This window comes from uncultured Clostridium sp. (assembly GCF_963515715.1).
Lineage (GTDB): Bacteria > Bacillota > Clostridia > Clostridiales > Clostridiaceae > Clostridium_AW.
In genome coordinates this window covers 57,672-115,342 of sequence record NZ_CAUPZS010000003.1, presented here as the reverse complement: position 1 = coordinate 115,342, position 57,671 = coordinate 57,672, and the positions used below count along the sequence as shown (strand labels likewise).

Genomic DNA, 57,671 nt, shown 5'->3' with positions numbered 1-57,671 from the left:
GAAAGTAGGACAGCCAGAGATATTAGAAAAGGGTAGAAAGTGTGAAGGATATGGTTCAGAAGTTTTAAGACTTACTGTAGGACCAGAACTATTTTATACATTTTTAAAAATACTTGAAGATACAGGATATTATAATGCTTCATTATATTCAACTTATGGAGTGGCTGGTATAGAGACCTTAGGAAATGAAATTATTAAGGAATGTAGAGAAAGGTTAGGGAAAGATCCTGTGGCTGTAATAGTAACCCATGCAGGTGGAGGAAATACTACAGGAACTGCAAGAGGAATTATAAAGGCTGGAGGTAAGGATACAAAGATTGTAGGTGCATCTGTAGATCTTTCAGGGTTACATATGGCATCTGATATAGACTTCAATAAGAAATCCTTTACAACAGGGCACACTGGTTTTGGAATTCCATTTATGACTAATCCAGATAGATCTGATGTGCCAAGAAGTGCAGCAAGACCTTTAAGATATTTAGATAGATATGTAACCATAAGTCAAGGGGAAGTATTTTGGATGACAGAACTTGTGGCGCAGATAGAGGGACTGGAAAGAGGACCTGCTGGAAACACATCTTTAGCAGCAGCCTTTGCTGTTGCTCAAGAATATGATGATGATGAAATAATAGTGGTTCAGGAAACTGAATATACAGGAGCAGGTAAACACTTAATACCTCAGCTTAATTTTGCAAAAGAAAATGGAATAGAAGTTTTTGTAGGGAATCCAAATGATCAAATACCAGGTAAAAATATAATATTACCTTCTCATCCAAATCTTGTATCAGTAAAAGATATGGATATGGATTCTTTAAGAAACTCCTATGTTAAAAATGTTTTGAAAAAAGTAAATGATAATAAAATTAATCAAGTTGATTTTGATTTCTTAGTAGATGAAACAAAGATGAAGAGAGAAGAGATTATGTATATCTTAAAAGAAAATAATATTGAAATAGAATAGGGGTGGATTTTATGAAAAGACAAGATGATTATGAAAATAGAAGGCAGCATTTAAAAGACTTAAATGATGAACAGCTTTATGAAAGATTTTGGAGTCTTACTGAACAAATTGTAAAACCATTAGTAGATTTATCATATACTCACACATCACCAGCTATTGAACGTTCAGTATTATTAAGAATGGGTTTTTCAAGCCTTGAAGCTAAGCCTATAGTGGAATATGGAATTAGATGGGATCTCCTAGGAAAGGGTATAGGAAATGTGGTTTTAACCTATGGGAAATTAACCAATAAGCATTACTTGGAAGCAGGAGAGGAATTAGCTAAGGGAATAGGCTGGGATTTAATTGTTGAAAAAATGAAAGGCGGTGACAAATAATGGTTGAAAAATTACAGGATAATGAAAAATTAGATGTAGAAGAAATATTAAAAGATCTAGATAAATATGAGCCAAAATGGAGAGGGTGGCATTGGAGAGAAGCTTACCCAGAAGGACAAATGGGGGAGTTTACCTATAAAGAAATATCGCAGCCTTTAAAAAATAGTCAACCATTGCCAGCAGCTAGAAGTTTTAATAGCATAGATCCTCAACCATTACCGGTTATTACTACAGAGATAGCTTCAGGAAGATTTGAAGACGATTTGAGAAGAATGAGAATGGCCGCTTGGCATGGTGCAGATCATTTAATGGTTATAAGAACAGCAGGACAGAGCCATTTTGATGGATTAATAGAAGGAACACCAGAAGGCGTAGGGGGAGTTCCTATTACTAGAAAACAGGTTAGAGCTACAAGAAAAGCTATAGATTTAATAGAGGAAGAAGTAGGAAGAAAAATTAATTTTCATTCTTATGTTTCAGGTGTTGCAGGACCAGATATAGCTGTTATGTTTGCAGAAGAAGGGGTAAATGGTGCTCACCAAGATCCTCAATACAATATACTTTACAGAAATGTAAATATGTTTAGATCCTTTGTAGATGCAGCTGTGGCTAAGGGAATAATGACTTCAGTAGACATGCTACAGATAGATGGAGCTCATAATGCCAATGCAACAGCTATGAAGGGATATAATGTAATGCCAGAGCTTATGGTTCAACATGCTATAAACGCTAAATTTTCAGAAATGGTTGGTATGAAACCAGAAAATATTGCACTATCTACAGTGCCGCCTACATCTGCGCCGGCTCCTTGTATGAGATATGACCTTCCTTATGCAGTGGCTTTAAGACAGTTATTTGATAGATACAAAATGAGAGCTCAGATGAACACTAAGTATATAGAATCTTGTGAAAGAGAAGCTACAGTTGGTCATACATTAAATTTATTAATATCAGAACTAACTTCTGCTCATATTCAAAGTACCATAACTCCAGATGAAGGTAAAAACGTTCCATGGCACTACAATAATATACATGCTATAAATACAGCGAAACAAGCATTTGTAAGCATGGATGGATTGATGGATATGGTGGAGCTAAAGAAAATAGGATATTTACCAGAGAAGGTAAGAGAATTAAAGGAAAGAGCGATTTTATTCCTAGAAGAAGTGTTAGAAGCTGGTGGATACTTTAAGGCAGTAGACACAGGATTCTTTGTAGATTCAGGTTTATATCCAGAAAGAAACGGAGACGGTATTGCAAGAAAAATGGACGGCGGAGATGCTGTGGACACTATAGTAAAAAGAGAAGAAGATTACTTTGCGCCAGTTTGCGGACATTTTGGATATAACAATATACCAAAAGAATATAAAAAATCATGTGATGCTATAGAGGAATGTACATTATGTAAGCACTCAAAAATTAAGTATATAGATGAACTTGATGAAGATGATAATGCCTTTAAGAGAATGGAAAAAGTTAAGGAAGATGGTACAGTAGTGCCAGAAGTTCAGTGGAGTAAGGACGGATATTTAAAGGTTACACTATTCTTGCCAGAAGATGAGCAGATAAGTGAAGCAGCAGCACTGGAAATGGGAAAGAGAATGAATTTAAAGGATGTAGAAATCATTCATAAGCAAGTTATGCAAAAATCTGAAGGAACTTTAGTTGAAATTAAGGGAGTTTGTGACTTTACTCCTGTAAAACGTGATGAATTAGTTCTGCCAAAGAGAAGAAAAGTTTTACCTGATAATGTAATGAGAGATTATGTAAAGGAAAATCCAATAAAAGTTGTAGCTGCTACAGTGGGAGAGGATGAACACTCTGTTGGATTAAGAGAAGTCATTGATATCAAACATGGGGGAGTGGAAAGGTTTGGCGTAGAGGCAATATATCTTGGAACTTCATGTCCTGTAGAAAAACTTGTGGACGCAGCTATAGAATCAAAGGCTCAGGCAATATTATGCAGTACTATAATCACTCACAATGATGTTCACACAAAGAATATGCAGAAGTTAAATGACTTGTGCATAGAAAAAGGAGTGAGAGATAAGTTAATACTTGCCTCCGGTGGAACTCAAGTGACAGACGAAATAGCTAGAGCAAATGGAATGGATGTTGGTTTTGGAAGAGGTTCCAACGGTACAGATGTTGCATCTTTCATAATTAAAAAGCTTATGGGAGTTAATACAGAGGAAGATGAAGTAACCCTTTAGTTTCACACCAGGTTATGCATAATTAAGAATGGTATCAAGTGGTTCTTAGGTTCAGATGGAGTTTGCTTAAAAGGAATACTTACTCCAGCTGAAGCTTAGAAAAACTTATCCAGGGACGTAGCATCCGTTATCTCCCACTTATAGAAGATGGGAGTGTTACGGATGGTAGTCATCGGATAAACAGGGGGCGTTTTATGAAAGTTGATTATTTGGTAGCAGAAATAGGAAGTACCACTACACTGGTAACGGCTTTTAACATAAAAACTAAAAAAAATAAGGATATATTTGTAGAGGCAGAATTTCAAGGAAAAAGCTGTACCACAGTGCTAGATGGAGATGTGACTATAGGTCTTAAAAATGCAGTTAAGGATATTGAAGATCAAGTAGGCGAATCTATAACTTGGGGAAAGATGCTGGCAACTAGTAGTGCAGCGGGAGGGCTTAAAATAACAGTTCATGGACTTATGGAAAGAATGACTGTTAAGGCTGCAAAAGAAGCTGCATTAGGTGCTGGTGGCATAATAAAAATGGTTACATCAGGGAAAATGAGGAAAAGTGACATAAAGAGAATACATGAAATAAATCCTAACATGATAATGATTGCAGGGGGAACAGATTATGGAGAAAGAGAAACATCCATTTATAATGCAGAGATTATCAGTAAGGAGAAATTCAATATACCCATAGTTTACTGTGGAAACGTTGAAAACAGAGAAGAAATAAAAGATACATTTAAAGATCAGGAATTATATATTGTTGACAATGTTTACCCAAGTATAGATGAATTAAATGTAGAGCCAGCTAGAAAGGTAATACAAGAAGCCTTTGAAAGAAATATTATAAAAGCCCCAGGAATGAATAAAATAAAGGAAATGGTAGATGGAAGCATAATGCCTACTCCTGGAGCTGTTATGGAAAGTGCAAAAATTCTTTATGATATGATAGGAGATTTAGTGGTTTTAGATGTGGGGGGAGCCACCACAGATGTTCATTCTGTTACAGATGGAAGCGCGGTGGTTTTAGATATGCTTGTGAACCCTGAACCAAAGGCTAAAAGAACCGTAGAAGGGGATATCGGAGTATTTATAAACAGTAAAAACATTATAGATATATTGGATATCAGGGATTTAGCAGACCTTAAAAAAGAATATGTAAGCAGTCATATAAAAGCAATACCTACAGAACCTGAGGAGATAACTGCCAGCAGTATATTAACTAAGAAAGCTGTAGATGTTGCAATAAACAGACATGTAGGAACTATAAAAAGAAAATATGGTGGAGATAGTGGATTTATAGCCTATGGAAAAGACCTATCTCAAGTTAAATATATAGTAGGCACAGGAGGAGCACTTACAAGATTGCCAGCAGGAAAAGAGCCACTCTTGAATGTAAGATACATGAGTGACGATGTTACCATGCTCCCAAGAAAAGGCGCTAAAGCGTTATTGGATAAAAATTATATTATGGCATGTGCAGGAGTTTTAAGTAGGGAAAATAGAGAAGCTGCTGAGGCACTACTTAGACAAAGTTTAGGAATAACTAAAGACATGGAAAAATTAGAGGAATAAAAGTAAAAGGAGAGTCTCATTATGAGAAAACAGTATCCCTGTGTGGAAGTTGATTTGTCAAAGGTAACTCACAATGCAAAACAAATTTTATACATGTGTAAAAGTAAAGGAATAGACGTTGTTGGAGTAACCAAGGTTTTCTGTGCAGAAATTCCTATTGTAAAGGCTTTACTTCAGGCAGGCTTTACCCATATTGGAGATTCAAGAGTCCAAAATTTAAAGAAAATGGAACAAATAAGTTGCAAAAAAATGTTACTTAGAATTTCCATGGAAAGTGAAGCAGAGCAGGTTATTAAGTATAGTGATGTTAGTTTAAATTCTGAACTAGAAACTATAAAAATATTATCAAAGAAAGCTAAGGAATTAAATAAAACCCATAATATCATTTTAATGGTGGACATAGGTGATTTAAGAGAGGGCGTTTTAGTAGAAGATGTACTGGATATTACTGGGGAAATAATAAAATTAGACAACATAAATTTAATAGGACTAGGTACTAACGTAACTTGCTATGGAGGAGTGATTCCTGATAAGGATAATTTGATGAAACTTGTAAATTTAAGAAATGATATTAAAAATACTTATGATTTAGATTTACCCATTATTTCAGGAGGAAACTCTAGTAGTTTGTACCTAGTAATGAATGGAACTATTCCAAAAGAAATCAATCAATTAAGAGTAGGAGAGGGAATTGCACTTGGACGTGAAACTTCCTTTGGAGATGCAATACCAAGTTGCTATGACGATGCTTTTATATTAAAAGGTGAAATTATAGAAATAAGGGATAAACCTACAGTTCCTACAGGGAGAATCGGAATGGATGCCTTTGGAAATACACCTCGCTTTGAGGATAAAGGTATAAGGAAAAGAGCTATTGTGGCAGTAGGAAGACAGGATATAAAAGTAGATGGACTCTTTCCTTTAGATGAAAATATAAGTATTTTTGGAGCTAGCAGTGATCATTTACTTTTAGATGTTACGGATAGTGTAGAGTCACTGAGGGTAGGAGACATTGTAAAATTTAAAATGGACTATGGTTGTTTGCTTGCATCAATGACTTCAAATTATGTTACAAAATATTATGAAGGGCAACCTGAGTATGCTTTGGTTAATTATTAATGAAGTTTTGAGTATTAAATAAATTACATGGAGGGGTTTAATATGGAAAGAAAGATAAAAGTTGTAGTTTGGGGACTAGGTTCAATGGGAAGCGGTATCGCTAAAATGATATTAGGAAAACAGGGATTTACAATTGTAGGAGCTATAGATACAGATCCGAGTAAAGTTGGCAGAAAGCTTTGGGATATATTAGGGGTAGAAGAGAATGAAGACAATGGTTGTGTGGTTACAAATAAGGCTGAAGAGGTTATAAAAAAGGGTTTTGCAGATGTTTGCGTTATGGCTACAGCTTCATTTACAAAGGTAGTATTTCCATCGATAAAAATGGCAGCAGAAGCGGGAATGGATATAGTTAGTACAGCGGAAGAAATGGCCTATCCAAGAGTTTTAGATCCGGAATTATCCGATGAAATGGATAGAATAGCTAAGGAAAATAATGTGTCAATATTAGGAACAGGTGTAAATCCCGGATTTATAATGGATTTAATGGTTATTGCATTGACAGGTGTTTGTGATACTGTGGATAAAATAAATGTAGCTAGAATAAATGATCTTGCTTGTTTTGGAAAAGCAGTTATGATTGAACAAGGAATAGGACTTAAGCCAGAAGAATTTAACGAAGGAGTAAAAAATGACACAGTAGCAGGACATGTAGGATTCCTACAATCCTTTGGAATGTTTGAAGAAGCATTTAATGTAAAGTTTAATAATGTTAGACAGGAAAAAGAAGCGATATTGACAAATGTTCCTCGTAGCACAGATATTGTTTTAGTTAATCCAGGAGATGTGGCAGGATGTAGACAATTAGGATATGCAAGCTTAGAAGATAAAGAATTTATTGTAATGGAGCACCCTCAACAGATAAGACCAGAATTAGAAAATGTAGATACTGGGGATTATATTTCCATAAAAGGATATCCAAACATAGACCTTCAAATAAAACCGGAAATACCAGGAGGTATTGCTACTATAGCTATATGTGTAAACATGATACCCCTTGTGATGAATTCTACACCAGGATTAAAAACAATGCTTGATCTGCCAGTTCCAAGAGCTATAATTGGCGATGTTAGAGAATTGGTAGATATCAGAGAATAATCCTATTCATAATGGTTACTTTTTTAAGATAGTTACTTTTAAAAGTAACCATTTTTAAAAATGAAAAAACTATAAAAAATTGGGGATGTGAGGTATTAAAATGGAGGGTAATAATGAAAAAAAGCTTGGATTAGGTTTATTAATAGCTTTAGGTATAGGCTCGATGATTGCCTCAGGAATTTTTAATAGTCCAACGGATTTAGTTATTTATTCTAACCCACAGGCGGTGCTTATAGCTTGGGGCATAGGGGTATCTGGAGTAATAATGTTAGCACTGGTATTTAATATGCTTTCCAACAAGAGACCGGAACTAAAAGGAGGAATTTATTCTTATGCTAGAGCAGGTTATGGACCATTTATAGGATTTAACTGTGCATGGGGATATTGGATGAGTTCATTTTTAGGAAATGTATCATTTACTCTTTTGATTTTTAAAACTATTAATAGCTTAATTGGAGAACAATATCAAATGCCTCCAGTTATAACTTTTATATTAGGTTCTGCCCTTTTGTGGTCATATTATTTTATAATAAAAAGGGGAATAAAAGAGGCTGGAGTACTTAATGTGATAATAACCATTGCTAAAGTTATACCTTTAATTCTAGTAATCATATTTGGAATACTAGCTTTTAAAGGAGAGATATTTTACGTACCTAACTGGCAAAATGTTTTAGCATCCTCAGGGGAAGCCACTAATATAGGAAAACAGGTAAGTGGCGCTATGGGAACGGTTCTATGGTGTTTTGTAGGTGTTGAAGCTTTGGTAGTGTTATCAGAAAGAGCTGAAACACAGAAATCAGTTGGTAAAGCTACAGTAATTGCATTATTGGTCACAGCTGAACTTTATGTGGCTATATCAATTTTATCCATGGGAGTTGTGCCAGCTAAAGTTTTAGTTAATTCGACAACTCCATTGGCAGATGTTTTATTAGCTACATCCCTTGGAAAAGCAGGCGCTGTAATAATTAAATTAGGTATTATAATTTCAAATATTGGAGCTTTACTTTGCTGGAATCTATTAACTACTGAAATATTATATGTGCCGGCTGTTCAAGATGATTTAATGCCTCAATGGTTTAAAAAGACCAATGAAAAAAATGTACCAGTTAATGCTTTGCTATTTACCATAACAGCTATACAGATATTTTTAATTGCATTGCTTTCACCGGCATTGCAAAAAGGATACTATGTAGCAACTCATATAGCAACTACGAACATATTATTACCTTATTTAATATCCTCAATGTTTGCATTTAAAGTTTTTAGAAGTGAAAAGGGATGCATAAAAGAAAAAGTTATATCTTTAATATCAATTATTTATTCTCTTTATGTTATCTATGCCGTAGGAATTGCATATTTAGGTTTAGCATTTATTATGTATTCCACAGGAATAGTTATATATATTAAAGGTAAAAAAGAGAAGAATGAAAGTGTTACAAGTAGAGAAAAGGGTTATATGGCTATTATGCTTATTATATCTGTAATTATGATAATATTAGCAGTTACAGGTAAGATTTCAGTGTAAGCTTTAGTTTGTTAAATAGATTTTTAGATGAATAGATTAATAGATTATAGATGTGGTGGAAATCCCTTTAATGGTATTTCTTCAATGATAATTTAGCTTCCAAACATAGAGCTAAGCATGCAGTGAATCAGCATAAGAAACATTATGTAGCATTTTTAATTTGTTGTACTCATTAAATTGATTTTACATTTATAAGTTTCTACAAAAATAATTGGGTATCCAGAATGAGAACTGAGATACATAGTGACGTCGCTTCGAAAAAGGCGCTCCTCCCACTATATACCTCAGTTCTCTTATGTTTTACAGATGTATTTTCAAAATTAAATAATATATGAAACTATAAAAAATACAAATTTATAAACATTCTAGAGCATAGTTTGTCCATAAACATATATTTTATTTAGATTTCTTTTCTACGGTTACAGTTTCTAATACTTTATCTTTAAACTCATTAATCCACCCTTAGATTCATACTTCAATCTAGAATCATCTTCGGATTCAGGTTCTCCTAATTTTTCTTTAATTTGATCTAGGGATAAGCCTTTTGGCGCTAGCTCGTCAATGCTTACGCCATCATAGTAAACCTCTGGATTTGTATAGTAATATCTAATAGATCTAATTGTACAGTGTTCTGTTCTTTTTTCTTCACCTATAGACATTTCTAAAACAAAAATGTTTCCCGTAATGGATAGCAAAATTATACAATATTATGGAAAAATCATGAAAAATTGTTAGTATAGTATAATGTTTTTTATAAAGGTTTCGATAATTAAAAGGTTTATTAGATTCTTATGGTAAAAGTATAATAAATTTATTTTACTTAAGAATGTTTTAGAAATAAGGAGGAGCAAAATGTCAAGATGGCTAGATGAACATGATGAGCATATAGAGGAGATTAAAGAAAAATCAAAAAATAATCCTCTGATTGTATTAGGAGTAATTGGTGGGATAGTAATAGCTCTTTTGATTTATTCCAGGTCATTGGAAGCTTTAAAAGTAACATCACCAGCTATAATAGCAGCTATAGTGGGACTTTTCATAAGGAAAAAGAGAGATAAGGAAAAAGGTGATCCATATTTAAGAAAGAGTGTAGAAAAATATCTTACTACGCTAGAGGAAGTAGAAGCCTTTGATAGGGAAATGTACGGTGAACCTAAGTATAAAGTTGAATTTGGAAATGAAAAAAATTATTTAGCAATTACTGATAACTGGATGGTAAAATGTAAGTCTAATTTTGACAGAAAAGACTTTACAATATATAAACTAGATGAAATAAAAATTATAAAACCTATTACAATGAAAGCTGTAGGTAGTTCCATTCTATTCAAAAGAGAATATCACTTACAAATAATATTTAAGGATAGTAGTGAGGGAATGATTTTCATAGAAAGTAAAAAGAAATGCATGGAAATTAAAGAAAATCTTCAAAGACTACTGTCTTTAGTTGAATTTTGGGGAGTATAATAAATAAAAATTATATACATTAAATCAAAGCTATGATGTAGACTATGTTCTTATCATAGCTTTAATTTTAATTTTATATATTTTACCATAGTAAATCTTTCGTTTAAATATTGATATTAAGTGCAGTTTAGTATAGCATTATAGTTAAGTAACATATTTTGGAAGAGGGGTAAAATGGAGAGATACATTCGATTAGAAATATTAGCTGTTGATAGAATTGGCATAACATCGGAGATTTTAGAAAAAATATATAAATTAAATATAGACCTTACTTCTGTAGAGGTTTTCCCTAATAGAGTTTGCATGAAAATAAAGGATATACATGAAAATAAAATTGAAGAATTAAAAGAAAATATATTCAAAATTAAAGGAGTATTCGAAATCAATAGGATTGAATTATTAGAACATGAAAAATACCAAAGAAAGCTCCTTGCTATTATAGATTCAATAGATGATGGAATAATGTATATAAATAAAAATTCAGAGATTGAAATCTTTAATAGTTATTGTGAAAACGTGTTTTATTACTCAAAGGAAGATATCGTAGGAAAAAATATCAATAGTTTAATGAAAAATAGTCCTATAATAGATTTGATAAATAGTGGGGAAAAGCACGATAATATTGAAATTTATTTGGAAAACGGCAGAGGTAAAAGTCATTATTTAACCACCATAAGGCCAGTAAAGGATGACAATGATAATAATATTGGAGTGGTGTCTTCTATTAGAGATATGAAAAAGGTAATAGAGATCGCCAATGTTGTTTCTTCAAGCGATAATAGAGTTTTTAAAGATATCATAGGTAATAGTTCATCTATTGAAAGAGCAAAGGGAATGGTGAGGGCTGTTGCAAATAGTAATTCTACAGTTATTTTAAGAGGGGATAGTGGTACGGGAAAAGAATTATTTGCAAGAGCAATTCATAATCTTAGTCGTAGAAAAGATGAGAAATTTGTACCTGTAAATTGTGCAGCTCTTCCAAATAATTTAATTGAAAGTGAACTCTTTGGATATGAGAAAGGAAGTTTTACTGGTGCTTTTACTACTAAGGAAGGGCTTTTTAAAGAAGCCCATGAAGGAACCCTATTTTTAGATGAAATTGGAGAGCTTCCTCTATTATTACAGGCTAAACTTTTAAGAGTACTTCAAGAAGGGGTTATAAGAAAAGTAGGAAGTAATATTGAAGAGAATGTAGATGTTAGAATAGTTTGTGCTACCAATAGAGATTTAGAAGAAATGGTGAAGCAAGGCAAATTTAGAGAGGATCTTTATTATAGATTGAACGTTATTCCTATATATATACCACCATTAAGGGAACATTTAGAAGATATACCAAGTTTAGTTACATTTTTTATTGAGGATCTAAACAAAAGGATTAACAAAAACATTTTAGGAGCGGAATTAGAGTTTATAAATAACCTAATGAAGTATAATTGGCCTGGAAATGTTAGAGAGCTTAGAAATGTTGTAGAAAGAGCTATGAATTTATGTAATGATGAATTGCTAAAGAAAGAGCACTTAATGATCCATCTTCATGAAAATCCTAAAAGAACAGAATGTTCGGTAAAAAATGGAAACTTAAAATTGAAAGATATAGTCGAAATAGCAGAGAAAGAGGCTATCATTAAGTCTTTAAAAAAGAATAAAACCTTTAGAAAAGCCGCAAAAGATCTAGGAGTATCCCATACAACAGTAATAAATAAGATAAATAAGTATGGAATAGAGTGGAAAGAATAATTTACACATGGAAAGAATATTTTACGCTAAATACTGTAAAGTGGCATAAAATGTTTACAGAAAATTTGAAATATTTAAACTGAATCTATCAAATCCTTGTGTACCAATGTATCCTAGTACATTTATATATAGTCATAAAACTTGGCATGGCATTTGCTTTAGTATATATAGAAATATATATAACAAAATAAGGGGGATTTGCTATGAATAAAGAAAATATGGCTAATATGGGATTTGGAACTAAAGCAGTACACGGAGGACACAAAAAGGATTCACAATATGGTGCACTAGGTACTCCTATATATCAAACTTCTACTTTTATATTTGAATCAGCAGAACAGGGTGGAAGAAGATTTGCTGGAGAAGAATGTGGACATATATATACAAGGCTTGGTAATCCAACTACGGATCAATTGGAAGAAAAAATTGCTATACTAGAAGGAGGAGAAGCAGCTGTTGCTACAGCGTCTGGTATGGGAGCTATTTCATCCGCATTATGGTCAGCTCTAAAGGCAGGGGATCATATGGTGGCAGACGATACACTTTATGGATGCACTTATGCATTATTAAGTCATGGATTAACTAGATATGGTATAGAAGTTACTTTTGTTGATACTACTAATCTAGAAGAAGTTAAAAAAGCTATGAGACCAAATACTAGGGTAGTTTATTTAGAAACTCCTGCTAATCCAAATTTAAAGGTTACTGATATTAATAAAGTTTCACAAATAGCTCATGAAGTAGAAGGATGTATGGTATTTGTTGATAATACTTTCTGTACTCCATATATACAAAGACCATTAGAACTAGGAGCTGACGTAGTGTTACACTCAGTTACGAAATACTTAAATGGTCATGGAGATGTTATCGCTGGTTTTGCAGTAGGTAAAAAGGAATTTATAGACCAAGTAAGATTATTTGGAGTAAAAGATATGACTGGCGCTGTTTTAAGTCCTTTTGATGCATTTCTTGTTATTAGAGGTATGAAAACTTTAGAAGTTAGAATGGAAAGACATTGTCAAAACGCAATGAAAGTAGCTGAGTTTTTAGAGAATCACCCAGCAGTTGAAAAGGTATACTATCCAGGATTAGAGAGTTTTGAATATTATGAAATAGCTAGAAAGCAGATGGCTTTACCAGGAGGTATGATTTCATTTGAGTTAAAGGGGGGATTAGAAGAAGGAAGAATAGTTATGAACAATGTAAAACTAGCTAGTTTAGCTGTAAGTTTAGGGGATGCAGAAACCTTAATTCAGCATCCAGCATCAATGACTCATTCACCATACACAAAAGAAGAGAGAATGGCGGCAGGAATTAGCGATGGATTAGTAAGGCTGTCTATTGGACTAGAAACAGTAGAAGACATAATTGAAGATTTAAAGGCAGCATTGGATTTAGTAGTTAAATAATACTTTTATTTTTTCTTTATGGATGGGGGATAGAGTTCAATAAAATTAAATAGGGGGAATTGTAATGGAAAACAAGAAAAAGTCAAGTGGTCTGGCATTACTACCTTTTTTAGTGTTTGTGGCTATTTATCTTGGTAGCGGGATAATACTGCAATCAAAAGGTGTAGAGATGGCTTTCTATCAGTTACCAGCACCTGTAGCTATCTTCTGTGGAATAATAAGTGCATTTTTCATTTTAAAAGGAACTGCTGAGGAAAAGTTTGATGCATTATTAGAAGGGTGCGGAAATAAAGATATTATTATAATGTGTACAATCTATCTGTTAGCCGGTGGTTTTGCTGCTGTATCTAAGGCTATAGGAGGAGTGGATTCCACTGTTAACTTAGGGCTTACTTATATACCGACACAATATATAGCAGTGGGATTATTTATAATAACTTCTTTTATATCAATATCCACAGGAACATCTGTTGGTTCAATTGTAGCTGTTGGTCCAATTGCTGTAGGACTTGCAGAAAAATCAGGACTATCTCTACCTTTTGTTCTAGCTGCAGTAATGGGAGGAGCTATGTTTGGTGATAACCTCTCAGTAATATCGGATACCACCATTGCTGCCACCAGAACCCAAGGTTGCGAGATGAGGGATAAGTTTAGAGTAAATATATATATAGCAGCTCCTGCAGCCATAATAACTATAATCTTACTATTAATATTTGGACGTCCAGACGTGATTCCGCCAGCGCAAGTTTATGATTACAACATTATTAAAGTTTTACCATACCTATTAGTTTTGATTCTATCCTTAATCGGAGTTAATGTTTTCGTAGTTCTAACCCTTGGAATAATGGTTTCAGGTGGAATTGGATTGGCTTATGGAAATCTTACAATAATAAGTTTTTCACAAGAAATATTTAATGGTTTCTTAGGAATGATAGATATATTCTTATTATCAATGTTTACCGGTGGTCTTGCCCATATGATTACTAAGGCTGGAGGAATTCAATATCTATTAGATAAAATTCAAAGCATGATAAAGGGAAGAAGGTCTGCAGAAGTAGGAATTGGAGCTCTAGTAGCAATTACAGATGCAGCTGTTGCTAATAATACAGTAGCAATAATAATTAATGGACCTATAGCAAAAGAAATGTGTAATAAATATAAAGTTGACCCGAGAAGAAGTGCAGCCATGCTTGACATATTTTCTTGTATTATGCAGGGGGTAATTCCTTATGGAGCTCAGATGTTAATACTTTTAAGCTTTACTAAGGGAGCTGTTACTCCGTTCCAAGTGATACCACTACTATGGTATCAATGGCTTCTTGGAATATCTGCAATCGTATCCATGTACATTCCTTTTGCCGATGGATTGATAAAAAAGAAACCTTGGGATTGGAGTAAAGAAGAAGTAAATATGTAGAGATAAATATATGAATGACAGAGGAGGTAAATCCATGGACAAAAAATTAATTGAAATACGTTGGCATGGTCGTGGGGGACAAGGTGCTAAAACAGCTTCATTGTTACTAGCAGAAGCAGCTTTCTCTAGAGGAATGTATATTCAAGGATTCCCAGAATACGGTCCAGAAAGAATGGGAGCACCAATTACAGCTTATAACAGAATAGCAAACTACCCACTAAGAGTTCATAGTAATATTTATGAGCCAGATTATGTAGTGGTAGTAGATGAAACCCTACTTAAAACTGGGGAATGTATTAAAGGGCTAAAAAAAGAAGGAGCTATCATCATAAATACTAGAAAAGATGCTGAGACAATAAAAAAAGAGCTTGATGGATACGAAGGGGAGATATATACCGTAGATGCAAGAACCATCTCAGAAGAAACCCTAGGAGCATATTTTCCAAATACTCCAATGCTTTCAGCTATAGTTAAAATTATTGGAATTATAGATGAGGAACAGTTTGTAGAGGACATGCAGGATTCCTTTAAGCACAAATTTGCAACTAAACCTCATGTTATAGATAAAAATATGGCAGCACTTAAAAGAGGACTTTTGGAGGTGACTAGAATTGGATAAAAGAATGAAGGTTACTCCAGAATCTCCATGGATGGATATCCCAAGAGGTGGATTAATTCTAGATGGAGGAAGTGCAGAAGACTTTAAAACTGGAGACTGGAGAGCAATGAAGCCTATTTGGTATGAAGATAAATGCAAGCATTGTATGTTTTGCTGGGCAGTTTGTCCTGATATGTCCATAATAGTAGAAGATGGAAAAATGACTAGTATAGATTATGATCACTGTAAAGGCTGTGGAGTATGTGTAGAACAATGTAACTTTAAAGCTCTAGAGCTGGTTGATGAAGAATAGGAGGGTTTGACAATGGCAAAAGCTAATCAGATAAGAAAAAGTTTAAGCGGTAACGAAGCTGTAGCAATAGCTATGATGCAAATGGGGCCAGACGTATTTCCAGCGTTTCCTATAACTCCATCAACAGAAGTACCTCAGTATTTTTCATCCTTCGTTGCAAATGGTGAGTGTAAAGCAGAATTTGTAGCAGTAGAGTCAGAACACAGTGCTATGAGTGCATGTATAGGAGCTTCAGTAGCAGGAGGTAGAGTAATGACTGCTACCTCATCAAATGGATTAGGACTTATGTGGGAAATGCTTCATATAGCTTCAGGGGACAGGTGTCCAATTATAATGGCTCTAGTAAACAGAGCAATGTCTCCAGCCCTTAATATCCATAATGACCATTCAGATTCCATGGGAGCAAGGGATACAGGATGGATACAAATGTATTCTGAAAATACCCAGGAAGCTTATGATAACGCTATTCAAATATTAAAAATAGCAGAGGACGAGGAAGTTATGGTTCCAGGTATGGTATGTTATGATGGGTTTATAACAAGCCACTCCGTAGAAAATTTATTTATTATGGATAATAAAGAGGTTGCAGAATTTGTTGGTGCTAATAAAAGGACAGGAGCAGGGTTACTTGGAGAGAAGAGTATAGCTGTTGGTCCTATGGTTCTTACTAACTATTATATGGAAATGAAAAGACAGCAAAAACAAGGTCTTTTAAATGCTAAAGATGTAGCTTTAAGAGTAGCCAAAGAGTATGAAGAGTTAACAGGAAGAAAATATGGATTGTTTGAAGCTTACAGATTAGAAGATGCTGAAGTAGCCTTAGTTATAATAGGCTCCTCTGCTGGAACAGCAAAAGCTGTGGCAGATGAATTAAGAGAAAAAGGCATCAAAGCTGGAGTATTAAAGATAAGATTATATAGACCTTTCCCAGTAGAGGAAATTTGTGAAGCTCTTAAAAATGTTAAAGCCATAGCTGTAATGGATAAGGCAGAAGGCTTATCAGGAAATGGAGGACCATTATATGTAGATGTAGCAGGTTCTTTATATGGAAAATATAATGACAAAATATTAATGAGCTATATCTATGGACTAGGCGGAAGAGACGTTAGAGTAGAAAGTTTGGAAAGTGTTTACATGGATTTATTAGAAGCTATAAACACAGGAAAATACAATAAATATAACTACTTAGGTTTAAGGGAATAGGGGGGATAAGAATGGCTACATTAAAAGAATTAACTAAAATTCCAGATAGAATAACTAGTGGACATAGAATGTGTGGTGGATGCGGAGCCCCTATGATTGCAAAGTGGGTACTAAAAGCGGTTAACCCAGAGCATAAGGCTGTTATATCCAATGCTACAGGATGCTTAGAAGTTTCCACAACTCTATACCCTTACTCAGCTTGGAAGGATTCCTTTATTCATACAGCCTTTGAAAATGCAGCAGCAACCATTAGTGGAGCTGAAGCAGCTTATAGAGTTTTAAAAGGAAAGGGTCAAATAAAAGAAGAATTTAAATTCATCGCTTTTGGCGGAGATGGTGGAACCTATGATATAGGCTTCCAATCCTTATCTGGGGCTATGGAAAGAGGACATGATATGCTTTATGTATGCTATGACAATGGAGCATATATGAATACAGGAATTCAAAGATCCTCCGCAACCCCAGCAGGAGCAGATACTACAACAACTCCTCAAGGAAGTGAATCTTTAGGTAAAAAACAAAGTGGAAAAGACTTAACCATGATTATGGCAGCTCACAATCTACCATATGTGGCACAAACAGTTCCTGTAATACCTGGAACAAGGTACACTATGGATTTATATAATAAAGCTGACAGAGCCATAAATGAGTTCAAGGGAGCTAAATTTATGAACGTATTAGCTCCATGTCCAAGAGGATGGAGATGTGACACGGCAACGGAACTAGAATTAATAAAATTAGCAGTTGAAACTTGCTACTGGCCACTATATGAAGTGGTAAACGGAGAATTTAAATTAAGCTATAAGCCTAAAAATAAACTTCCAATTGAAGAATGGCTAAAGCCACAGGGAAGATTTAAACATTTGTTCAAGTCAGAAGAAGGAAAAGTTTTAATTGCTAAAGCTCAAGAAGAAGTAGATAGAAAGTGGAAGAAATTATTGTTCCTTTGTGGGGAATAAGAATAAAATTAGTTTTTTAGTTAATAGATCTTTAGATGATTAAATATGGAGGGGATTTTGCTACGGCGGAATCCTCTTTTATGTTTTTTGTACACTAGAGTTACAATAAGATTGTAGAATTAGTAGATTATTTAAATTTATATTTGCTTAAAACATAAAAATATGCTGTGAAAGTTGAAACCTAACATAAAATAAAATCGCCTCTTTCGTAATATATAAACGCATAAATAATTAAAAGTGTCCTATTGATATTATAATATATTAGGTTATATTTATTCTCTTATATTTATTCTATGGTCAAATATGTCCTATTGTATAGGACAGGAATGTCACAATATGGGGGACAAAGGTGTCCTATTAAATTAGGAGAGTTGTCACAGCAAAATAGTTTGATATATATGCATTTATTACAAAATATGCATATAATAAGGTTGTAATATTGAATTATACGGGGGTATTATAAATGAAAGTTATTGCACTAATGGAGAATACAAAAGTTGGTGAAGATTTAACATGTGAACATGGATTATGCCTTTACATAGAATTTGGAGATAGAAAAATATTATTGGATACAGGGTGCTCAGGTAGTTTTGTAAGTAATGGAGAAAAGCTGGGAGTAAATATTCAAGAAGTAGATATGACGGTACTATCGCACGGCCATTTTGACCACGGGGGAGGATTATTGGCTTTCTTTAGCAGTAATAATTTAGGGAAGGTATATTTAAAAAAGAAAGCTCTTAAAGATTACTATTCAGATAGAAATGGGAAAAAAGCATATATAGGAATTAATAAGGATGTAGCTGAAGATAACTTACATAGACTTCAGTTTGTAGATGAATTTACCCAAATAGATAAAAATATTTTTATTGTCACAGATATATTAAAAGAATATCCATTACCACAGGGAAATGACAATCTTTACAAAGAAGAAAAATGTGGAGAGGAAAAAACCAGATTTATCAAGGATGACTTTCAACACGAATTAATATTAGTCTTTAAAGCAGAAGATGGACTTGTGATATTTACAGGCTGTGCACACAATGGAATAATCAATATTATTAAAACTGTTAAGAGTTTGTTCCCAGAGGAAAATATTAAAGGAATAGTTGGGGGATTTCATTTAATGGTTGAAGGTAAATGGGATGGACTTTGCATGAAAGATGAGTACATAGATCATATATCTCAAGAAATTATTGAAGAAGGAATAGAAAAAGTATACACAGGACATTGCACAGGAGAAAAAGGATATGCCCGTTTAAAAGAAAAATTGGGAGATAGGGTGGAATATTTGAGTACAGGAGATGAAATAAATATTTAGTACAGAATTGATATTTTATCCGATGACTACCATCCGTAATACTCCCATCTTCTACTGAAGCTAAGAATCACTTGATATAAAATAGTAGTTGCGCTTTACCTAAGGTAATCATTTATACTTGCTTTATAGCATTAAATTTAAACTAATAGGGTAAGGGAGAGAAAAAAATGAACTTAAAAATTCAATACAATTGTTTAAATGTAGATTGGAATTGTGTACCTGAAATATTAAAAAAGGTTGGAATGTCTTATTTTGAAGGAGAAGTACATAAGAAGGCTTTTGAAAATAGTCATACTGTTGTATTTGCTTTTGATGAGGATAAATTAATTGGTTTTGGTCGTGCAATTTCAGATGGAGTTTATCAAGCTGCAATTTATGATATAGCAGTATTGCCTGAATATCAAGGTAAAAAGGTAGGCGCCATAATTCTTAATAGCATTTTAAAATCTATTCCAGAGTGTAATTTTATATTATATGCCTCTCCTGGCAAAGAAATTTTTTATGAAAAATCGAACTTTAGGAAAATGAAGACAGGAATGGCACTATTTCGTGATGAGGAAAAAATGCAGATTAAGGGCTTTATTGAATAAATTCATATAATTAAGATATATGCTTATGCTAATTTAGTCTAAGTAATAGTTGTGTAAGAAGAAAGGGGTATATTATGGCAATAGGAATAATGGCATGTAGAAAATTAGTTGGTAAGTGTTCTGGTACAGGGTGCTTTAAAGCATACAATAATTCTACAGATGCTTTTGAATTATATGGTGATAACAAACCACTTCTTGGAAGCTTCTTCTACTGCAGTGGTTGTGGACAGACTATAGGGAAAGATGATGACTGGGATCACAAAATAAAGCAACTTAAAAATAATAATGTGGATACTGTTCATTTGGCCCTTTGTATAAAGGTAGAATGTAATCAGTATGAGAAACATGAAAAAATGTTAAAAGATAAAGGCTTTAAAATAGTTCATGGAAGTCATAGTTAAGAACTAAGAGTTAAAATTGAAAAGTTAATAATAAAAGATAAAAAGAAACTTAATTCGTAGTAGAAGCTTAACTTTTATAAGTATTGTTGTTGCGAATTAAGTTTTTTATATATTTAAAATTTTATTTTCTGATTGATAAATACGATAATTCGACAAAAGACTGAATTATAAAATTAAAGGGAATATAAATAATCATCTAAATAATACAAATAATCAGAAAAAATAACGTTTTCATATTGACATCCGATATTTTCCATTGTACAATAAAGATGGTCGATGATGTATGATGCATCATACATGATATATATAATAAATAATAAATAATATATAAAATTCAAGGAGGATTTTTATTATGGATTACATGGATTTAAGCAAGTACCCTGCGGAGCCTTTTAAGATTAAGAGTGTAGAAGTTGTAAAAATGATCTCAAGAGAAGAACGTGAAATTGCTATGAGAGAAGCTGGATATAATACATTCAACTTAAAATCAGAGGATGTTTATATTGACTTACTTACTGACTCAGGAACAAATGCCATGAGTGATGTTCAATGGGCAGGAATGATGATTGGAGACGAAGCTTATGCTGGTAGTAAAAACTGGGTATATCTAGAATCTACTATCCAGGAATTATTTGGATTCAAACACGTTGTTCCTACTCACCAAGGACGTGGTGCAGAAAATATTCTTTCAAGTATAGCTATCAAACCAGGACAATATGTGGCTGGAAATATGTACTTTACAACTACTAGATATCACCAAGAAAAAAACGGCGGTATCTTCGTAGATATAGTTCAAGATGCAGCACATGATGCTTCAGCAAATGTTAAGTTTAAAGGTAATATTGATGTAAATAAACTTCAAAAATTAATAGATGAAAAGGGTGCAGAAAATATAGCTTATGTATGCCTTGCTGTTACTGTAAATCTAGCAGGTGGACAACCGGTTTCTATGGCTAATATGAGAGCAGTTAGAGAACTTACAGCAAAACACGGAATCAAGGTGTTCTATGATGCTACTAGATGTGTTGAAAACGCATATTTCATAAAAGAACAAGAAGAAGGATATTCAGACGTTTCAATTAAAGATATAGTACATGAAATGTTCAGCTACTCTGACGGTGCTACTATGTCAGGTAAAAAAGATGGTATCGTAAATATTGGTGGATTCTTAGCAATTAATGATGAAGAATTATTTGGAAAAGCTAAGGAAATAGTAGTAGTTTACGAAGGTATGCCATCATATGGTGGTATGACTGGCCGTGATATGCAAGCTATAGCAATTGGATTTAGAGAAGCAATGCAATTTGAATATATAGAACACAGAATAAAACAAGTTAGATATCTTGGAGATAGATTAAAAGAAGCTGGAGTTCCTATAGTTGAACCTGTTGGTGGACACGCTGTATTCTTAGATGCAAGAAGATTCTGTCCACATCTAGATCAAGAACAATTCCCAGCTCAATCACTAGCTGCTTCACTTTACATTGACTCTGGCGTTAGATCAATGGAACGTGGTATAATTTCTGCAGGTAGAGATGTTAAGACAGGTGAAAACCATAGACCAAAATTAGAAACAGTTAGACTTACTATTCCAAGAAGAGTTTACACTTACAAGCATATGGATGTTGTAGCTGAATCAGTTATCCATCTATACAAACATAATAAAGATATAAGACCACTTAAATTCATCTATGAACCTGCACAATTAAGATTCTTTACTGCAAAATTTGATTATGCAGACTAATTAAAAAGATTTATTATTCTATATTATCAGGTATTATGCCTGATAATATGGAATATAAATATACATATAACAAAAAAGGTGGGCTGAATTAAAAATATTACTTTATAATGACTCCTATTATAAAGTTAAAAATGGGGAGGAAAGGTATGCAAACGAAAGTTAATCAAAATACCAAAAATGTTCAGAATAATGCGAAGTTTTCGACAAAATGGGGATTCGTTTTAGCTTGCGTAGGATCTGCTGTAGGTATGGCTAATGTTTGGGGGTTTCCTTACAAATTAGGAAGCAACGGTGGTGGAGCATTTCTAGTGGCTTATCTTATTTTTATAGTACTTTTTAGCTACACAGGGCTTTCTGCAGAATATGCAATTGGTCGTAGAGCAAAAACTGGTACCCTTGGTGCATATGAAAATGCTTGGGAATCGGGTGGAAAAGGTGGAATTGGGAAGTATGTAGGATGGCTTCCTCTTGTAGGATCTATGTGTATAGCAATAGGTTATGCAGTAATTATATCATATGTACTTAAAGGTTGGACTCAATCTGTTACAGGTACTCTTATGACTGTAGATACAGGGGTATGGTTTGAATCATTCTCCATGACAGATTACTCAGTTGTTCCATATCACTTAATAGTTGTCATTGGAACATTACTTACACTGACACTTGGCGCAGATAGTATTGAAAAGTCTAATAAAATTATGATGCCATTGTTTTTTGTATTATTTATAATTCTTGCTATTCGTGTAGCTTTTTTGCCAGGGGCAGCGGAAGGGTATAAATTTATGTTTATGCCTAGGTGGGAAATGTTAAAAAGTCCAATGGTTTGGATTTGGGCTATGGGACAAGCATTCTTCTCTCTATCTGTAACTGGTAGTGGAATGATTGTATATGGCGCATACCTTTCAGATAATGAAGATATAGTAGATGGAGCAAAAAGCACTGCTTTATTTGATACAATTGCAGCAATAGTAGCAGCATTAGTTATTATACCTGCTTGCTTTGCGTACAATGTAGATGTTGGTGGAGGTCCTGGACTTTTATTTGTAACTTTACCTAGAATATTACAGGATATACCGGGAGGTAGAATATTTGCAATAATATTATTTACAGCGGTAGTATTTGGTGGAGTATCTTCTCTACAAAACATGTTTGAAGTAGTTGGAGAATCATTAATGTATAGATTCCCAAAACTAAAACGTGTTCCTATGTTAGCATTACTTTGTGTGATTTGTTTTGGTATAGGCGTTAATATGGAACCTATATTTAAGTGGGGACCATGGATGGATATTGTATCTATATATATTATCCCTATAGGAGCCACATTAGGAGCTATATCTTGGTTCTGGGTTATGAAAAAAGAAGATTTACTTAATGAAATAAATTTAGGAGCTAAGAAGAAACAAGGGGATTTATGGTACAACTTGGGAAAATTTGTTTACGTACCTTTTGCAGCAATATTATGTATAGTTGCTCTATTTATGAAAGTGGCATTTTAATACTAGTAAATTAGTATTAAATATTTCAAGAAAGGTTAGGTGGAGTAGTACTCCGCCTCTTTTATTTACATAATAAAAGATTAATGATATAATATGTTAAATTAATTTATTTTACTTTATAAAAAACAGGAGTAGTGGCGTGTTAATTAACAAAAAAACTTTAAGTGATCAAATTTATGATGTATTAAAAATGGAAATATTAAAAAGAGATATTCCTTTTGGCTCAAAACTTGTCAATAGGACATTGCAAACAAGATTTGGAGTTAGTTCGTCTCCTATTCGAGATGCCATAAATCGTCTAAATCAAGATGGACTTGTCACATCTATTGACAAATCTGGAGCAACAGTGGTTGATTTTGATTACGATTTTTTTCTTGAGGTCAATGAGGTACTTCTATATGTAATTAACACCGGTGTAAAATTGTCTTTTGAGAAAGCTGGCACTGAAGAAGTATGTAAGCATTTAGAAAGATATTTATTACTTCAGGAGAAGTATATAGGCACTGATGAATTCTATGATTATGATTATAAGTTTCATAAGACATTTATTAATTACTCTAGAAATAGCAGATTAAAAAAGATTTTTAAAGAATATAATGTTCTTCATGAAATGCTTGTTAGGAATTTTTATAATTCTGGCACCTTTCAAATTCAGGAAGACAGTATTAAGATGCATAAAAAAATAATGGATGCATTTAGAAATAAGGACTATGAATTGGCAATGAGACTTACGGAGGATCATTATAAAGCTGCTGAAGAGATCTTTAAGAAAATACTTGAGCAAAGAGAAAAAAAATTAGAAGAAGATGATTTCTATGATTAAACTAAATTACTATTTAAAAAAACCAAAAATGCACTTAGTAATTAATATAAATTAGTTACTAAGTGCATTTTTATATTTTATTCTCTTAGTTGAAGATTTTGTTCTTAAATGTATTTGCAACTATTGAATCAAGCAATGCTATTAGAACAAGCATGAAGCTCTGCTTTAAGATGATAACTGGAAATAATGCGAATATAAAGCTAGATAGTATTACACAATACATAATGTTCCCGCTTGATTTATAAAGAGTAGTCAATAGTATACTTATTCCCACTAAATATGCTGCAAATTGCGCGTAAAACTGTGGAAGTATAATAAATTGTGGTATATAAATAAGTGGAAAAAACCACAATGACCAAAAAAGTCCTGTTATAATAGAAGATTTCCAAAACCCATTTTTTTCTTCATTCCCTGGCTGTACTATTCCCCTCCAACCAATTTCTTGTGAGCCTAGTATTATAGCTATGGGAAGATAACGAAAAAAATCTATGATACTACCATATCTATAAACGGTTTTCAAAAGTATGGCAAAACCATAATGTGCTATTAGAAATAATGGTATTAAAATAATGGCTTTTGGAGCTTTAACTGTTTTTAATTTGTCTGTAAATCCTCTTATTCCACCTAACTCTTCTTTATTTAAAATATGTACAATAAATGATGAAATAAGAGGGCCTAGGCATCCAAGCACAAATAGAGATAGATAAAGAGGATTATTAAATATATGGTCAAATGTAATCCTAGAATAAACTATTAAACCAAAACATATGTAGCTTATGATAAAGGATATTATTAAAAATTGCTTAGAACTCTTTTTCAAGGCTTGTCCTCCAATAAACTATATTTGGTCGATGTTTGTATAATCATTATATTTATATTATCATATCTATACAGAAAAATCACTATTTTTCGAAAATTATGAAATAAGAATTTGTGCTAAAATAAAAAATGCGACAAATTTTCATTAAATAAAATTATGTCGCATTTTTTTATTTATTCACTACAACAATTTTCATTCATACCATAAATATGACCTATAGGAACTGTAAACATTAAGCCTACACCGGGTCTTGAAATATCTCCAACTACGTCATTAACTGCTTGCATAGCCTTTTTAACAAGTTCTTCACTTTGGATAACAGTAAAGATTGTTTTATTATAAGGTCTAGAACTATCTAGAAAGCTTTTTAATGATCTAAAGAGAGGTATGTCTCTATTTTCACCATGAACTAGGGCACCACCCATTCCTTGGCTATCTAAAATGGTTGCACCTTTTACACCAATATCTAAAAAAGTAGATAGAATATCATCTAAGTAATCAACTTCATTAAGAACTAGAAATAATGCATACATTGTATCACCAACTTTCATAATATAAATCATATAATTACTTACCTAAATTATATACAATAAAGTGTTTTTTTCCAATGGCTTCTATTGTTTTTAACAGGCTTGGCCTGCAACTTTCTTCAATCCGTTTACCTCTCCAGCTTTTTCTATAGCTATCTTTGCTAGAATAGGTCCTGAAATTTCATAAACTAATACACTAAAGAGAATAACTGTAGTTATGGCTGCAGCAAATTGTGGCAATTCCTGCCTTACTATTATAGATAATCCTATGGAAACACCACCCTGTGGCAATAGACTAAGTCCTAAATATTTAACCACTGCATCATCCGCATTTACGGATTTTGCTCCTAAGAAAGCTCCAAGCATCTTTCCTATTGCTCTAGCTATAATATACCCTATACCTAAGGCTCCAACCTGGGCTAGAACACTTAGATTTAAACTCGCTCCTGCTAAAGTAAAAAATAGCAAATAAATAGGAGGAGTAAAATCCGTTATAAGTGTAAATACACGATTTGAGTTGTGCATTAAATTTACAAGGGTTGCACCAAGCATCATACAAGTTAAAAGAGGAGATAATTTTAATAAGTTAGCTAGTCCAGTACTAGCAGCAATTGCGGCCAATACAATTGACAATAACTCCTCTTTACTCTTAGATTTGTTAGCTAAAAATGTAAGTACAACTCCTAATAAAAATCCTAGTAAAAGGGAACCTAAAATTTCTATAAGTGGTGCGCTAATCATCTGTAAAAAAGAATGGCTTGTTGAACCAATAGATATTTTAGCTAATGACATAGCAAGTCCAAAGAGCATAATCCCTACAGCGTCATCAATTGCAACAACTGGTAAAATAGTTTTTGTAAGAGGTCCATGAGCTTTATATTGTCTAATTACCATCATCGTTGCAGCAGGAGCTGTGGCTGCGGACATAGAGGCTATTACAATGCTAAATGGAAAGGACTGATTAAATACATAATAAGTTACTAAAAATACTAATATTACAGCACCAATGGCTTCTGCCAGTGTAATTATAAGAACACTTTTACCTACTTTTAACATATCTTTTAAGAGAAATTCACTGCCTATACTAAAAGCGATGGCTGCTAATGCTACTTCATTGACAATTGAAAAGCTTGTCATATCTTGTTCATTAATTATCCCTAAAAAAGATGCACCGATAAATAATCCAGCTACTAAATAACCTGTTACATTAGGAAGTTTAAGATATTTAGCTAACCTTCCTCCAATAACACCAACAAATAATACAATACTAATTTTTAAGAGTAAATCCAATGTGTATATCCTCCTATACAATATATTTATTTTAAAATTATGGTTTAATAATTACCCATAGCTAAACGCCACCAATGCCATCATGTTAGCTAAAAACTATTTGGCAAGCTTAGCAAAACAATGGTGGCATAATTTTAGGGGTTATATGTATATAACCCCTAATTGTATTCTTATTAAAAGAATAAATATATTCCTTTTGGTTTCTTCTGTGATTTTAGAAGAATGAGCGCATAAAAAAAGAACTTCTTATAAACATTTTAGGAGTTCTTCTTTTTATATAAGCCCTAATTTATATGCTTTTAATTAAAAACTCATACTTGGAATATAGAAAATGGGTAGATACAATTAATTACTTTATTTTACTTAAATTATAATAATAAATAAAATTTACTTAATTAAGTTGTATATCCACATTATATACTATGTATGAGAAACTTTCAAATATTACAAGAAGATTAAACTTAATATACTATGGAATGGTGAGAAATAGCTTTGGAATATAGAGTTTCCGGGCATATAGCTAAGCACGCAGTGAAGCCGCTCTGAAAAAAATTGCTATTTCACTACATACTTAGCACTTTTGGTTTTTTAATATCTAAGAATCTAAAAAACTAAACATCTAAATATCTAACTAAAGTTGTATTTTTATAAAAAACATGATACTATTTATTAGTAAAATTGAGATACGGTGATGGAGTTCGCCTTAACTGCTGTGAAGCTAATGACTCCTACAGGTAATATTTTTATTTCTGTAGGAGTTTTTTGTATTTAAAAATTTAATTAGGAGGAATAACTATGGCTACAAGCTTAGCAATTATTATTTTATTGGGATTACTTACAAATGCTCTTTTTACAAGACTTAAAATGCCTGGGTTATTGGGTATGCTTATTTTAGGAGTTATCATAGGACCTTATGGGTTTAATTTAATTCAATCAGATATAATGAATGTATCTGCTGATTTTCGTAAAATTGCTCTAATCATAATACTGTTGAGAGCAGGATTTGGAATAAGTAGAGATGATTTAAGAAAGGTTGGTAGAACTGCACTTAAAATGAGTTGCATTCCAGGCTTAATTGAAGGTTTTTTTATCGCTTTTGCCTCAACAAAACTTTTAGGATTCTCATTTATACAAGGAGGAATGTTAGGATTTATTATTGCAGCAGTATCGCCAGCAGTAGTAGTACCTCAAATGATTAATTTCATGGAAAAAGGCATAGGGACAAACAAGGGCATACCAACCTTAATATTAGCAGGTGCTTCAATTGATGATGTGTTTGCAATTACAATATTTAGTACATTCTTAGGATTATATAGTGGCAATCATGTTAACATAGGGGTAAAGATTTTAGGAATTCCTATTTCAATTCTTTTAGGAGTTGCATCTGGGATTATTATTGGATTTATTCTCATATGGATGTTTAAAAAATATCACATAAGAGATACAAAAAAGGTGTTACTTATACTCGGTTCTTCTATATTGCTCACAGCATTAGAAAGTCTATTAAAAAACAAGATTGAAATAGCTGGTCTTTTAGGTGTAATGACTATTGCATTTATAATACTTGAAAAAATGCCTCATGTAGGAAAGCGATTAGCAATGAAGTTTAATAAAATTTGGGTTTTTGCAGAGATATTACTTTTTGTATTAGTAGGTGCCCAAGTCAATATAAAGGTAGCACTTGAGGTTGGAGGAGTTGGTATTGCTGTTATATTAATTGGACTTTTAGGAAGAAGTATAGGGGTTATAATTTCTGTATTAGGCACAGAATTAAATTGGAAAGAGAGATTTTTCTGTGTGATTTCATATATTCCTAAGGCTACTGTTCAAGCAGCAATAGGCGCCGTGCCATTATCCTTAGGGGTAGCATCGGGGGATTTAATATTAGCATTATCGGTTTTATCCATTTTAATAACGGCACCTTTGGGAGCAATTGCAATAAATTTATCTGCAATGAAACTTTTAGAAATTGATAACACATTATTTACCATTTAAATGTCAATAGAATGGAAGTTTGCTCATAGAATATAGAGAGTATAAGGGAATCAATAATAAAGAAAGGTGTATTTATGAGTGTTGTTGATGAGTATTATATCGATTTAGATGAAAGAGCGGAAAAGATGTTAAGAGAAGGGGAGTTTCTAGGAAAAGGAAACAACGGGGTAGTATATCTACTTCCAGATAATAAAGTGATTAAGATTTTTAAAGAAAAAAGGGTGTGCAAAAGAGAATATGGTATTTTGGAGAGAACGGAGAATAGCAAATATTTTCCCAAGGTATACTACAATGGAACATATTATATTGTAAGAGATTATGTAGGGGGAGAACGTTTAGATAAATATATAAAGAAGAATGGATTAAATAAGGAAGTGGCATGCAAGGTTATTGAAGTCATAAAAGAATTTGAAAGGCTTAAATTTACTAAACTTGATATAAGGTGCAAGGATTTATATATTACAGAGGAACTTTCTTTAATGGTAATAGATCCTAGAAATAATTATTCTAGAGATCGTACTTATCCTAGACATTTGATGAAAGGGTTAAATAAATTAGGGGTGCTAGACAAATTTTTAGAAGTGGTTAAGGATGAATATGGTGAGCTTTACGACGAATGGAACTCAAAGATGGAAAGGTACTTGGAAACGGGTATTAAGTAGCTATTATAAATTGGTATACTAATATCTTGTGCTAGATGTAGATTTAGTATACCAATTATTTTTATTTGCCTTATATTAATACAAACCAATAATAATTATTATTTAATAATTATTATTGACTAAGTATAAAACATATGATATTATATATTTAGAAGTTTACAACGAGTAACAATATTATAATATCTAATTAATAAGTATTTAAAGCTTTTGCTTAATGAGTATATAAATTATTTAAGGGGGTTTTTTTATGAAATCATTAAAAGGAACAAGAACTGCTGAAAATTTATTAAAGTCATTTGCAGGTGAATCACAGGCAAGAAATAGGTACACATATTACGCTAGTATTGCTAGAAAACAGGGATTTGTACAAATTGCCAACATATTCATCGAAACAGCTGAACAGGAAAGAGAACATGCTAAAAGATTTTATAAATTTCTAAAGGATGATTATAAAGATGAGGCAATAGAAATTACTGCTAAGTATCCAGTATCCCTACATGATAATACTGAAGACAATTTAAAGGCAGCAGCAATGGGAGAGAATGAAGAATGGACAGAGTTGTATCCAGAGTTTGCAAAGGTAGCAAGAGAAGAAGGATTCGCAGATGTAGCCGTGGCATTTGAAATGATATCAAAGGTTGAAAAAGAACATGAAGAAAGATATTTAAAATTATTAGAAAATGTTAAAAATAATCAAGTGTTTGAAAAGAATGAAAAAGTTCTTTGGAAATGTACTAATTGCGGATTTATATATGAAGGAACATCTGCCCCAGACAAATGTCCAGCATGTGTACACCCAAGAGACTATTTTGAATTAGCTAGTAGAAACTACTAATTTAATCTTTAATTTTAAAATATAAAATAAATAAAAAACTTTATATAAAACTCTGTATGCTTATTTTATAAGGTGTACAGAGTTTTATTATTTTATTTTTGATTTTGTATGAATGGTTTTTATTCAGAAAATAATTTCATTTTAAATACGCTAAGGAATATATTATAATAAAGTTATCACGAATAAAAAATAGAAAATTATTATTACCTAAAATATAATTTTGGAGAATGGATATGAATAGAAAAAATGTATATATAATTAAATTTATAATACTGTTGTTAAATATAATATACGCGGTGTCTATGATGGAGGAAGCTCAGCTACCATATTTTATAATACTTATTTTATTGATTGTGTTTAATATGCAGTTAAGGATGATGTATTTCAAAGAAAAAACCTATATTTTTTCTATTCTGTTAGATTTGGTTTTAATCTACACCCTTTTTAATAATTTTAATGGAATCACATATATTTTTATATATAGCACTCTCATAGAAGGAATAAGTTATTCTAAAAAATACGTCAATGGTATTATAACTGTCACTTTTATTATGCTTATTTATTTAATTAAAGATCTTTCTATAGAATTTATATTAATAAATTTACTTATCTATGGACTATGCTTGTTACAAACTTCTAGCATAAATAAATTGAATGATGAAACATGTAAATTGGAGTATCTATATGATGATGTTAGAAGATATAGTTATGAAGTGGAGAAAACTAAAAAACAATTGGAACAATATTCTCATAGAGTAAGACATTTAACCCAATTGGAGGAGAGAAATAGGATATCTGAAGAAATTCACGATACCATAGGACATAGATTAACTGCCTTACTTATACAGCTTCAAGCAGGGGTAAGTATAATAGATTTAGATGAAAAAAAATCAAAGGAGCTTTTAAAATCTTCAGTGGAAAATCTAAGAGAAACCATAGATATACTAAGGTATACTGTTAAAGATATGAAAAATATTAAATTAGAAAATATGGTAGATTCCATTAAAAATTTGACAAAAAAGTTTACTATAGATACAGGGATTAATATAGATTTCATATCAAAAGGAGAGATAATAAATTTAAATGATGAAATTAAGCTGACTCTCTATAAAAATATTCAAGAGTGCATAACAAATTCAGTAAAGCACGGGGATGCTAAGAGCATAAATATTGAACTCATATTCAATGAAAAGAAAATTTGTCTTAAGGTAAGTGATGATGGGGATGGATGTACAAGCTTTTTAAAAGGCATGGGAATTACCAATATGGAAGAAAGATTAAGGTTAATAAATGGAGAGTTAAAAATATATAATTTAAATGGATTTATTGTGGAAAGCATAATTCCACTTTAATTAAGGGGGCCGGAAAATGAGTATAAGAGTGGTTATAGCAGATGATGACATAATGGTTAGAGAAGGCATGAAAATAATATTGTCCTTAGATGAAGAAATTGAAGTTGTAGGTACATGCTCAAATGGAGATGAAGCCTTTAGATTTTGTCAGGGGAATCCTGTAGATGTAATTTTAATGGACATTAGAATGCCTGTATGTGATGGAGTATTAGGCACAAAAAAAATATGTGAGGCATTCCCAAAGATAAAAGTTTTGATACTAACCACATTTAATGATGATGAATACATAGTAGAGGCATTAAAAAATGGAGCATCAGGTTATTTGCTTAAAAATATTTTACCTGAAGAGGTAATTAAGGCGGTTAAAATAGTTAATGAAGGCAATATGCTCATCCATCCTAGTATAGCGGAAAAAGTACCTTATTTATTAAAAAAAGAGGATAAGAAAGATTTCTCCAAGTATAACCTTAAAGAAGTTGAAATAGAAATAATGAAACTTATTTCTGAAGGATATTCAAACAAAGAAATAGCAGAAAAAGTATTTTTAAGCCAAGGTACTGTGAAAAATAAAATTACAGACATATTTTCAAAATTAAACTTAAGGGATAGAACTCAAATAGCTATATTTTATCTTAAAGATGAGAAATAAAAATTGCCAAGCAATTTTTAAAGTGAAGAATATATTTATTTTTAAAATTGTAAGCTCTACAAAAATAATTGAGGTATACAAAAAAAGGGAACTAAGTACATAATGACGTCGCTTCAAAAAAGGCGCTCCTCCCATTATATACTTAGTTCCTTTATGTTTCACAGATGTATTTTATAAATATATTTTAGAAGTTATTATTGAAGCGAAGGCTACAGAAACATTGCATAGCATTTTGGAATTGTTGCAATCTTAAAATTCTATAAGCTTTAAAAGTTTTGTCTTAATCTTTATTAAAGATGACTTAGGTCACTCCAACTTATGACTTAGAGTTATGATTTAGGACAGTAAGATTTTATACAATATAAGCATAAGTGAATAAAAAGGAGAGATTTTATATATGGCTATTAAATTGAAAAATATTATTAAGAGGTACGGAAATAACTTGGCTGTAGATAATATAAGCTTAGACATAGAGGATGGAGAGATATTTGGATTATTAGGGCCTAATGGAGCGGGAAAAAGCACAGCTATAAAGATGATTATGGGACTTTTAAAGCCTAATAGTGGAGAGATTTTTATAAATGGAATTGATGTGATGAAAAATAGCTTAGAGTCAAAAAAAATATTAGGGCTTGTTCCACAAGAACTTGCCATATATGAAAATATGACGGCTATGGAAAATGTAGAGTTCTTAGGGAAATTGTATGGATTAAGAGGTAAAAAGCTTAAGGAAATGGCAGAGGAAGCTCTACAGTTTACAGGACTTATAGAAAAAAGAAAGGAAGTTCCTAAAAAGTTTTCTGGAGGTATGAAAAGAAGGTTAAATATTGCCTGTGCCATTGTTCATGAACCTAAAATAATAATTATGGATGAGCCTACTGTAGGGATAGACCCTCAGTCTAGAAATCATATTTTAGAGTCTATAAAGGAGCTTAATAGGAGGGGGACTACTATTATATACACTAGTCATTACATGGAAGAGGTTGAAAGCATATGCAGCAGAGTGGGGATTATTGATTTCGGAAAATTAATAGCTTTAGGAAGCAAAGAGGAATTAGTAAGCTCCATATCAGAAGAGCAAAAAATAATAATTGAGGGCTATAATATAAGTTTTAATCCTATAGATGAGATAAAAAAAATAGAGGAAGTTGATGAGGTTAATTTAAAAGGAAATAGAATTGAGGTTATATGTAAATCGCCTAATGAAATTTTACAAAGAGTGTTAGTAAAACTAGGAGAAGGAAATGTAGTAGTTAGAAATATTGACATAAAGCAGGCAGATTTAGAAAGTGTATTTTTAAAGCTGACAGGAAGAAAATTAAGAGATTAATTATAGTGTTTGGAGGATAGGAATTATGTGGACAATAGCATATAAAAATATAAAAGATATGTTTAAAAATATATTTCTCCTTGGTTTTCTAATAATAATACCTCTTTTTCTTATTGGTATTATTAATAGCATGGCTGGAACTGGAGGAGAGATGGTTAATGATCATTCTAATTCAATAATTGAAATAGTTATACTCTCAGCGTCAAAAGATAATTCGTCTATTCAATACTTTGCTACCACAACCCTTGTGCTATTTACCCTATTAGGAAGTATGATTGCAGCTTCCATGCTAGTAGGGGAAAGAGAAAAAAATACACTTCTTAGGATGTTTGCAGCGCCAATTAGAAGAAGTGAAATGCTAGGGGGAATTTTAATAGGACATTCTTTAATAGTGTTATTAATTTCAAGTGCAATAATAATTCTTTCTAATTTAATTTTTGGTGTGAATTGGGGAAGTTCTATTTTAAATATTATTGTTGTAACCATTTTTGGAGTATATGTAGCAACGGCTCTTGCATTTATAGTATCAGGAGTTTTTAAAAGCACTAAGGTGGCAGGGACAGTTGCTTCATTTATAGTCATATTCATGACATTCGCCAGTGGAGGTTTTACTGGTGGAGATGGATTTGGAGTGATATCAAAGTTTACAATAAATAAATGGATTTCTGATGGCTATTTAAAGCTTATGGAAGGTGGAGACCTTAATAGCATAAAGATAAATTTGATAATTTTAGGAATAATGGGTACAGTTTTTATGATTATCGCTAGCATTATTTATAGGAGGGAGAATATTTATGAATAGTATAGTGATTACAATAAATTTAATAAAAAGAATGCTAAAAGAAATAAATATATTTGGATTTATTTTCTTTCTTCCTATATTAGCAGCAGTACTTGGAGTGGTTATGTTTGGGAACACTGAAAAAGTTGCTGTTGGAATAGCAAATTCCCAAAGTGTAGAATATTCCATGGTAGAATATTTAAAAGATAGCGGTAAATATGATATTAGACTTTTGGAAGAGGAGCAAATAGAAGAAAAGGTAAAAGATAAGGATATAGAGATAGGGGTAGTATTTCAAAAAGAATTTTCACTAGATTCTAAGGATAAAATAAAAATAGTTTCTCTTAATAATAATGAAGATGTACAGGTATTAAGAGGAGAAATTGAAGGATATTTAGCTGCATTAATGAGTGGTAAGGAAATGGTAGAATATGAAAAGGCTACACTAAAATCAAAAGAATATGAAAAGGGTAGGGCTTCCATAGGTTTACTTTCTATGTTTATAATGATGTTTGCAGGATCAAGTATTGGATTTTTACTTGAAGATAAAAGAGAAAAAAATTTCATGAGACTATTTTCCACTCCAGTAAAAGAATATGAGGTGGTACTAGCGCATATTATGGCTAATTTTCTACTTGGAATATTGCAAGTTGCTTTATTTTTGGTAGTAAGCACCTTTATTTTTAAAATCAAATGGGGAATATCACCTTTATGGGTTTTCGTTATCTTGGCAGCTTATTTGGTAACGTCAGTAGGATTTTCTGTAGGCTTAGTGGGAGTGGTAGATGATAGTGAAAAATATAATTTAATTCTCACACTTATAGCTGTAGTTACAAGTATATTAGGTGGAGGCTTTTTTCCAACAGATTCATTGAATGTTATCATTAGAAAAATATCAAGCTTTATGCCTCAAAAATGGATGGTGGATTCCTATACGAAGCTTGCAAATGGAGGAAGTATTAGTAGTATACAAATAAACTTATTGGTGCTCGTACTCTTTGGATTGGTTTTCTTCACCTTTGGTATAAAAACTCTCAAGCCAGGAGAAAGAGATTTATAGAAAAATCGCGACACAAAACTAGTATATTAAATTGATTTCGCAATTATAAGTTTTCATAAAAAATTCGGGCTCCAAAGCATGGAGCTAAGCAGGTAGTGAAGCCGCTCCAATAAAAAGTCGCTATTTCACTACCTGCTTAGCTCTTAATACTTTACAAAATTTTATCATGATAAACGCCTTATCAATTATTGACTTATTTAACTATAGTAAATACTTTCTTATTGTGTAGAGTTTGAGAATGATATGTAATGTTTCTGTAGTCTTATTATTTAATCATTTATTAAATCTATCTGTAAAACCTTACAACTGTAAAAATATATTTGTAAAATATAAAGGAACTAAGTATATAATGGGAGGAACGCCTTTTTCTGAAGTGACGTCATTATGTACTTAGTTCCCATTTTTAGATACTCAATTATCATTGTAAAAATTTATAATTGAGTATCTAATTTGTCATAATCTAATTTTGAAAAAACATATATGCTTAATTATTTAAAATTATAATTTTCTATGTACGAAAATTTTTCTGTTTTTTGTGAACCTAAATGTAAGTGAAGCGTAAAACATAAATGAAAGGGGGAGAAGATTTGAATGTAGAAAGCAAAGATATCTTACAAATGTATAACAATAATAGAGAACAAGGGCTAGAGTTTTTAGTGAATAAATATAAAGATTCCCTATATAAATTTTCTCTCCATTTATGTAAAAATTCAACTGAGGCAGAAGATCTTTTTCAAGATACCTGGGTAAAAGTATTTAAAAACATAAATACTTTTGATGAAAATAAAAATTTTCAAACATGGATATTTGCTATATGTATGAATTCATATAAAGATAGATATAGAAAAAATAAAAGATGGTTGAATATAATAAAAGATTATTTTAATAACGAAGAAAAACAGGAGGAAATGGGAAAGGTATATTCTACAGAAAATCTACCTGAAGAAGAAACTATTAAAGACTATGAGAAATACATGATTAAAAAAGCTGTTAAAACCTTAAAGGATGAGTATAGAATTCCTTTAATATTGTATTACTTTCAACAGCTAAGCTACAAGGAAATCAGTGAGATTCTTTCAATCCCTGAAGGTACTATTAAATCTAGATTAAATAAAGGTAGAAAACTTATAAAGGATTATATGGAGGTGAATCACTATGATGGATGAAAATAAGTTGGAAGAATTGCTGTTTGAAATAGGAGATGAAACCATAGAAGCTCCAAGAAAACTAGTAATAAAAACAAAAAACTATATGGATAATAAATACCATAAACTTTTTATATATTTAATACCTCTAAGTATAATACTTTATATAATGCTTGCGTCAACTATGGTGTATCTTTCTTTATATTACATTAATGCTAAATATATATACATCATGTTAAATACTGCATTTACTATAAGTAATGCAATAGTAGTTATATTTTTATTATTATATTCAAAGTTTAATGAACCAACGAATTAACAAATTAGGAGTGTGATATATTATGAGAATGTTATCCTTTTTCTTTATTATTCCAATAGCTATCTTAGTTGTGCTAGGAGCTATAATATATGCAATTTTCCAAAGTACTAGAAATGAAAATGGTAAAACATATGATAATGATAGTAATAAAAACCCTTTCAAGGTTTTGTTTTATGTATTAGTAGGTTTAGTGGGATTAGGCATTATCTTATTTGGGGCAAATATTTTTACTAGCAGACACATTGGTGGAGAAGAATTTTGGGCAGTATTTCCTGCTATGATCTTTATACCTTTGGTATTTTTAATACCTATTACAATACTTATTGTTATAGGAAGATTTGTTTATTATGATGCTCAAAGTAGAGGGATGGAGCCTTGGCTATGGTTACTAGTAGTTATATTTGTCCCTAATTTTATTGGGTTAATAATATATTTGGTAGTAAGAAGTTCTTATACTTCAAATAATAAAAAGTGTTTTAACTGCGGAAGTTATGTGAGGGAAGATTATAATATATGCCCTAGTTGCGGAAACCACTTAAAGAATAGCTGCTCTCAATGTGGAAGGGCTGTTGAAAAAGGTTGGAGTATGTGCCCTTATTGTGGAAATCACTTAAGTTAGTTAGTGAATAGTAGAAAGTTATAATTCTAATATTATAAACATGAAACTAAGTATGCCATTGGTACGTACTTAGTTTCATATTTGTATTCAAAATTATTTTTATAATATGTTATAATTAACATATAAGGAAATTTTTGATTTAAAGTGGGGAATTAATTAGTTATCACATAAATTATATAGAGAGGAGATTAACAATGAAAAAGAATAAAAAAGTTATAATAGGAATTACATTTGCTTTTTTAGTATGTTCTTTAGGAGTTTACAGATATATCAATCTTAACAAAAATATTGATGAAAAAATTAGTTTTAATAGGGAAAATAGTTTTGACATAAAGCAAGTGGATTGGACGGGGTACACAAAATGGTGGACTGACAATAGTGAAAATGATTTATATGATATTAAATTTGAATTTTTTGATGGAATGGATCTAAAAGAGATAGTAACTGAAAGTGCTAATTATGATATGAAAATAAAAAGTGATGTTAATAATGGAGAATTAAATTTGAAAATTTACAATGGAGAAAAAGTATTATTTGATGAAAAGGGTAAGATAGAGGATACTATAACAATTTCAAATGATGGCAGTAAAAATATAAGAGTTGAACTTACAGCAAAAGAAGCAGAAGGCCATGTTAAAATTGAACTAATACCTAGTGCAATAAGAGTTTCTAAAGATATTTTCAAAATATAGGTCGTGACAGACTAGTTAGCAATTATAACTTTCTAAAAAATAATTGATTGTGTAAATGAGGACTGGTTACATAGTGAAGTGGTTTCAGAAAAAGGCACTTCATTGTGTAATCGGTTTTTTGTCTTAAAACAAGATTGAAAAATAAATATTTCACTGACTATTACTAAATTAAGAAGTATGTTCTAGTTTTTTTAAGAAAACTTTAAGAATATTTGTAGATTTATCATAATTGTTTTATGATAGTATAAGATAAGTTGTTATAGAAGGAGGCTTTTAGCTATGACAAGAGAAACTATTTTAATTGTTGATGATGAAAAAGAAATAAGGGATTTAATTGGGATATATCTAGAAAATGAAGGTTATAAAGTGATTAAGTGTGGCAATGGAATGGAAGCTTTAGATTACTTACAAAACCAAGATATAGATTTAATAGTATTAGATATAATGATGCCTAAAATGGATGGCATGGAAGCATGTATGAAAATTAGAGAAGAAAAGAGCATGCCTATAATTATGCTATCTGCTAAAAGTGAAGATATGGATAAAATATGGGGGCTAACAGCTGGAGCAGATGACTATGTAACAAAACCTTTTAATCCATTAGAGCTTATTGCTAGAATAAAGTCTCAGCTAAGAAGGTATAAAAAATTTAATACTAGTTTAGTAGCCGCTCAAGATGAAAATATTATTGAAATAGATGATCTTATAATAAACACAGCAACCCGTGAAGTGAGAGTTGGAGAGAGGGAGATTAAGCTTACTCCAATTGAATTTTCTATTTTAGAGCTTTTATCAAGAAATAAAGGCATTGTATTTAGCATAGAAAAGATATATGAAAGGGTATGGAAGGAAGATTTCTTTAAATCAGACAATACCGTTATGGTTCATATAAGAAAGTTAAGGGAAAAGATTGAAGAAGACTCTAGAAAACCAAAATATATAAAAACTGTTTGGGGCGTGGGATACAAAGTTGAAAATATGTAAAAGCACATGAGGTGAAACATGATTTTAAAAAGAATATTTAAAGGTATTTTTAGAGGTCTATGGAGATTTTTTACTAAACCTTTTAGAGTAATGTGGAAACTTTTTATTAAACTTGTTAGGGGACTGTGGGCATTCTCTACCAAACCTTTCAATGAGATTAAAAATAAAACATTAGATTTATATTACAATATAAAAAGTAAAGTTAATCAAGATATACGTTGGGAACTTATTGTTATATTTGGGGTATGTTTATCCTTATCATTTATATTTTTTACCCTAACTAATTCCTTCTTTTCAAAACCTAGGGCCTATTCTGAAGTAAACTATCAAAATAGTATAAGAGAAATGTCTAATACAGTTTTAGATATAGGATATAATCTGGATAATAAAAAAATTAGCATTAAAAATGGTGATGCTATACTTGAGGTATTGAATAATTATAACCATAACTCAAATAAAATACTAATAGTTGATGAGTCTGGGAAAGTAATGTATAAGACTGATAATGCAGAGGAAACCAATTTAGATATGCACGCAGTTATAAGAAATGCAATGAACTTTAAAAATAATTATGACCAAATAAAAAATTATGATAGCAGCAAGGGAGAGTTTATAACCTTTTACCCTGTTGGATTTTCTGATAGTAGAGCCTATGCTGTGCTAAAAGGAACTCCTCGAGGAGATGTTGAAACAAAGTACTATACTCAACAAAAATCATTCTTTGCACTAGTATTATCTGTAATATTTTTCATTGTGAGTTTTTACTTTATAACGGGGAAAAAAGTAAGGTATATACAAGAAATAGCACTAGGTGTTATGTATATTGCAAGAGGTCAGCTGAATTTTAGAATTGAGCAAAAAGGAGAAGATGAGTTGGCGAATTTAGCTCAAAATATTAATTTTATGACTGGGGAATTAAGAGATAAAATTGAAAAGGAAAGAGAATTAGAGAAAACTAAAGGCGAACTTATTACTAATGTGTCTCATGATTTAAGAACACCACTAACTTCAATACTTGGATATTTAAATTTAATAAAAGACAGTAAATACAACGATAAAGAAGAAATGATGGAATATATAGATATCGCTTATAATAAATCTGAAAAGTTAAAGATATTAATAGATGAATTATTTGAATACACTAAGATTACTAGTGATGGTATAAAATTAAATTTAACAGAGATAGCTTTAACTGAGTTAATAGAACAGTTGACTGAGGAGTTCGTACCTATATTTGAAGAAAACAAGATAAATGTAACTAAAAATTTACTAAATGAAAGTATTAAAGTAACAGCTGATGGAGATAAGTTAGCTAGAGTATTTGAAAACCTTATAGTAAATGCAATAAGATACAGTTATAAACCAGGAGATATTAAAATTACTCTTGAAAAAATTGAGGATTACGCTTTGTTTAGCATATCAAACAGAGGGGATAATATAAAAGAAGAAGATTTAAATAAGATATTTGAAAGATTCTATAGATTAGAAAAATCAAGGGCTGAAATTACAGGAGGAAGTGGCTTGGGACTAGCTATTTCAAAAAGTATTATAAATTTACATGGTGGTGAAATATGGGCAGAATCTAAAGATAATATTGTTACTTTTTTTGTAAAGATATCTACAAAATAAAATACATTACATCAAAGTATATGCATTATCGTATTATTTTTGTATATAAAAGAGATTCTTTATTAAAAAAGGGTCTCTTTTTTAAATTTTTTGTAGATAATTATGGAATGCTTGTTCGATACAAGAGTATAAATTTTTGATATAATATTTTTTGCGGGCTAGTAGTGTATTAGAATGATAAAGTTTGATGTTAATTTATGTAAAAAAAGGGGGCAAACTAAAATAATGATTTTAGATATCATTAATAGTACTTTAAATAGCGTGGAATCTAAAAAAGATTTTTCGCCAGATAACATTGACTTGAAAGAAGTTTTTTACCAATTATTTAAATTATCTATAAAATATTCGGAAGCAGAAAAAGGATATTTAGTTATTATTAAAAATAATAATATGTATGTTGAAAAAAACAACAATATGGTTTTTATAGAAAATATGGTTGATATTTACAAAGAAATATTATATTATGTTAAAAGACGCTCCGAGACCATTATTATTAGCGATGGAGAAAATGATTTTAAACATAATAAAAATTCTTATATTATGAAAAACGGTATAAAATCTTTATTATGCATGCCTATAGCTTATAATGATGAATTAATTGGATTACTGTATTTAGAGCATAGAACTAAAACTTTTGTTTTTAATAACGATAAAATAAAGATAATAAAATTTTTATGGAAACATACTATTTCTGCAATGGAGGATAAAATGTTAAGTTATAAGAATAGGGGAAAAGATGAAGCTCTAGAATATCAAAAATTAAAGAAAGAATTAATGCTCAACATCTCTCATGAATTAAAAACACCAATTAATGTTATACATACTGCATTACAAATGTGTAATTTAGTCTTAGATGACTCTGAAAATGATAATTCAGCATTGCTTAAAACATATTTCAATATTATGAAAAAGAATTGCTATAGACTGTTAAGAATAGCAGACAATACGTTAGACATTTCTAGTATAGATGCTGGTTGCTATGAACTAAATATTGAGAATATAGATGTAGTAAGCTTAATTGAAAATGTTACAATGTCTTCAGTTCAATATGCAAAAGCTAAAGGAATAGATCTAATTTTTGATACAGATGTTGAAGAAAAATATTTAGCTTGTGATGGAGGTAAAATTGAAAAAATAATGTTGAATTTACTTTCTAATGCATTGAAGTTTACTAAGAGAGGTGGACAAGTTTTCGTTAAAATAAAAGATAGAAATGATCATATTTATATATCAGTAAAAGATACAGGAATTGGGATTAAATCCGACAAAATAGACGCAATTTTCGATAAATTTGAACAAGCAGATAGATCATTATGTCGAAAAAATGAAGGTAGTGGCATTGGATTGTCATTAGTAAAAGCATTAGCGGAAGTACATAATGGGAAGGTATGGGTAAATAGTGAATATGGCAAAGGAAGCGAATTTGTAGTAAAATTACCTATAAAAAACTGTACCATGGAAAATCATAATTTTTATCATTTTACGGACTTGGATAAAATCAAAATTGAGTTTTCAGACATATATCTATAACAGCATCATATTTTATGAGGAGGATGAATATTGACTGAAACAAATAATAGAAGTAGGGCTATTGCATATATGATTTTATCTTCATTATGCTTTGCGTTTATGGCCGCCTTGGTAAAAATGTCAGGTGATATACCTACAGTGGAGAAGACGTTTTTTAGAAATTTTGTTAGCTTAATAGTTTCCACGGCTATAATATTTAGAAAAAAACAAAAACCATGGGGAAAGAAAGAGAATAGAAAGCAGTTGATTTTAAGAGGGGTTCTTGGAACTATTGGTATGATAACTTATTTTTATTGCATAGATAATATGCTTCTAGCAGATTCATCTATGTTAAATAAAGTTCATCCCTTTTTTACTGTAATTTTTGCGGTATGGTTTTTAAAAGAGAAACTTCCTAAAATACAAATACCAGCTCTTATATTGGCATTCATAGGTATATTATTTGTAGTGAAGCCTAAATTTGACATGACTGTAATACCAGCTATAATTGGCATATCTTCTGCAGCCTTTTCAGGAGGAGCCTATACCGTTGTTAGATATTTAGGTGATAAGGAAAATTCAGAGATTATAGTTTTTTATTTTTCCTTTATTTCAACTTTAATAGCCATAATGATAATTCCTTTTAATTATGTACCTTTAAGTTTAAATCAATTTATAATGTTAATCAGTGCAGGAATATTTGCTGCTATAGCGCAATTTTCTTTAACTATATCTTATAAATACGCCCCTGCTTCAGAGGTTTCTATATATAACTATACAAACATAATATTTGCACAGATAATAGCCTTTTTTCTCTGGGCAGAAGTTCCAGATATTTATAGTATAATAGGATATTTTTTAATCATAGGATCATCATTAATGGTATTTTTATATAAGGAAAAAGAAGAGGTAAGTTAGATAAAAAGTATATAACATTTTATAATTGTCACAGTTCCATTATGTTTTAAAATATATTCTCAAATATTTATTTTTACAAGATAAGTTGGTTCTCGAAGCTGAGAGTTAGAACTGGTTAACTATGGGATATGCTTAAAAATGTGAATTGAAAGTTAATTTGAAAGTTAATTTGAAATATGCTAAGATTAATTTATTAAATTAAATGGTTTATGGAGGTGAAAGGTATGGCGAATTTCTTTTTAGTAAACACAATTTTAGATAGATTGCCAATGTCATTATCTGGAATTACACATGTTAATTTCGATTTTACGGGAGGAGTCTGTCCAAAATTGAATAATGTACTAAAAAGAAGTGAGTTATCTTTGCCTTAAATATATTATAATCTATGTTATTTTTAACCCAGGTAAGGATTAGCTTGCCTGGGTTTTTTAGTTTTGATAGGATAAAACTAATGTTAACTACTCATTTATGTTTAATATATAATCTTTAAAAAATGTAACTTTTAGTCATAGGTATTATTTTTTATGAAATATCTTTATTTAGGTATTTTATTAAAAAACTTAGATTATATAATTGATTTGTATTAAATTTCAAAATACAAAACTCGGGTAAGTGTTTCTTGCTCGGGTTTTATTATTTTTAAAAATCAATATTAATTAAGACATAAGGGAGGAGTTAATTATGATAGAATTAGCGTTAAAAGAAGTAGAAAAATATTTTGGAGGTAATAGAATTTTTAGCAATATTACTTTTGAAGCTCAATATGGAGAAAGAATTGGATTAATAGGGAGAAATGGTACTGGTAAAACTACAGTTTTTAAAATTATTGCAGGTATTGAAAAACAGGATAAAGGTTCCATAACTATACGAAAGAATTCAGTAGTAGGATATTTAGATCAAATACCTAATTTCCCTGGACAATTTAAAGTAGTGGATGTTTTAAAAACTGCCTTTGAAATTCAATATGAAATAAATAAACAACTAAAAACATTAGAAGTGGAAATGGCTACCTTAGATGCAGAAGAATTAGAGCATACATTAAAAAAATATTCTCAGCTCAGTGAAGTTTATGAAGCAAAAGGTGGTTATGAAATAGAAGAAAAATTAAGCAAGATTTGCACTGGATTAAAATTTAATGAGGATTTTTTAAATAGAGACTTCATAAGTTTAAGTGGTGGAGAAAAGACTATTGTAATATTAGGTAAAATTCTATTGCAAAATCCAGATGTACTGCTCCTTGATGAGCCTTCAAATCATTTGGATATGGCATCAATAGAATGGCTTGAAAGTTATCTTAAAGCATATAAAGGTACGGTGATAGTAATATCTCATGACAGATATTTTTTAGATAGAGTGGTAACGAAAATAGTTGAAATAGAGGATGGAGAAACCTCCCTTTATGATGGTAATTACTCTTATTACGTTAAAGAAAAACAAAGAAGAGTTTTTGAACAATTTGAAGCTTATAAAGATCAACAGAAAAAAATAAAAGCTATGGAAAAAGCTATAAAACAGCTTAGAGAATGGGCCGTTCAAGGGGATAATGAAAAGTTTTTTAAAAGAGCAGAAAGTATGCAAAAAAGGTTAGATAAAATACAAAAAATTGATAAACCAATGGTGAATCAGCCTAAAATCCAGTTAGATTTTGCCGAGACTGATAGATCAGGTAAGGATGTAGTAAGTTTTAAAGGTATAGGAAAAAGTTTTGGTGATAAAAAAATATTAGAGGATGTGAGTTTGGATGTTAAATATAAGGAGCGTATAGCATTAATTGGAGACAATGGAAGTGGAAAGTCAACTATCGTAAAAATAATTTTGGGAGAATTTAAACCAGATTATGGTGAAATAAAGTTAGGGTCTAATATTAAAATAGGATATCTTCCCCAGAATATAATCTTTGATAATGAAGAGCTAACTGTGCTTGAAACATTTAGAGAAGACATGACTATTTCAGAGGGATCAGCTAGAGGAATATTAGCTAAATTTTTATTTTATGGAGAGAGTGTTTTTAAAAAGGTTAAAGGTCTTTCAGGAGGGGAGAAAAGCAGGCTTAAACTTTGTAAATTAATTCAAAATGATATAAATCTGCTTATACTTGATGAGCCTACAAACCACCTCGATATAGATTCAAGAGAAATGCTTGAAGAAGCATTAATGGAGTTTAAAGGAACTATATTTTTTATATCTCATGATAGATTTTTTATAAGTAAAATTGCAGAAATGATATGTGAAATAGAAGATAAAAAGATTATTAATTATTATGGAGACTATGAATATTATAAGGAGAAGGAAAAAGAAATCAAAAGAAGTAATACAGAAATTTCTAGCAAAGATAAAATAAATAAACCACAAAATATAGAAAGGCCTAAAAACATAGTAAGTAATAAGTTGAAGGAAGTGGAGAGATTAGAAAAGATAATAGAAGAACTTGAAAGAAAAGTACAAAATATAGACAATGAAATCAATAATAATGGAAGCGACTATGATAAGTTAGTAGAGTTAGATAAGGAAAGAGCAAGTACTCAAGAAGAATTAGACATAATGTTTGAAAAGTGGATGGAGCTGAATGATTAAAATATAGTTAAGTATAATTTTAGATTAACACAAGATAGGAGGCTATTGATTCTTAGTTTCAGCTGGAGTTTTTTTATAAGAAATATTTGCTCCAGCTGAGACTTATAAGAATTTATTTACTGAGTATCTCTACCCCATCTTCTGTTACTAGTACTGTATGTTCCCATTGTGAAGAAAGAGATCCATCTTCAGTGAATACTGTCCAATCATCTTCGTCATCTATTACTATTTCATAGGAGCCTGCATTTATCATAGGCTCTATTGTAAATATCATACCAGGCACTAAAACCATGCCTTCCCCTCTATTACCATTGTGAGCTACAAAAGGTTCTTCATGAAATTCAAGTCCAATACCATGACCACCAAAATCTCTTACCACAGAGTAGCCATGCTTTTCTGCATGCTCTTGAACTGCTGCCCCTACATCACCTAAAAATCCCCAAGGTTTTACAGCTTCGATACCTTTATACAAGCATTCCTTTGAAACTTCTACTAACTTTCTTGCTTCCTCACTTGCTTCTCCAATTATGAACATCCTTGAAGCATCTGAATAATATCCATTTAATATGGTGGATACATCTATATTTATTATGTCTCCATTTTTAAGAATTCTATGCTCACTAGGAATACCATGGCACACTTCATCATTTATTGAAGTGCAAAGGCTCTTAGTATATCCTTCAAAGTTAAGAGTTGCTGGAATTGCCCCTTGAGATACAGTGTAATCATGAACTAATTTATCAATCTCTTCAGTGCTCATACCTTCTTTTATATTTTTGGCCACTAAATCCAGTACAGCATTATTAATTTCAGCACTTTTTCTTATACCTTCAATTTGCTCTTTAGTCTTAATGATTTCTCTTGGTGGAACCTGAAAGCCCTGTGCTTCTAAAATTTCTAATTTTTTATCGAATTCAATGTGGCATTTTTTATATTTTAATCCACTTTCACACCAACATAAATCATTCCTATTTAAATTCATATAAACATCTCCTAATATTTTTATAATGTTTTATTTATTATTTTATAGCTATTACTTAAATTATACCTCTATAGTCACAATTTTAAAATATGCTTTAATTATGTAAGTGTTCTTATTATAATAAAAGTCGTATATCTTTACTTTATAAATATATATGATAAAATTACTTTAGACTCAGTTCAGTAATATAAATTCAAATTGATAGGAGGACTATGTATGAAATCTACAATAAAACGTACTGCCCACCTAGGCTCTGCGCAAAGACTACATGAAGCAGAGGGAACAAAGTTTTGTTCAGAGCCGAATTTTATTAGATTAATTTAGATTAAAATTGTTTTGTGTGGTCTTTGCTTCATTATTTACAGATTAAAAAGTAGATAGGAGCAAGGATTATGAAATATGAAAAGGCACAAAATATATTGCCAGAAGATGTAATTGAATTAATTCAAGAGTATATAGAGGGTGGGTATTTATATATACCTGTAAAATGTGAGAATAAGAAAGCTTGGGGAGAGAATAGTGGTGCAAAAGATAGTTTGAAGGAAAGAAATAGAGAGATTTTTGATTTATACAATCAAGGAATATCTATTAAAGAGCTTGCTCATCAATACTATCTTACTGAGCATAGTATTAGAAGAATAATTAGAGAAGAAAAACAAATAATATAAATACAAATCGGTATTTTAATATTATCAATATAGATAAATTAATACCGATTTTTTTATTTGCAATTTTAGAATTAAGTATGAACCACTTTGATACAGAATCATTTATGAACTTGAGAAGTGAGAAAAGCCAATGATATGATGTGAGTAGAAGGAGCAATCTTCAATAAGTGAATTCTCAGAGGAAAATTTAAAAAAAGGAAGTAAGGGAAGTAATAGTAATGAGCATTTTAACTGTTAAAAATATGAGCCATAGATTTGGAGATAGAGTAATATTTGAAGATGTATCTTTTAGACTGCTAAAAGGAGAGCATGTAGGACTTATAGGGGATAATGGTGAAGGAAAGTCAACTTTTATGAATATTGTAACAAATAAATTGATGCCAGATGAGGGACAAATAGAGTGGAGCAATAAAATCAGAATTGGATATATGGATCAGCATACTGAGCTTAAAAAAGGAAAATCTATAAAATCTGTGTTAAGAGAAGCTTTTTCATATCTCTTTGATATGGAAAGTAAGATGAAGGATTTATATGATAGAATAGGTGAAATGAATGAAGAAGAAATGAGCAAAGCCCTTCAGCAGGCAGCCAATATTCAAGATATGTTAGATAACAATGGATTTTACAGTATAGATTCTAAGATAGAAGCAGTTGCAGCAGGACTTGGACTTAGAAATTTAGGATTAGATAAGGAAGTTACAGACTTAAGCGGTGGACAAAGAACTAAGGTTTTATTAGCCAAACTTCTTTTAGAAGCGCCAGATATATTATTACTAGATGAACCTACAAACTATCTTGATGAAGAGCATATAGAATGGTTGAAAACATATCTAGAAAATTACCAGAATGCATTCATATTAATATCACATGATATACAATTTTTAAACAGCGTAGTTAATATAATATGTCATATTGAAAACAAGTCATTAACAAGATATATAGGTAATTATGAGAACTTTACAAAAGCATATGAAATAAAGAAAAAGCAATTAAAATCTGCATATGAAAGACAACAAGAAGAGATTGCTAGGCTTGAAGATTTTGTTGAAAAAAATAAAGCGAGAGCTGCAACAAGGGGCATGGCAAGTGCTAGACAAAAAAAGTTAGATAAAATGCAAAAGATAAAGATTGCAGGTGAAAAACCAAAACCGCAGTTTCAATTTAAGTTATCCGGAGCATCAGGAAAGATGATTTTTGAAGCAAGAGATTTAGTTATAGGATATAGTGAACCACTAAGTAAATCCCTAAATCTAACAATGGAAAGAGGGCAAAAGATTGCTTTAGTTGGAGCCAATGGTCTAGGAAAGTCCACATTATTAAAAAGTTTAATGGGATTAATTAAACCTATAAGTGGAGAAGTTAAAGTAGGGGATTATCAAGAAATAGGATACTTTGAGCAAGAAATTAAAGAATTAAATACTAACACTGTTATAGATGAAGTATGGGATGACCTTCAAGGATATAATAAATATCAAATAAGAAGTGCATTAGCGCAATGTGGACTGACAAATAAACACATAGAAAGCACAGTATCTATATTAAGTGGGGGAGAACAAGCCAAGGTTAGACTATGTAAGCTTATAAATAAACCCACAAATATACTAATCCTAGATGAGCCGACAAATCATTTAGATGTGGAAGCAAAAGATGAACTTAAGAGAGCACTAAAAAAGTATGAAGGAAGTATACTTTTAGTATGTCACGAAGCAGAATTTTATAGAGATATAGTAACGGATATATGGAACTGTGAGGATTGGGCTACTGTTTTTTAGATTCATATTTATGGATTCAAAAAGCAGTAGCTAATCTATTTAAAGGCTAAAGAATAACATAATAATATAAAATAGAGGTGTTTAAATTTGGAAAATAAAGTTTTTGAAACTTGGATGAATGGTTATATAGTTAAAGACTATATAACAAATAAAAATATAGAAGTGGGAGATTACACATATTATTCAGGATATTATCATGAAAAACATTTTGAAGATTACTGTGTTAGGTACCTTTCGCCAGATATGGATGGCGTAGATAAACTTAAAATAGGAAAGTTTTGCTCTATTGGTTCTGGAGCAACATTTATAATGGCTGGTAATCAAGGTCATAAGCATGATTGGATTACAACATATCCGTTTTTTTATACGGCAGACCTTAATGAAAATGCTTTAGATGGATTTGAAAAAAAGGGAGATACTATTGTTGGAAATGATGTATGGATAGGAACTGAGGCTATGATAATGCCTGGAGTTAAAATTGGTGATGGTGCTGCTATAGGATCACGAGCAGTAGTTACTAAGAATGTTGAACCTTACACAATAGTGGCAGGGAATCCAGCTAAAGAAATGAAGAAAAGATTTTCCAAAGAAGAAATACAAATGTTATTAGAAATTAAGTGGTGGGATTTAGATATAGACATTATAAGAAAATATATTCCGCTTATGTGCAGTAATAATGTTAAAGAATTTATTCACATGATCAAAAATGAAACTAGGTAAAATTTTCATATTTTAAAAGGTATTAAATGGAAAAAATAATAAAAGAGATAAAAGCTAAGTTTAAATAGATGATATAATATTTATTGAATTTGTGAAACACATTGTTGAGCAAATTCTTTTTTAGTTATTATATAATTTCTATCTAAGGTTAACTTGACATAAAGATTATATGGATATATAGTTATTATGTAAGGTTAACCTTACATAGGAGAAGTGAAAATATGAAGAATCGAGTAAGAGAATTTAGAGAAGCTCGTGGACTTACCCAAGAGCAGCTTGGAAAACTTGTAGGTGTATCAAGGCAAGCTATTAATGCAATTGAAACAGGAAAATTTGAACCATCTATTTGGTTGGCCTATGATATTGCTAAATTATATGATAGCACTATTGAGGAGATATTTCTTTTTCAGGAGAGCGAAAGGAAATTATAAGTAGTTTATATATAAATAAAGGAGAGCTATGTATGAAAAAAATTATGATTAATTACACCCCAGAGCAAAAACAAGGTTATATAGCAGGAGGTTTATTCAATGAAGCAGATGTTAAGCAAAGATTGTACGAAGGAGAACAATTAAAAAATACAGATATTGAATTCTACAATCCTATAGAAGCTCCTTGCAATGATAAATCAAAACTGCCTACTGCTAACGATATATTTACAATGGATACTGAAAAAGTATTAAAATCTGATGTGATAGTAGCAGATATATCTACCAAAGACGAAGGAGTGATGGCTGAGTTAGCTATTGCTTGGGCTTGTAACTATATTCATCAATTAGCCGAAGAAGGTTACACATTAGAAGATATATTGAGATATATTCCTAAAAAGGAGATAAAAGCACATTTGTCTGATATAAGAAAAACTACCTCTAATCAATATGAAAGCAATTATATTCCTTGGGGATTCAATCAATACATAATAGGTATGATTGAAAATAACAATGGTAAAATATATGATAGCTTTGATAAAGTAATAGAAGATATTAATAACGATAAGTGAGGTTAAGAGAAATGGCTTTAAGAAATATTAGACATTTAGACGATGATATTTTGAGAAAAAAGTCTAGGGAAGTTGAAATAGTAGATGACAGAGTAAGGCAAATACTTAATGATATGGCTGATACTATGTATAATACAGAAAATGGCGGTGGACTAGCGGCTTGCCAAGTAGGAATTCTTAAGAAACTCGTAGTAGTTGATATGGGGCAAGGCCTTATAAAGCTAGTTAATCCTAAAATAATTAAAGAGGAAGGTTCTCAAAAAGTTATTGAGGGATGCTTAAGTATTCCTAACAAATGGGGTTATGTTTTAAGACCATATAAGGTAACTGTAAAAGCATTAAATGAAAATGGTGAAGAAATTACAGTAACAGGTACAGGAGATTTGGCAAAATGTTTCTGCCATGAAATTGACCATTTAGAAGGTATACTATTTATTGATAAAGTAATTGAATATGTAGAATAGCATTTTTTATTTACTACACCCTTAAATTGTTTTCACATTCATAAATTTCTACAAAAGTAATTTAGTTTACCAAATAAAGAGCTAAGCACGCAGTGAAGCCGCTCCAAAAAAGTCGCTATTTCACTACATGCTTAGCTCTTATATGTTTTACAATATCAAAGAATTTAAAAAACTAAATATATTACTTATTTTAAAGAAAAGATCAAAATCAAGGAGGATGTGGTATCATAGAAATAAGGAATGTTGATTTTACGGGGATTGAACCTTAACATGAGATGTAACCAATTTTTCTCTCAAATATTTATCTTTACAATTTCATTGTGCAAAACTTAAAAATGCTATGTAATGTGATCTATGCATTTGAGCAAAATCTAGAAATTCTTAATTTATTTTAGAAAAATGCCGTTAAGATGCTGTACATGTTTGAACGAAGGGAGTTTGTCAGCGTTAGGGATTTTTATAAAATAAATTTTAGAAGTTCTTATTGAAGCGAGACAGCATAAGAAGCATTGTGTAGCATTTTTTTATTTGCCATAAACATAAATTGTTTTCACATTTATAATTTTAACAAAGGTAATTGGGTAAAAAAATAGAACTAAGCACATAGTGAGGACACTTTAAAAAAATCCTTTCTCTCACTACATAGTTAGTTCCTTTATATTTTACAATATTGCTTATATATTCTTTTAGGATTTATGGCATCCTTTGCCGCAGCCACTGCAACTACCGCAGCCATTGCTACGGGAAGCACACCCTTTGGTTTCATTTGTCTCATTTGCAGAAGCGGTTTTTACCATGAATCCTTTATTTGTATATATTATCTGTATCTCATCTACCTTATCTACAAGTTCTTCATCGTAGACTATAGATATATCTTCCACCTTATCTGCAAAATCTATTTCCTTTATTGTGTCTAGGAAGATTGAAACCTTTGGAGTTTTGCAACAACCTTGATTATATGTTAATTTTAAGCAATTATATTGATCATCATATTCAAATAAATTTACTAATTGATTATAAGCATTATTTGATATTTTTACTTTTATTTTTTTATCCAAAAAGTTCACCTCAATTCACTATTTATTATATACTTAACGAAAGGCTAAATTGTAAATTATTAATGAACAAATTTAATTTTCAGTATATGATATTGCAATAATGATTAATATTAGGTAAATTTAGTAGGGTAAGTAAATTAATAATGTTAAGCTGATAATTTAAAATAAAAAATAGCTTGCAAAAATGCTTTGCAAGCTACGGTAATCTTACTTATCTTCTTTTAATTCATTTAGACAGTTTTGGCATACAATTTTACCTTTATAGTGCTTAACGTTTTTTGCATCGCCACAGAATATACATGAAGGGTTATATTTTTTTAGTATTATCTGCTCACCATCTACAAAAATTTCTAAAGAATCTTTTATCTCAATATCCAATGTTCTTCTTAATTCAATTGGAATTACTATTCTTCCTAGTTCATCGACTTTTCTAACTATACCTGTTGACTTCATTTAGTGAATCCTCCTTAATACAATATTCGACTTATATTAATAAAATAATAACAGTAATAACATAATTAGTCAATAAGTTATTTATAAGTTTAAACACACTTAATTAATAAATATAAAATAAATTTATATAAAATTAATATTTTTTTCTATCTTTATTGCCTATAATATATTTTATGAGGGATTTATTATAATGTTAATAAAATATTAGGAGGTAATGAAATGAATTTTGAAATAGGTGAAATTTATAGCGGTTTTAAATTGGTGGATAAAAAAACTGTAGAAGAAGTAAACTCACTAGCTCTAATTTTTGAACATGAAGATACAGGAGCAAAATTGTTAAAGCTAGAAAACGAAGAGGATAATAAAGTTTTTTCTATAAGCTTTAGAACTCCACCACAGGATAGCACAGGTGTAGCTCATATATTGGAGCACTCAGTTTTATGTGGTTCAAGAAAATTTCCATCAAAGGAGCCTTTTGTAGAACTTATAAAGGGATCACTGAATACTTTTTTAAATGCTATGACTTTTGCAGATAAGACAATGTATCCTGTTGCTAGTAAGAATAAAAAAGATTTTTTTAATTTAATGGATGTATATTTAGATGCAGTTTTATATCCAAATATATATAAGTATCCTCAAATATTCATGCAGGAAGGTTGGCACCATGAATTAGAGGATTTGGAAGGGGAAATAACCTATAAGGGAGTAGTATATAATGAAATGAAAGGTGCTTTCTCTTCACCAGAATCCATACTTATGAGAAAAATACCTGAATCCTTATTTCCTGATACCACCTATGGAGTAGAATCAGGAGGAGATCCAGAGCATATTCCAGAACTTACATATGAGAATTTTATTAACTTTCATAAGAAATACTATCATCCATCAAATAGCTATATATTCTTATATGGTGATGGAGATACTTTAGAGGAATTAAGTTTTATACATAATAATTATTTAAAAGATTTTAAAAAGATTGATATAGATTCTTCCATAGCTATACAAAAACCTTTTGAAAACATGGTTGAAAATGTAGTGGAATATCCTATTTCTCAGAATGAGGGGGAGGGAGATAAAACTTTCTTAAGTTTAAACTTTGTTGTTGGAGAAGTAACAGATGCAGAGTTATATTTAGCCTTTGAAATTTTAGAGCATTTATTATTGGAAACTCCAGCAGCTCCACTTAAAAAGGCACTTATACAAAGTGGCATAGGTAAAGATGTATTTGGAAGCTTTGATAATAGTGTTCTACAACCAACTTTAAGTGTAATAGTTAAAAACTCCAATGAGGATAAGAAAGCTGAATTTAAAAATCTAGTATTTGCTACTTTGAAAGAATTGGTGGATAAGGGAATAGATAAAAAATTAATTCAATCTTCATTGAATATTAAAGAATTTTACTTAAGAGAAGCTGACTATGGTGGATATCCAAAAGGGCTTATATACGGTATAAAATGCATGGATAGTTGGCTTTATGATAATCATCCTTTAATGCATTTAAATTATGAGCCACAATTAAAGAAAATAAAAGAAAGAGCGGAAAAGGGATATTTTGAGGAGCTTATAAATGAATATATATTAAAAAGCGATCACAGTTCACTTTTAATTGTAAAGCCTAAAAAGGGTCTTGCAGAAGAAAAAGACAGAAATACAAAGGAAAAGTTAAAAGCTTATAAAGAAGATTTATCAAAGGATGAGTTGAAAAAAATTCTAGATGATACAAAAGAACTTACTAAGAGACAGAACACTCCAGATTCACAAGAAGCCATAGAAAAGATTCCTCTTTTATCAATAGAAGATATAAATAGAGAAGCGGAAAAACTTCCTATAGAAGTCTTAGATGAAGGTGGAATAAAGGTATTAAAACATGATATATTTACAAATAAGATTGCCTATGTAGATTTATACTTTAATACTGGAAATGTTCCTCAGGAGTTAATTCCATATATAGGACTATTGGCTGGAGTTTTGGGGAAAGTAAGTACGGAAAAACATGATTATGAAGATTTGTCAAAGGAAGTAAACATAAATACTGGTGGAATTTATTATTCATCAACAGCTTATTCAAATAGTGTTAATGTGGATGAATTTACCCCTATGCTTAAAGTGAAGGCAAAAGTTCTAGCCTCAAGGATGGGCGATTTGTTTAAGTTATTGGTAGAGGAAATTGGAAGTAGTAAATTTGATGATAGTAGAAGGATTAAAGAAATACTTTCAGAATTAAAATCAAGAATGGAAATGACTATATTTGATAGAGGACATATGGTGGCTGTAGGAAGGGTAGCATCTTACTTTTCAGCTGTAGGAGCATATTTAGAGTTGGTATCCGGAATAAACTTGTATCACTTTGTGGTAGATCTTGAAGAAAACTTTGAAAGTAAAAAGGAAGAAATAGAAAGTAATTTAAATAAGTTATGTAAATTAATATTCAACAAAGAGAATGTAACTATAAGTATTACTTTAGAAGAAGAGGATTATAAAGAGTTTCAAAAAGAACTTCCTATTTTATTAAAAGGACTTGGGGAGAATACTTTTGAAAAGTATTCTTACAATTTTGCTCTAAAACCTGAAAACGAAGGGTTGATGACCTCAGGAAAGGTACAATATAATGCAAAAGGATACAACTTTAAAAAACTAGGATATAAGTACACAGGCACAATGCAGGTGTTAAAGACCATTGTAAGTTTTGACTATCTATGGAATAAAGTAAGAGTGCAAGGTGGGGCTTATGGATGCTTTGGAGGATTTAATAGAAATGGTAATATGTATTTTGTATCCTATAGAGATCCTCATCTAAAAAATACATTAGATGTCTATGATAGAGCATTTGAATATATAGAAAACTTTATGGAAGATGAAAGAGGTATGACAAAATATATAATTGGAACGGTAAGTGATGTGGATTCTCCTCTTACAGCATCTATGAAAGGTGATAAGGCTTCAGCTAATTATTTTAGTGGAGTTAAAGATGAAGATATTCAAAGGGAGAGAGAAGAAATATTAGACACAAAAGTGGATGATATTAAAAAATTAGCACCTATAGCTAGAGATTGTATGAAAGAGCAATATATATGTGTTTTAGGAAATGAAGATAGAATAAAAGAAGAAAAAGATATGTTTAATAATCTTATGCATATATTTAAATAATGTTAATAAAAAAACAAAGTATTAGAGAAATAATTACTCTAATACTTTGTTTTTTTATTGAATAAATCTTGTTTTTTATAAAAAATCACAAGAATATTTAATGTTACATAATAATTGTTGGAAAATATTAGTGGAATGTAATATAATAATTGTATAAAATATAACAAAGTTAAAAGGGGATGTATTATAATGAAGAGGTTTAAAAAGCTAGCAATGGTTATGACTTTAATTTTTATGTTTTCTCTTGTAGGCTGTGGAGGAAGTAAAAATACTTCTGGAGAGGAAACAAAATTTAAAGCGGGAAAATACACTGCTGAAGCCAAAGGACATAATGGAGATATTAAGCTTGAGGTGGAAGTGGATGGAGAGAAAATAAAAGATATAAAAATATTAGAACATAAAGAAACTAAGGGCTTAAGCGATCCAGCTTTAAATGATATACCAAAGGAGATAATAGAGAAGCAAAGTTTAGCTGTAGATACTATTTCAGGTGCTACAGTAACAAGTAACGGGGTTATAGAAGCTATAACTTTAGCACTTAAAAATGCTGGTGGTAATATTGATGAGCTAAAAAAGGTATCAAAAGGTGATGATTCATCAAAAAAAGAATTAGTTAAAAAGGAAACGGATGTTATAGTGATTGGAGCAGGTGGCGCTGGAATGTCCGCTGCTGTTGCTGCTGCGGAAGAGGGAGCCAAAGTAATAGTATTAGAAAAGATGCCTATGATAGGTGGAAATACTATTAGATCCGGTGGAGCATATAATGCAGTTGATGTAGAAGCTCAAAAGGCTCAGGGAATAGAAGACTCAATAGATAAGCATTTTAAACAAACCTTTGAAGGTGGAGATAAAAAGGCAGATGAAAAGTTAGTTAAAATTCTTGTTGAAGGTTCTCTTGAAGGGAAAAAATGGTTGCAATCCTATGGCATGGAGTTTAACGAAAAAATAGGTTCTGTGGTAGGTTCTTTATGGACAAGAACCCATCAAGCTTCAGATGCAGCAGGGACAGGATATATGAATACATTAAAAGAAGCTGGAGATAAATTAGGTGTTGAAATATTGCTTAATACAAAGGCTACAGAGCTTATAGTTGAAAACGGCAGAGTGGTAGGGGTTAAGGCTGAAGATAAGGATAAAAATCCACTTGAATTAAGAGGGAAAAAAGGTGTAGTTATAGCAACAGGAGGATTTGCTGCTAATGTAGAAATGAGAACAAAATATGTTCCAAGCCTAACAGCAGATAAACCAACTACTAATCATCCAGGAGCAACAGGTGATGGTATAGTCATGGGAGAAAAAGTAGGAGCAGATTTAATTGGAATGGAATATATTCAGTTGCTTCCAATGGCTATAGAGCTTACTGGACCAACTATAAACGTAG

Annotated in this window: 54 protein-coding genes and 1 riboswitch (2 of these 55 cut by a window edge); of the genes, 47 read left to right on the top strand and 7 right to left on the bottom strand. The window is 31.1% G+C overall.

All coding sequences use genetic code 11. The features are described 5' to 3' along the window. The 7 genes from ortB to RYO54_RS04100 form a co-directional block, all read left to right on the top strand. On the top strand, window positions 1-961 hold the 3' portion of the coding sequence (gene ortB, locus RYO54_RS04130; protein WP_315116049.1) for a 2-amino-4-oxopentanoate thiolase subunit OrtB. It extends 452 nt beyond the left edge of the window; only the last 961 of its 1,413 coding nucleotides appear in the window; its start codon lies off the left edge, out of view; its stop codon occupies window positions 959-961. 11 nt (window positions 962-972) lie between these two features. Continuing rightward, entirely contained in the window at window positions 973-1,338 is a 366-nt protein-coding gene (locus RYO54_RS04125; RefSeq protein WP_315116047.1) for an ornithine aminomutase subunit alpha, read from the top strand. Continuing rightward, window positions 1,338-3,551: a D-ornithine 4,5-aminomutase subunit OraE gene (gene oraE, locus RYO54_RS04120; protein ID WP_315116045.1), complete on the top strand. Its 2,214-nt coding sequence runs from the start codon at window positions 1,338-1,340 to the stop codon at window positions 3,549-3,551. The genes RYO54_RS04125 and oraE overlap by 1 nt, the downstream gene beginning before the upstream one ends. Window positions 3,552-3,745: 194 nt before the next feature. Continuing rightward, window positions 3,746-5,119: a GlmL-related ornithine degradation protein gene (locus RYO54_RS04115; protein ID WP_315116043.1), complete on the top strand. Its 1,374-nt coding sequence runs from the start codon at window positions 3,746-3,748 to the stop codon at window positions 5,117-5,119. A gap of 21 nt (window positions 5,120-5,140) precedes the next feature. Then, window positions 5,141-6,238 carry an ornithine racemase Orr gene (gene orr, locus RYO54_RS04110; protein WP_315116041.1) on the top strand — a complete coding sequence of 366 codons (1,098 nt, stop codon included), beginning with the start codon at window positions 5,141-5,143 and terminating at the stop codon, window positions 6,236-6,238. A 42-nt stretch (window positions 6,239-6,280) separates the two neighbouring features. Then, on the top strand, window positions 6,281-7,336 hold the full coding sequence (gene ord, locus RYO54_RS04105; RefSeq protein ID WP_315116039.1) for a 2,4-diaminopentanoate dehydrogenase: 1,056 nt from the start codon (window positions 6,281-6,283) through the stop codon (window positions 7,334-7,336). Window positions 7,337-7,436: 100 nt separating this feature from the next. Beyond that, window positions 7,437-8,861, top strand: a complete 1,425-nt coding sequence (locus RYO54_RS04100; protein WP_315116037.1) for an amino acid permease — start codon at window positions 7,437-7,439, stop codon at window positions 8,859-8,861. Window positions 8,862-9,289: 428 nt separating this feature from the next. Here RYO54_RS04100 and RYO54_RS04095 read toward each other — a convergent pair whose 3' ends face one another. Beyond that, window positions 9,290-9,520 carry a hypothetical protein gene (locus tag RYO54_RS04095; RefSeq protein WP_315116035.1) on the bottom strand — a complete coding sequence of 77 codons (231 nt, stop codon included), beginning with the start codon at window positions 9,518-9,520 and terminating at the stop codon, window positions 9,290-9,292. A gap of 193 nt (window positions 9,521-9,713) precedes the next feature. Here RYO54_RS04095 and RYO54_RS04090 point away from each other — a divergent pair, with 193 nt between their 5' ends. The 14 genes from RYO54_RS04090 (at window position 9,714) to RYO54_RS04025 (ending at window position 24,333) form a co-directional block, all read left to right on the top strand. Next, entirely contained in the window at window positions 9,714-10,325 is a 612-nt protein-coding gene (locus RYO54_RS04090) for a hypothetical protein (RefSeq protein ID WP_315116034.1), read from the top strand. A 174-nt stretch (window positions 10,326-10,499) separates the two neighbouring features. Beyond that, window positions 10,500-12,062 carry a sigma 54-interacting transcriptional regulator gene (locus RYO54_RS04085; protein WP_315116032.1) on the top strand — a complete coding sequence of 521 codons (1,563 nt, stop codon included), beginning with the start codon at window positions 10,500-10,502 and terminating at the stop codon, window positions 12,060-12,062. Between the two features lie 203 nt (window positions 12,063-12,265). Continuing rightward, on the top strand, window positions 12,266-13,471 hold the full coding sequence (gene megL / locus RYO54_RS04080) for a methionine gamma-lyase (RefSeq protein ID WP_315116030.1): 1,206 nt from the start codon (window positions 12,266-12,268) through the stop codon (window positions 13,469-13,471). A 64-nt stretch (window positions 13,472-13,535) separates the two neighbouring features. Continuing rightward, window positions 13,536-14,888, top strand: coding sequence for a Na+/H+ antiporter NhaC family protein (locus RYO54_RS04075; RefSeq protein ID WP_315116028.1), 1,353 nt, complete (start codon window positions 13,536-13,538; stop codon window positions 14,886-14,888). Between the two features lie 34 nt (window positions 14,889-14,922). Continuing rightward, window positions 14,923-15,507: a 2-oxoacid:acceptor oxidoreductase family protein gene (locus tag RYO54_RS04070; protein WP_315116026.1), complete on the top strand. Its 585-nt coding sequence runs from the start codon at window positions 14,923-14,925 to the stop codon at window positions 15,505-15,507. A gap of 4 nt (window positions 15,508-15,511) precedes the next feature. Continuing rightward, complete coding sequence (locus RYO54_RS04065) at window positions 15,512-15,799, top strand: 4Fe-4S binding protein (RefSeq protein WP_399549048.1); 288 nt, start codon at window positions 15,512-15,514, stop codon at window positions 15,797-15,799. A gap of 12 nt (window positions 15,800-15,811) precedes the next feature. Continuing rightward, window positions 15,812-17,002 (top strand): transketolase C-terminal domain-containing protein, encoded by a 1,191-nt coding sequence (locus RYO54_RS04060; protein WP_315116022.1) that lies wholly within the window; start codon window positions 15,812-15,814, stop codon window positions 17,000-17,002. Between the two features lie 11 nt (window positions 17,003-17,013). Beyond that, window positions 17,014-17,961: a thiamine pyrophosphate-dependent enzyme gene (locus RYO54_RS04055; protein WP_315116020.1), complete on the top strand. Its 948-nt coding sequence runs from the start codon at window positions 17,014-17,016 to the stop codon at window positions 17,959-17,961. 463 nt (window positions 17,962-18,424) lie between these two features. Continuing rightward, entirely contained in the window at window positions 18,425-19,279 is an 855-nt protein-coding gene (locus tag RYO54_RS04050) for an MBL fold metallo-hydrolase (RefSeq protein WP_315116019.1), read from the top strand. Between the two features lie 167 nt (window positions 19,280-19,446). Beyond that, entirely contained in the window at window positions 19,447-19,869 is a 423-nt protein-coding gene (locus RYO54_RS04045) for a GNAT family N-acetyltransferase (protein WP_315116017.1), read from the top strand. 74 nt (window positions 19,870-19,943) lie between these two features. Next, entirely contained in the window at window positions 19,944-20,270 is a 327-nt protein-coding gene (locus RYO54_RS04040; protein ID WP_315116016.1) for a CGGC domain-containing protein, read from the top strand. Window positions 20,271-20,622: 352 nt separating this feature from the next. Beyond that, on the top strand, window positions 20,623-22,014 hold the full coding sequence (locus RYO54_RS04035) for a tyrosine phenol-lyase (protein ID WP_399549016.1): 1,392 nt from the start codon (window positions 20,623-20,625) through the stop codon (window positions 22,012-22,014). Window positions 22,015-22,160: 146 nt separating this feature from the next. Further along, on the top strand, window positions 22,161-23,510 hold the full coding sequence (locus RYO54_RS04030; protein WP_315116015.1) for a sodium-dependent transporter: 1,350 nt from the start codon (window positions 22,161-22,163) through the stop codon (window positions 23,508-23,510). Window positions 23,511-23,649: 139 nt separating this feature from the next. Next, window positions 23,650-24,333, top strand: a complete 684-nt coding sequence (locus RYO54_RS04025; protein ID WP_315116013.1) for a GntR family transcriptional regulator — start codon at window positions 23,650-23,652, stop codon at window positions 24,331-24,333. 85 nt (window positions 24,334-24,418) lie between these two features. On the opposite strand, the gene RYO54_RS04020 is transcribed toward RYO54_RS04025, so the two are convergent. The 3 genes from RYO54_RS04020 to RYO54_RS04010 form a co-directional block, all read right to left on the bottom strand. Beyond that, on the bottom strand, window positions 24,419-25,153 hold the full coding sequence (locus tag RYO54_RS04020; RefSeq protein ID WP_315116011.1) for a type II CAAX prenyl endopeptidase Rce1 family protein: 735 nt from the start codon (window positions 25,151-25,153) through the stop codon (window positions 24,419-24,421). A 173-nt stretch (window positions 25,154-25,326) separates the two neighbouring features. Then, complete coding sequence (locus tag RYO54_RS04015) at window positions 25,327-25,704, bottom strand: hypothetical protein (RefSeq protein WP_315116009.1); 378 nt, start codon at window positions 25,702-25,704, stop codon at window positions 25,327-25,329. Window positions 25,705-25,776: 72 nt separating this feature from the next. Further along, on the bottom strand, window positions 25,777-26,973 hold the full coding sequence (locus tag RYO54_RS04010) for a cation:proton antiporter (RefSeq protein ID WP_315116008.1): 1,197 nt from the start codon (window positions 26,971-26,973) through the stop codon (window positions 25,777-25,779). Between the two features lie 678 nt (window positions 26,974-27,651). Further along, window positions 27,652-27,711, top strand: a riboswitch (Fluoride riboswitch). Window positions 27,712-27,768: 57 nt separating this feature from the next. Between RYO54_RS04010 and RYO54_RS04005 the strand changes: the two genes are divergently transcribed. From RYO54_RS04005 to abc-f, 18 genes are all read left to right on the top strand, one after another. Continuing rightward, entirely contained in the window at window positions 27,769-28,968 is a 1,200-nt protein-coding gene (locus tag RYO54_RS04005) for a cation:proton antiporter (RefSeq protein ID WP_315116007.1), read from the top strand. Between the two features lie 74 nt (window positions 28,969-29,042). Then, entirely contained in the window at window positions 29,043-29,630 is a 588-nt protein-coding gene (locus RYO54_RS04000) for a serine/threonine-protein kinase (RefSeq protein WP_315116006.1), read from the top strand. Between the two features lie 247 nt (window positions 29,631-29,877). Next, window positions 29,878-30,465 (top strand): rubrerythrin, encoded by a 588-nt coding sequence (rbr, locus tag RYO54_RS03995; protein WP_315116005.1) that lies wholly within the window; start codon window positions 29,878-29,880, stop codon window positions 30,463-30,465. Window positions 30,466-30,698: 233 nt separating this feature from the next. Further along, window positions 30,699-31,817 carry a sensor histidine kinase gene (locus RYO54_RS03990; protein WP_315116003.1) on the top strand — a complete coding sequence of 373 codons (1,119 nt, stop codon included), beginning with the start codon at window positions 30,699-30,701 and terminating at the stop codon, window positions 31,815-31,817. 16 nt (window positions 31,818-31,833) lie between these two features. Next, complete coding sequence (locus RYO54_RS03985) at window positions 31,834-32,466, top strand: response regulator transcription factor (protein WP_315116001.1); 633 nt, start codon at window positions 31,834-31,836, stop codon at window positions 32,464-32,466. A 397-nt stretch (window positions 32,467-32,863) separates the two neighbouring features. Further along, window positions 32,864-33,796, top strand: a complete 933-nt coding sequence (locus tag RYO54_RS03980; RefSeq protein ID WP_315116000.1) for an ABC transporter ATP-binding protein — start codon at window positions 32,864-32,866, stop codon at window positions 33,794-33,796. A gap of 25 nt (window positions 33,797-33,821) precedes the next feature. Then, window positions 33,822-34,598 carry an ABC transporter permease gene (locus tag RYO54_RS03975; protein WP_315115998.1) on the top strand — a complete coding sequence of 259 codons (777 nt, stop codon included), beginning with the start codon at window positions 33,822-33,824 and terminating at the stop codon, window positions 34,596-34,598. Then, complete coding sequence (locus RYO54_RS03970; protein WP_315115996.1) at window positions 34,591-35,637, top strand: ABC transporter permease; 1,047 nt, start codon at window positions 34,591-34,593, stop codon at window positions 35,635-35,637. The genes RYO54_RS03975 and RYO54_RS03970 overlap by 8 nt, the downstream gene beginning before the upstream one ends. 587 nt (window positions 35,638-36,224) lie before the next feature. Further along, window positions 36,225-36,803, top strand: coding sequence for an RNA polymerase sigma factor (locus RYO54_RS03965; RefSeq protein ID WP_315115995.1), 579 nt, complete (start codon window positions 36,225-36,227; stop codon window positions 36,801-36,803). Continuing rightward, window positions 36,793-37,101: a hypothetical protein gene (locus tag RYO54_RS03960; RefSeq protein WP_315115993.1), complete on the top strand. Its 309-nt coding sequence runs from the start codon at window positions 36,793-36,795 to the stop codon at window positions 37,099-37,101. The genes RYO54_RS03965 and RYO54_RS03960 overlap by 11 nt, the downstream gene beginning before the upstream one ends. A 22-nt stretch (window positions 37,102-37,123) precedes the next feature. Further along, window positions 37,124-37,720 (top strand): zinc ribbon domain-containing protein, encoded by a 597-nt coding sequence (locus tag RYO54_RS03955; protein ID WP_315115992.1) that lies wholly within the window; start codon window positions 37,124-37,126, stop codon window positions 37,718-37,720. A gap of 194 nt (window positions 37,721-37,914) precedes the next feature. Next, on the top strand, window positions 37,915-38,412 hold the full coding sequence (locus tag RYO54_RS03950; protein WP_315115990.1) for a hypothetical protein: 498 nt from the start codon (window positions 37,915-37,917) through the stop codon (window positions 38,410-38,412). Between the two features lie 279 nt (window positions 38,413-38,691). After that, entirely contained in the window at window positions 38,692-39,396 is a 705-nt protein-coding gene (locus tag RYO54_RS03945) for a response regulator transcription factor (RefSeq protein WP_315115989.1), read from the top strand. Between the two features lie 90 nt (window positions 39,397-39,486). Next, entirely contained in the window at window positions 39,487-41,025 is a 1,539-nt protein-coding gene (locus RYO54_RS03940; protein WP_315115988.1) for a HAMP domain-containing sensor histidine kinase, read from the top strand. Window positions 41,026-41,199: 174 nt separating this feature from the next. Continuing rightward, the gene (locus RYO54_RS03935) at window positions 41,200-42,555 is read left to right on the top strand and encodes a GAF domain-containing sensor histidine kinase (protein WP_315115987.1); all 1,356 of its coding nucleotides are present in this window, start codon (window positions 41,200-41,202) and stop codon (window positions 42,553-42,555) included. Between the two features lie 30 nt (window positions 42,556-42,585). Then, a complete protein-coding gene (locus tag RYO54_RS03930) occupies window positions 42,586-43,452 on the top strand; it encodes a DMT family transporter (protein WP_315115986.1) in 867 nt (288 codons plus the stop codon). Between the two features lie 224 nt (window positions 43,453-43,676). Continuing rightward, window positions 43,677-43,823: a hypothetical protein gene (locus RYO54_RS03925; protein WP_315115985.1), complete on the top strand. Its 147-nt coding sequence runs from the start codon at window positions 43,677-43,679 to the stop codon at window positions 43,821-43,823. A gap of 310 nt (window positions 43,824-44,133) precedes the next feature. After that, entirely contained in the window at window positions 44,134-46,026 is a 1,893-nt protein-coding gene (gene abc-f, locus RYO54_RS03920) for a ribosomal protection-like ABC-F family protein (RefSeq protein WP_315115984.1), read from the top strand. 112 nt (window positions 46,027-46,138) lie between these two features. Here the strand turns inward: abc-f and map are convergent, their stop codons facing one another. Beyond that, window positions 46,139-47,008 (bottom strand): type I methionyl aminopeptidase, encoded by an 870-nt coding sequence (gene map / locus RYO54_RS03915; protein WP_315115983.1) that lies wholly within the window; start codon window positions 47,006-47,008, stop codon window positions 46,139-46,141. Window positions 47,009-47,400: 392 nt separating this feature from the next. Here map and RYO54_RS03910 point away from each other — a divergent pair, with 392 nt between their 5' ends. The 6 genes from RYO54_RS03910 to def all read left to right on the top strand — a co-directional run bounded on the left by RYO54_RS03910 (window position 47,401) and on the right by def (window position 51,632). Continuing rightward, entirely contained in the window at window positions 47,401-47,676 is a 276-nt protein-coding gene (locus tag RYO54_RS03910) for a CD3324 family protein (protein WP_315115982.1), read from the top strand. A gap of 218 nt (window positions 47,677-47,894) precedes the next feature. Further along, on the top strand, window positions 47,895-49,448 hold the full coding sequence (locus tag RYO54_RS03905; RefSeq protein ID WP_315115981.1) for an ABC-F family ATP-binding cassette domain-containing protein: 1,554 nt from the start codon (window positions 47,895-47,897) through the stop codon (window positions 49,446-49,448). A gap of 114 nt (window positions 49,449-49,562) precedes the next feature. Next, window positions 49,563-50,168 carry a CatB-related O-acetyltransferase gene (locus RYO54_RS03900; RefSeq protein WP_315116199.1) on the top strand — a complete coding sequence of 202 codons (606 nt, stop codon included), beginning with the start codon at window positions 49,563-49,565 and terminating at the stop codon, window positions 50,166-50,168. A 221-nt stretch (window positions 50,169-50,389) separates the two neighbouring features. After that, window positions 50,390-50,599, top strand: a complete 210-nt coding sequence (locus tag RYO54_RS03895) for a helix-turn-helix transcriptional regulator (protein ID WP_315115980.1) — start codon at window positions 50,390-50,392, stop codon at window positions 50,597-50,599. Between the two features lie 32 nt (window positions 50,600-50,631). After that, window positions 50,632-51,168, top strand: coding sequence for a nucleoside 2-deoxyribosyltransferase (locus RYO54_RS03890; protein ID WP_315115977.1), 537 nt, complete (start codon window positions 50,632-50,634; stop codon window positions 51,166-51,168). Window positions 51,169-51,179: 11 nt separating this feature from the next. After that, complete coding sequence (def, locus tag RYO54_RS03885; protein WP_315116197.1) at window positions 51,180-51,632, top strand: peptide deformylase; 453 nt, start codon at window positions 51,180-51,182, stop codon at window positions 51,630-51,632. Window positions 51,633-52,318: 686 nt separating this feature from the next. On the opposite strand, the gene RYO54_RS03880 is transcribed toward def, so the two are convergent. Both RYO54_RS03880 and RYO54_RS03875 read right to left on the bottom strand, forming a co-directional pair. Beyond that, window positions 52,319-52,690 (bottom strand): hypothetical protein, encoded by a 372-nt coding sequence (locus RYO54_RS03880; protein ID WP_315115974.1) that lies wholly within the window; start codon window positions 52,688-52,690, stop codon window positions 52,319-52,321. A gap of 207 nt (window positions 52,691-52,897) precedes the next feature. Continuing rightward, entirely contained in the window at window positions 52,898-53,143 is a 246-nt protein-coding gene (locus RYO54_RS03875) for an AbrB/MazE/SpoVT family DNA-binding domain-containing protein (RefSeq protein ID WP_315115972.1), read from the bottom strand. A 219-nt stretch (window positions 53,144-53,362) separates the two neighbouring features. Between RYO54_RS03875 and RYO54_RS03870 the strand changes: the two genes are divergently transcribed. After that, complete coding sequence (locus tag RYO54_RS03870; RefSeq protein ID WP_315115970.1) at window positions 53,363-56,290, top strand: insulinase family protein; 2,928 nt, start codon at window positions 53,363-53,365, stop codon at window positions 56,288-56,290. A 189-nt stretch (window positions 56,291-56,479) separates the two neighbouring features. Continuing rightward, window positions 56,480-57,671 carry the 5' portion of a flavocytochrome c gene (locus tag RYO54_RS03865; RefSeq protein ID WP_315115967.1) on the top strand. The gene runs 563 nt beyond the window's last position, so only the first 1,192 of its 1,755 coding nucleotides appear in the window; the start codon lies at window positions 56,480-56,482; the stop codon falls past the right edge of the window.

Excerpts from the sequence above, each read along its gene's own strand:
- RYO54_RS04125 (WP_315116047.1), top strand. The coding sequence starts at position 973 with ATGAAAAGACAAGATGATTATGAAAATAGAAGGCAGCATTTAAAAGAC.
- oraE (WP_315116045.1), top strand. The coding sequence starts at position 1,338 with ATGGTTGAAAAATTACAGGATAATGAAAAATTAGATGTAGAAGAAATA.
- RYO54_RS04115 (WP_315116043.1), top strand. The coding sequence starts at position 3,746 with ATGAAAGTTGATTATTTGGTAGCAGAAATAGGAAGTACCACTACACTG.
- orr (WP_315116041.1), top strand. The coding sequence starts at position 5,141 with ATGAGAAAACAGTATCCCTGTGTGGAAGTTGATTTGTCAAAGGTAACT.
- ord (WP_315116039.1), top strand. The coding sequence starts at position 6,281 with ATGGAAAGAAAGATAAAAGTTGTAGTTTGGGGACTAGGTTCAATGGGA.
- RYO54_RS04100 (WP_315116037.1), top strand. The coding sequence starts at position 7,437 with ATGGAGGGTAATAATGAAAAAAAGCTTGGATTAGGTTTATTAATAGCT.
- RYO54_RS04095 (WP_315116035.1), bottom strand. The coding sequence starts at position 9,520 with ATGTCTATAGGTGAAGAAAAAAGAACAGAACACTGTACAATTAGATCT.
- RYO54_RS04090 (WP_315116034.1), top strand. The coding sequence starts at position 9,714 with ATGTCAAGATGGCTAGATGAACATGATGAGCATATAGAGGAGATTAAA.
- RYO54_RS04085 (WP_315116032.1), top strand. The coding sequence starts at position 10,500 with ATGGAGAGATACATTCGATTAGAAATATTAGCTGTTGATAGAATTGGC.
- megL (WP_315116030.1), top strand. The coding sequence starts at position 12,266 with ATGAATAAAGAAAATATGGCTAATATGGGATTTGGAACTAAAGCAGTA.
- RYO54_RS04075 (WP_315116028.1), top strand. The coding sequence starts at position 13,536 with ATGGAAAACAAGAAAAAGTCAAGTGGTCTGGCATTACTACCTTTTTTA.
- RYO54_RS04070 (WP_315116026.1), top strand. The coding sequence starts at position 14,923 with ATGGACAAAAAATTAATTGAAATACGTTGGCATGGTCGTGGGGGACAA.
- RYO54_RS04065 (WP_399549048.1), top strand. The coding sequence starts at position 15,512 with ATGAAGGTTACTCCAGAATCTCCATGGATGGATATCCCAAGAGGTGGA.
- RYO54_RS04060 (WP_315116022.1), top strand. The coding sequence starts at position 15,812 with ATGGCAAAAGCTAATCAGATAAGAAAAAGTTTAAGCGGTAACGAAGCT.
- RYO54_RS04055 (WP_315116020.1), top strand. The coding sequence starts at position 17,014 with ATGGCTACATTAAAAGAATTAACTAAAATTCCAGATAGAATAACTAGT.
- RYO54_RS04050 (WP_315116019.1), top strand. The coding sequence starts at position 18,425 with ATGAAAGTTATTGCACTAATGGAGAATACAAAAGTTGGTGAAGATTTA.
- RYO54_RS04045 (WP_315116017.1), top strand. The coding sequence starts at position 19,447 with ATGAACTTAAAAATTCAATACAATTGTTTAAATGTAGATTGGAATTGT.
- RYO54_RS04040 (WP_315116016.1), top strand. The coding sequence starts at position 19,944 with ATGGCAATAGGAATAATGGCATGTAGAAAATTAGTTGGTAAGTGTTCT.
- RYO54_RS04035 (WP_399549016.1), top strand. The coding sequence starts at position 20,623 with ATGGATTACATGGATTTAAGCAAGTACCCTGCGGAGCCTTTTAAGATT.
- RYO54_RS04030 (WP_315116015.1), top strand. The coding sequence starts at position 22,161 with ATGCAAACGAAAGTTAATCAAAATACCAAAAATGTTCAGAATAATGCG.
- RYO54_RS04015 (WP_315116009.1), bottom strand. The coding sequence starts at position 25,704 with ATGAAAGTTGGTGATACAATGTATGCATTATTTCTAGTTCTTAATGAA.
- RYO54_RS04005 (WP_315116007.1), top strand. The coding sequence starts at position 27,769 with ATGGCTACAAGCTTAGCAATTATTATTTTATTGGGATTACTTACAAAT.
- RYO54_RS04000 (WP_315116006.1), top strand. The coding sequence starts at position 29,043 with ATGAGTGTTGTTGATGAGTATTATATCGATTTAGATGAAAGAGCGGAA.
- rbr (WP_315116005.1), top strand. The coding sequence starts at position 29,878 with ATGAAATCATTAAAAGGAACAAGAACTGCTGAAAATTTATTAAAGTCA.
- RYO54_RS03990 (WP_315116003.1), top strand. The coding sequence starts at position 30,699 with ATGAATAGAAAAAATGTATATATAATTAAATTTATAATACTGTTGTTA.
- RYO54_RS03985 (WP_315116001.1), top strand. The coding sequence starts at position 31,834 with ATGAGTATAAGAGTGGTTATAGCAGATGATGACATAATGGTTAGAGAA.
- RYO54_RS03980 (WP_315116000.1), top strand. The coding sequence starts at position 32,864 with ATGGCTATTAAATTGAAAAATATTATTAAGAGGTACGGAAATAACTTG.
- RYO54_RS03975 (WP_315115998.1), top strand. The coding sequence starts at position 33,822 with ATGTGGACAATAGCATATAAAAATATAAAAGATATGTTTAAAAATATA.
- RYO54_RS03970 (WP_315115996.1), top strand. The coding sequence starts at position 34,591 with ATGAATAGTATAGTGATTACAATAAATTTAATAAAAAGAATGCTAAAA.
- RYO54_RS03960 (WP_315115993.1), top strand. The coding sequence starts at position 36,793 with ATGATGGATGAAAATAAGTTGGAAGAATTGCTGTTTGAAATAGGAGAT.
- RYO54_RS03955 (WP_315115992.1), top strand. The coding sequence starts at position 37,124 with ATGAGAATGTTATCCTTTTTCTTTATTATTCCAATAGCTATCTTAGTT.
- RYO54_RS03950 (WP_315115990.1), top strand. The coding sequence starts at position 37,915 with ATGAAAAAGAATAAAAAAGTTATAATAGGAATTACATTTGCTTTTTTA.
- RYO54_RS03945 (WP_315115989.1), top strand. The coding sequence starts at position 38,692 with ATGACAAGAGAAACTATTTTAATTGTTGATGATGAAAAAGAAATAAGG.
- RYO54_RS03940 (WP_315115988.1), top strand. The coding sequence starts at position 39,487 with ATGTGGAAACTTTTTATTAAACTTGTTAGGGGACTGTGGGCATTCTCT.
- RYO54_RS03935 (WP_315115987.1), top strand. The coding sequence starts at position 41,200 with ATGATAAAGTTTGATGTTAATTTATGTAAAAAAAGGGGGCAAACTAAA.
- RYO54_RS03925 (WP_315115985.1), top strand. The coding sequence starts at position 43,677 with ATGGCGAATTTCTTTTTAGTAAACACAATTTTAGATAGATTGCCAATG.
- abc-f (WP_315115984.1), top strand. The coding sequence starts at position 44,134 with ATGATAGAATTAGCGTTAAAAGAAGTAGAAAAATATTTTGGAGGTAAT.
- map (WP_315115983.1), bottom strand. The coding sequence starts at position 47,008 with ATGAATTTAAATAGGAATGATTTATGTTGGTGTGAAAGTGGATTAAAA.
- RYO54_RS03910 (WP_315115982.1), top strand. The coding sequence starts at position 47,401 with ATGAAATATGAAAAGGCACAAAATATATTGCCAGAAGATGTAATTGAA.
- RYO54_RS03905 (WP_315115981.1), top strand. The coding sequence starts at position 47,895 with ATGAGCATTTTAACTGTTAAAAATATGAGCCATAGATTTGGAGATAGA.
- RYO54_RS03900 (WP_315116199.1), top strand. The coding sequence starts at position 49,563 with ATGAATGGTTATATAGTTAAAGACTATATAACAAATAAAAATATAGAA.
- RYO54_RS03895 (WP_315115980.1), top strand. The coding sequence starts at position 50,390 with ATGAAGAATCGAGTAAGAGAATTTAGAGAAGCTCGTGGACTTACCCAA.
- RYO54_RS03890 (WP_315115977.1), top strand. The coding sequence starts at position 50,632 with ATGAAAAAAATTATGATTAATTACACCCCAGAGCAAAAACAAGGTTAT.
- def (WP_315116197.1), top strand. The coding sequence starts at position 51,180 with ATGGCTTTAAGAAATATTAGACATTTAGACGATGATATTTTGAGAAAA.
- RYO54_RS03875 (WP_315115972.1), bottom strand. The coding sequence starts at position 53,143 with ATGAAGTCAACAGGTATAGTTAGAAAAGTCGATGAACTAGGAAGAATA.
- RYO54_RS03870 (WP_315115970.1), top strand. The coding sequence starts at position 53,363 with ATGAATTTTGAAATAGGTGAAATTTATAGCGGTTTTAAATTGGTGGAT.